This window comes from Enterocloster sp., from assembly GCF_057861365.1.
The window spans coordinates 173014-230684 of the sequence record NZ_DBMACH010000006.1 but is presented as its reverse complement, the minus strand read 5'-3'; the positions used below and the strand labels follow the sequence as shown (position 1 = coordinate 230684).

The window sequence follows — 57671 nt, the reverse complement described above, 5'->3', positions numbered from 1 at the left end:
ATGAACGGGGGTTGAAGCAAGTAGACATTTTGGAAGCCTGCAAGCCTTACTGTATAAAATACAATGTTAAGCTGAATAAAAACGATCTTTCCCAATATGTTTCCGGTAAAGTGATACCAAAGCAAGACAAATTATCTATTTTGGCTATGGCGTTAAAAGTAAATGAAGTTTGGCTTATGGGGTATGATGTTCCTTCCGAACAGGATTATCAAAAGTGGAATGTGGAATTCAATGCTGATAAGCTTTCAAAGGAAACGGAACTTTTGAGAGAAATTCAAAATATATATGGCTTATCCACTCAGCAAGCCGTAGAATTATTTATTCAGCTTGATTCTACCGACCAAGGAAGGGCTTTGGAGCGCATGGAAGCAATGTTAGAGGATAAAAAATATTCTGCAAAAGACGGATCATCAAGCGGGAAGGCAATTTGATATATGTAGATTTTACTCCAAGATAAAATTCAATTATATTCAAGTTTCCATTCAAGTTGAATTTCCTTGTAGCAACCGAATCATTCAAGTCATTCAACTTAATTTTAGTTTCTTACGATATGAAGTAAAAATATTATTGTTCTTCATATTTTTTCACAAAAAATAATATAAAGAGAAACAACAAGTTGAAGTTGAATGGCTGGATGTTTTGAAGTTTATTTTTCAAGAAAGGAATGGTTTTATGAAGAAAAAGATCGGTATAGCTTTAGCGGTGATTTTAGTTGGGGCGTTGTGCTTTGGTATTTCACGCATCGCACAAAATCCTGAAAAGTATCAAAGTCAAGATGAACCTGTGTCTGTGATTTTAGACTGTTCAAAATTTAGTAGAATTTCATCGGAAGAATTGAAAAATGAGTTTGGAGAACCCGAAAATATAGAAGATTGGACTAATGAAACTTCTAAGGGGGATTTCCAAATGCAAATTTATTCCTATAACTTAGAAGATTGCTATGCTGAATTCATTTTATATGAAGATTCCGTTGTGAAGCTGCGCCTGTTTTCAAATTCACAATGGAAAGTTGAAGGGAACGATTCAGACAACATATTTGCCATGTTTGGAATAGAACCGGGGGAAAATGCAAAGAAAACTGTTGACACGGGAACAACTCATAAATTTTCACCCGTATCAGATAAGGTTGCACAAGTTGAGTTTTACAATTACGATGAAGAAACAAAAACTTTTGATACCGTTTATGTAACCTATAATTTGAACTACTTTGACCAATAAACAAAAAATATCCCCGTCAGTGCTGCAACACCAACGGGGACGAATGACCGAAAATCAGGATGAAGTGATTTTAGGCGGTCAGGTTTATTATATCACTTTGACCGCCATTTCTCAAGACGGGCGGTGATGTTATTGAAAAATCCGAATGGGTACGGAACAGTAACAAAGCTGTCAGGGAACAGGCGTAAACCGTGGATTGTGAAGGAAGGTAAGTCCGGGAAGCAGAAGCCTATTGGTTATACTGCTACTAAGGAAGAAGGGCTTATCCTGCTTGCACAATACAACAATGATCCGTGGGACATTAAGACGGATAAAATCACGCTGGAAGAACTCTATACGCTATGGCTTGAAAAACGGGCTGTGAAATTGGGTGCTTCAAACCGAAGTTCCTTGAAATCGGCATATAAGCATTGTTCCAAATTAGCAAAGACAAACTATAAGCAAATCAAATCATACCAAATGCAAGATTGCATTGACGGCTGCGGGAAAGGATATTCCACACAAGGGGCAATCAAAAACCTGTGGGGGCATCTTGACCGCTTTGCAATGGAGTTAGATATAATTATGAAATGTAATTCTAATCTTTTAACCTCTGAACCAATCCCCGAAACAACCAAGGAAGTTTTCACGGATAAAGAAATTTCCCGCCTTTGGGAAAATCAAAATCTTCCGTGGGTGGATTCAATCCTGTTCTTCATTTATACGGGGTTTCGGATTTCAGAAATGCTTTCTTTACGGACTGCCAATGTTGACCTGAAAGAATGGACTATGCGGGGCGGTGTCAAAACAGAAGCCGGGAAGAACAGGCTTGTTCCCGTACATTCAAAAATTCAAAGTATTGTTCAGAAACGCTTTGAACAGTCAAAAGCCGGGTATCTCTTTGAGTATGAAGGAAAGGAAGTAAGCGAAAGCAAATACCGTGAAATTTGGGCTGACCTCATGGATAAGCTGAAAATGAAACATACCCCGCATGAGTGCCGCCACACCTTCCGTTCAAGGCTTGATTCTGCCGGGGCAAATAAGGTGTGTATTGATAGACTTATGGGGCATAAATCGAAGGGAACAGGTGAACGGGTTTACACCCATAAAAACATAGAAGAATTGCGAATGAATATTGAACTAATAACGAATTAGTAACAAAAAAGGCGGGAACCCCTGTAAAATTAAGGGTTCCCGCTTGTTTCGTGGATATTATACCATAATGATACTATTATAAAAAAGGAAAAAGAGCTCCTTCGAGCTCTTTTGATTCAGTTCTGTAAACTTGAATTTATCGTCTTGTTCCATTCTTATCAAAATTCTTTTTTAATGCTATTTCTGTTAGGAGAATAGACCCAATTAAAGGAATAAGTTGAACACCACAGATAATTCCTCCTATACTCCCAACACAATCTTCATTTTTTCCAATCACTAAAAGCATGAAGATTACTGTTATCGGCAACATAACCATTCCACAGACATACCAGACTTTACCACAATATTTATGAGCAAATTCCCATGTATCTTTGTTCTTCATAGACATCGAAGTCCGATATCCAAATACTGAATTTATTTCCTTGGGAGCCTTTTTCATAAAATATCTTCCAAAACCAATCATCGTAAATGGAAGAAGCAAATCCATAATCAACATAAAAATCCAAAACCCCATTGTAAACCTCCTTTACTACAATTTCCGATTTCTCAGTTTCAAAAACTGGAATTTATCGTTCCTGTATTTCCTTGCCACTGAGGTACTCCACGTCTATTTCAAACATTTGCACAGCCTTTCCTGCATGGGCAATTTCCTCATCAACTAACTGTTCGCTGAGATAGTATTTCATTGCAAATCGTTTTAACAGAGTTGTTGCTCTTGCACCAGATTCTATGAGGTGACATCTGCCGAATACCACAACGCTCTGCACAAACGGTGCCCAATCTTCTTCTTTGATGGTTTCATTTCCATATACCGTGAAACATACTTTGTCACAGGCACGTAGTGCATCTACTTTATGGCCTGCACGTGCTCCATGAAAATAAATTTTCTGCGCATCGTCATCGTAGACATAGTTGATAGGAATTGCATAGGGATATCCGTTATCTCCATTTACGGCAAGAACGCCACGTCGGCTGGACTGCAAAAGAGTCTTTGCCGTGTCGATGCTGATTTCATTTTTCTTTTTACGAATTGTTCTGAACATGATATTGTTCTCCTTCTTACATTGATACAAATTCCGATTTTAATGTCTCTATTATACCATACTGGAATTTTCTCTAAATTTTTGTATCTGTTTTTGTACATTTTAGCATTTTGACATTGAACCCGAAACACATTATCATAGGAGACAAGAACGTAACTATTAGAAATGGAGCAAATCATACGATGCATTTGTTATCTGAAGAAAAAAGCCTTCCTCAAAAAATATCAGATTCCTCTCTTTGTAGAAACCACCGGAGGTGCACTGCAGGAAGAAACCATCGAGACTCACCGTGAGATTGCAGATGCCATTGCAGCTCATGAGCCCCTCCGGGCACAGGATGCCATGTATCTGCATCTGGTTTACAACCGTAAGAGAATCCAGATGATTAAAAAAGGAGACCTTATATGACACTGCAGCAAATAAGATATTTTATCAGCGTAGCTGAGTCCGGCTCTATCAGTGAAGCAGCCAAGCGTTTGTTTACAGCTCAATCAAGCATTTCCAGCGCTATTAAGGAAGTAGAAAACACATATGACATTACTGCATTTATAAGAGAAAGCACAGGCGTACGTCTTACCAGAAGCGGCGAAGAGCTTTTAATTGAGTTTAAGGGAATTCTAAGCCGTCTTGACTACCTGGATGAGAAATATAACGGTTCCAAAAAACGGCCTTTAGGTCTGTCCGTTTCTGCCCAGCATCACATTTGCGGCATGGCCTCTTTTATTTCTGTCATCAATAAGTTAAATGAAAGCTATGGTTCCTATCACTGTGGTTTTTATGAATGCCGTACCTCAGAAGTACTGGATCGCGTAGAACGGGGACTGGACGATTTGGGAATTATTTTTTTCACAGAGCATAGCAAAGGACAGATGATTCAGGAATTAAGAAATCGTGGTATTATTTTTAATCACATTGTTTATCAGACAGCTCATGCTTACATATGCCAAAACCATCCACTTGCCAATAGCCAGGAAATTAATATTGAAGAAATGATACAATATCCTTTTATTTCTTATGATCGTTCACCTGACACGAACCCTGCTTATACTGATCTTATCATTCCAAATTATCAGGTAAAAAAAATAATCCATGTTTCTGACCGGGCAGCTTCCTATTCTGCTATGCGTTATTGCCATGGATTTGCTATTGGGAGTGGTTACAGATCTTTTGATAGTAATTACAGCGACATTATTTCTCTGCCTGTCAAAAACGGAGTTCGCCTTGAGATAGGATGGATTTTGCGTCAAAAGCATACACTTTCTGATACCGCCAGCCGTTTTGTGGAGCTTTTAATGCAGGATGAAGCTGTTTTATGTAGATAAAGATCCGACGATTTTCTTATAAAAAAATAATGCAGTGAGAAAACACCTTTCTTGATATAGTGATAAAAGCGATGGCTTCCCATCGCTTTTTTGTATGTTCGCAGAAACCAGCTCTCATGTTATACTTACAACGTAAATTACTACGCACCTGCGCAGAAAAAAAGGAAGGAGTTTCTTATATGGAAAAACTAAAGATTGTCATCAAAAAGTACTGGAAAATTTACCTTGCCGCTCTGGTCATTTCCGCAGTCTGTGATCTGATCGGAACCGTTAAGCTTAACATTGGCGTTGGTACACTTACTCTGTTTCCGATGGTGTTTGCCGTCATATTCGGAGGGCTTTTAGGGCCGGATATTTTTAAAGTATTCAAAACTGAGGAATGTAAAATAGGCGGAAGCCTGGTCCTTGTGGTTTTGGCACCTTTTATGGCTAAAATGGGCATTTCTTCCGGTGCAAATGTTGCAAAACTGGTTTCAGTGGGTCCTGCATTACTTCTTCAGGAATTCGGAAACCTTGGAACGATTCTTTTATCTATGCCTCTCGCATTATTGCTTGGTTTAAAGAAGGAATCTATTGGTGCATGTTACTCAATTAACCGTGATTCAAACCTTGGATTAACTACAGATATTTTTGGACCGGACGCTCCGGAAACAAAAGGAACCTTTGCAGTTTATATCGTAGGTTCTGTAATCGGAACAGTATTTATCAGCATTCTTGCAAGCGTTGTAGCTTCCTGGAATATTTTCGATCCTATTGCTCTTGGTATGGCCAGTGGAGTAGGAAGTGGGTCCTTGATGACTGCTGCTGCCGGAACATTAGGTGAAATATACCCACAGCAGGCAGAAAATATTATGATTATGGGTGGTGCCAGTGATATGCTGACCGGTATTACCGGAATTTACATGGGTACTTTCGTAGGCCTTCCTCTTGCAAAAAAATTATACGCAATTTTAGAGCCTAAGATTGGACGCAAAAATAATCAGGAGGTTAAATAAATGGTCAGAAAATACTTCGTACAGCAGCTTGGACTGCTTCTCATGGTGTCTGTGATTATAATACTTACAAATGTAATTGGTTACAAAATGCCTGTAAAAGATTCCATTATTGGAGTTCTTTTACTGAGTGCTATTTCTCTTATCGGTCTTACTATAAGTAAATTTATGAGCCGATTTGTTAAGCTTCCTTCTATGATGTATGTATCCCTTCTCGGGCTGCTTCTTGCATGTCCTGTTTCGCCGGTAAAAGATATCGTAGTTGAAACTACAACTCCTGTTGCATTTTTAGCTCCAGCTACAGCACTTGGTGCATTTGCCGGTATTTCTCTGGGAAAAGATTTAAAGGATTTTACAAAAATGGGATGGAAGCTGGTATTGATCACTTTATTTGTAATTACCGGAACCTTTATATTCTCCGCTCTTGTTGCAGACATTGTTTTGAAAATGACAGGAGCCATTTAACAATCATATGAGATGAAATGAGGTAGATTATGGAAAACTATGATATTTTAATCAAAAATTGTCAGGTTCTGAATCCTGATATGAACGTTTCATCCACCTGTTCCGTAGGAATTAAAGACACTTGGATTAAAAAAATCGGTTCAGCAGATGAATTCGTTGATAGTGTTGCCACGGAAACACTTGATGGAAAAGGTAAGCTTGTTATGCCAGGTTTAATAGACGGTCATACACATACCTGTCAGCAGCTGTTAAGAGGTCGTGTTGCTGATGAATATCCTATGGTTTGGACTCGTTTCCTGGTTCCCTTTGAAAGCAATCTTCTCCCGGAAGATTCTTACGTCAGCGGACAGTTAGCCTGTCTGGAAATGATCAAAAACGGAACTACTGCTTTTGCTGATTCCGGCGGTGTACATATGGAGCGTGTAGCTGATGCAGTTATAGAATCCGGCATGAGAGCCGCAATAGCGAAATCCACAATGGATATGGGCAATGCTATTACAGGCGCAATGAAGGAAACTGCATCTGAAGCTATAGACCATACAAAAGAACTGTATAAGAACTATCAGGGAGCCGGCGATGGCCGTGTGGATATCTGGTTTGCTATTCGTCAGGTAATGACCTGCTCCAGAGATCTCATCACCATGGTAGGTGAATGTGCTAAAGAACTTCATACAGGCATCCATGCACATTTATGTGAGCATAAAGATGAAGTTAGCTTTTGCCTGCAAAATTATCAAAAACGTCCTGCTGAATTTTTAGATGAAATGGGAATTTTGGGTCCAAATCTTCTGACCGCACATAATGTTATGCTGTCAGACCATGATATTGCATTGATGGCAGAACGAGGAGTAAAAATGATCCATTGTCCAAGAGCCAACCTGGCAAATCATGGATTCCCGAAGGCTCCTCAGATTCTGGAAGCTGGTGCAAGTGTAGGTTTGGGTTGTGATGGAGCTGCTCCTTCCAACCTGGATATTTTCGATGAGATGAAGGTTCTGCGTTATTCTATGCTGGCTTATTGGGGACTTCCTTCTTTTAATCCGGTAGTTATGACCTGCCCGACTCTTTTGAAAATGGCTTCTCAGGGAGGAGCAAATGCTATCGGACATGGCGATATTCTGGGATCTGTAAAAGAAGGAAAGAAAGCTGATCTGATTCTTTTAAATATTGATCAGCCGCATATTACACCAACTCAGAATCTTGTAAATACTATTGTAGATGCTGCAAATGGACATGATGTAATCGATTCCATCATCAATGGAAAGCTTGTTATGAAAAATCGTGAGGTACTTACATTAGATGAAGAGCGAATTCGCTTTGAAGCTACACAGCATATGAATGAAATCATAAAGAGAGCTTATTAAAAAAAGCAAAAGACTGCTATACCAGAATTTATCAGAGCCTGGTGGAAGTAAAAGAGGCTGTAAAAAATCTTGTGTCTTTGGAAAGTGGAGACTATGAGAAAATCTCTGTAAATTAGATTCTTCTATGATAATGAAGGGTGAAAAGCTTACAAATCAGGCTTTTCACCCTTGTTTTATATATAACAGTTACTGCCAGGCATGTCTCTTTGCACAATAAATACACTTGTCACAGCTATTTGCAATTGTCTTAGGCATATCACCGCCTTCGACATAATCTGGATTATTAATGCGTAATGGACAGGTTTTGACCCCACCAATCTCGGCGGGAATAGGACAACGTCCGTCCATTTTCATAAAATTCTTCATCCAGCTTCTTTGCATTAAGCCGTCTGTCTTCATCCACGATTTCAGAGTAAACATCTGTTACCATTTCTGCTTCGGCGTGACCTGTATCTCCCTGAACAGACTTAATATCGCCATGTGTCATTTTGAGCTTATATTTTGTGCTTAAATGGCGTAGGCTGTGAAAAACAACAACTTCAAAATTGTGTTCCTCACACAGCGTTGTAAATCTGACCCGAACAATGCGGATTTCTACGGGATTTCCATTTTCAAGAGCAATAACGAGGTTATAATCGTTATAGGCACTTCCTAAAAACTCTTTCAATTCCTGCTGGTCTTTCTTGTATTGAACCAATAATTGAGCAAGCGTTGTCGGCAGCCATACGGTACGATTACTTGTTTCCGTTTTTGGGGTCTTTAACACCAGCCTTGTAGTACAGTGGGGCTTCTGGGTTGGGAAAATTTTAATAATATCTTTTTCTTTCAGCTTTTCATTTTAATCTCAAACCCATCCCGGAGGTGGAACAGGTCACTGCCTGACTTGTCCTGCCGGGACGGTTCTCTTAATAACACCATATAGATTTTTTGTACGCCGCCGCCCGCCATCGAGCAGAACGTTTACTCCTAATTGGGGATAAAACAGCTCATGGTCGGTGGTGGCGTGGCTCTCATAGGTATCACGCTGGTACATCTGCTTTCTGGACTCTTCGGTTAAGTCCAAAACTGCTGTCGGAGTAGAAAATCCGACCGGGTGGCGAAAGTCACCTGTTACATAGCCAGAATTGACTGGTCATCAGTTCTGGCCATTTTTCTGTTCTTCTCTGATTTCAGATACAATGTGATGAATAAAGCGCCGGAAATGAGAGTATACTATCCCTTATCAAAGCATGTTCCCCTTATTTTTGAAAAGAAATAAAGGGAATTTTTATTTAAGGTAATTGACTATCCATTAAAATTGAATATAATATAAGGGAAAGAACGGAGGTTAAGGGAATGAGAGATTTTAACTACTCAACAATCCGGGAGCAGAAATGGGATTCTGAGATTCTGGGGCTTATCGCCGCAATCTATAAGGAAGCTGGAAAACAGGAGCTTTACCTGAAGCAGCGCCCGGATGAATTAGAGAAGCTGGTTGAGATTGCAAAGATTCAGAGTACAGAGGCATCCAATGCCATTGAGGGTATTGTTACCACCAATACACGAATCCGGCAGTTGGTTGAGGAGAAAACGACTCCCAGGAACAAAGATGAGCAGGAAATTGCGGGATACCGCGATGTACTTTCTATTATTCACGAAAGCTTTGATGCCATTCCTCTGACAAGAAACTACATCCTGCAGCTTCACAAGATTATGTACAGCCATATGAATAATCCAATGGCCGGACAGATAAAGAATGTCCAGAATTATATCAGCGCCACTTATCCGGATGGTCATACTGAAATTCTTTTCACTCCCCTCGCGCCTTTCGAAACGCCGAAGGCATTGGATCGGATTTGTGAAGAGTACAACAGGGTAATCGGAAATATGGAACTGGAGCCCTTGATTGCAGTTCCGGTTTTCATCCACGATTTCCTATGTATCCATCCCTTTAATGATGGAAACGGGAGAATGAGCCGTCTGCTGACTACACTGCTTTTGTATCGCTCTGGGTTCTACGTTGGCAAATACATTTCTCTGGAAGCCAAGATCGCGAAAAACAAGGATTTGTACTATGAGGCACTAAGCCGTTCGCAGCATGGCTGGCACGAAGGAACCGAGGATGCAGTTCCATTCATCAAATATTTGCTGGGTACCATTCTGGCTGCATATAAGGACTTTGGAGATCGGTTTGCTATCGTGGAGGAGAAACTTCCTGCCATTGATATGGTCCGAAAAGCCACCCTGAATAAAATCGGTCGTTTTACGAAGCAGGATATCAGGGAGCAGTGTCCATCACTGAGTCTTAGTTCTGTTGAAGGTGCACTGAGAAAATTGGTTGCAGCCGGTGAATTAAAACGCGAAGGTACGGGAAAATCTACTTGTTATATTCGTTTGAAATAGCATAGAAGAGAGGTTGACAAACTGAATACATTTACATAGCTGGAACTGACTGATCATCAGCTCTGGCTATTTTTTTATGCCCTTCTCCAGCTGTAGGTGCACATGCGGTCTCGAGAAGGGCTTCTCCGTTACTGCAGCAACAACCTGAATCAGTACGCAAAACGAGCCAATGAGACCGGCTCCATCTATACGGAGGATATCAAAGATTTGCAGAACAGGCAGAACGAGATCCGGGAAATTACGAAGGAGATCCTTGCCAGACTGGCAACGATCCAGTAAAAACGGTGTGGCAGGTATGCTGTCACACCGGATACATAAGCGACATCTTTGACATGAAATCAATCGCTTCATAAATTATCATTAGAACCGACAATGGAGGACGTATATATGTGGTTGATCAAACTCCCGTTTAGAATAATCGCACTGCCGATTATGGCAATCGTCGCTGTATTCTCAATTTTTTACTCCCTTGCATTGAACCTTTCCGCAATGGTCGTCGGCCTTTTATATCTGGTGCTGGTCGTCTGCATTGTGATGCTTTTGTTTCAACACGTCTGGATCTATGCTGCACTGGTTTTTGGATTTGCAGTTCTGGTGTTCCGGGCAGTGATGTTTGCTGAAATGATCTCTTTGGGACTGGAAGCGCTGACGGGCAAGCTTTTGCAATTCATTTTTTCATAATAGTTTATAACATACCGGACCTGGGAAATAAAAAAACTCCTCAGGTCTTTTCTTATGCCAAAATTCGAGAAAGGAGCAGATGACCACGGTAGCAACAAGACTCATTCCCCTGCATGTAAACAAGAGGAAAACCATTGCTCAGAGTCTGGGTGACAGAATGGATTATGCAAAGAATCCGGAAAAGACCGAAAAGGGCGAACTGGTCACCGGCTATCAGAGTGACCCGATGACCGTGGACGAAGAGTTTATGCTGTCCAAGCGTCAGTATGAGCAGATCACCGGTCGGCAGCAAAAGCATGAAGTGATCGCCTATCAGATCCGCTAGTCCTTCAAACCGGGAGAGATCACGCCGGAGGAAGCAAACCGATTGGGGCATGAGCTGGCCCTTCGGTTTACCAAAGGAAAGTATGCCTTTATCGTGGCAACGCACACGGATCGAGCCCATGTGCATAATCATATCAGCAATCGAACTCCTCAAATTGCATTATTTGATTTTAAGGCATTTTTGAATATTTCGATGCTCTTGGTTGAAAGTGAAAATGCAAAAGTTCTCCGGCAGATCATGTTGGATATTGTTATTGATTTCGTTAATCAAAGGACGGGCGGTTCGACAAAATATATCAATCAACGTGACAGGGATTTTATCAGTGCGTTTTTGCAGGAAGAAAACTATAGACGTGAATTTACTGATGCTCTTAGAGACTATGTTTCCATGGGAAATAGCAAATATGCAATTTATACGGATAAAATTTACCAAAGCATTTTTCGAGAAAAAGCCCAGGAATATAAGCAGGTTTTACATTTGTCTAAAAGAGATAGCGTCAGAGATACGATGTATTCTGAGGTCTTAGATCTAATTGCGTCTTACGAATGTGGATTAGCGGCAATGATTAAGGATCAGTCTACGCAGTTGGGAAGAAAACTAAATAACTGGGAATTGTCAGATTTGTTTTCAGCCTTTGAGTCATTACCTTTATGGAAGCCCCTGATTCTTAGAGCACGTACCAAAATGGCTAGTAGGGATATGGCTTTACGCGATGCATTTCATATGCAATTGGAAGAGTATATTAAGCCTCTGGAAGCAGAAGAATACGAGAAATTCTTAGGAGTCGCTGGCAATGAACTTGAATTGCTTATGCATGAGAATCAAGATGTACTGAAGAGATTGAAGGAGCGCAATTGATGGCCGATATACACTATATTTCAATAGATGAAGCACGGGATATTCATCTTGCAACCATTCGGAATAGTGGTGGTGGCGATTGCGGTGAACTCGACATAGGGAAACTTGAAAGTGTATTGTGTCATATTCAAAACGATAATTACTATCCCACTTTTTGGATAAGCTTTTGCATTTGTTTTATTGTTCTTGTAAATTTCACTGCTTTTGCGATGGTAATAAACGGATAGCTATTACTTTAACAGCAATGTTTTTGCTTAAAAATGGTTATATGGCAGTTGCTAATATATACTTTCGAGAAATGGAGAATATCAGTTATCATGTAGCAGCTGGACATATTGATGAAGATTTGCTTCGCAGAATTCTTGCTGCAATACTAACCTGTACATATGATTCTGATGAAGAACTAAAATTAGATATTTTTAATGCAATATCTGTGGAAGATGTTTTTTATTGATTGGAATCGAAAACTTCTTTAGAATGTAATCATGAGTAGTCAAAACCATATCGCCATCCGGCTGTACTCACTGTATAATATTGAGTAATTTAATAAGGAAATCACGTTATCATTGCTGCCTGCAGAAGACAATGGTAGCCATATGTATGAACTAGAGGTTTCGCAAAGGCTAAAGCCCCAAGGTGGCAATGCCACCATTTTGCCACCCAAAATGCGTTTGACCCAGGCAGATTTCAATTTTCTTATTCAGACACAGAAGAACATAAAAGCAAGTAAAATCAAGGCATTCACGAACATAGGGAAACATTTGGATGCCAGCAAAATAACTCCCAACTTGTACTCCTAAGCGGTAGATCGGGTGTTCAAGTCACCTCGGGAACGCTGGAAGATGACGCCGTAGTCCTTTACTTTTTGTAAGGGGGTGCGGCGTTTTTTGATTTATATGGTGAAGCTGAGCTTTCATCGAAATTTGAAGACGGAGTCAGCATGATGACAGGATGAAACAGAAATTTCACTTGTATTTCCCATAAAAACTATTTATTATATGTCCATAACCCAGTTATCGTAACAAAAATTTACCATATTTAAGGAGGATCTCACCATGCTGAACACAGGAATCAAAGCTCCCAATTTTGAACTTCCGGATCAGAACGGAACAATACACACATTAGAAGAATACAGAGGAAAGAAGGTAATCCTGTATTTTTACCCAAAGGATAACACACCAGGCTGTACCAAACAGGCCTGCGGATTTTCTGAGCGGTATCCCCAGTTTATGGAAAAGGGAACCGTTGTTTTAGGCGTGAGCAGAGATACAGTGGCTTCTCACAAGAAATTTGAAGAAAAGTACGGTCTTGTATTTACTCTGTTGTCCGATCCGGAGCGCAAGGTCATTGAGGCCTATGATGTGTGGAAGGAAAAAAAGAACTATGGAAAGGTTTCCATGGGCGTCGTCCGTACAACCTATCTGATTGATGAAAATGGAATTATCATCCGTGCAAATGATAAGGTAAAGGCTGCGGAAGATGCAGAAAAGATGTTGGGTGAGCTGGAATGAGGATCATACTGTCACCGGCTAAAAAGATGAAGGAAGATCCGGATACGCTTGCATATATGGGTCTTCCCGAATTTCTGGATCAGACGGAGGAGATTTTAGCCTGGCTTAGATCAAGAACGCAGGAGGAGCTGAAACGGCTGTGGGTCTGTAATGACCGGATCGTGGGGCAGAACGTTGAACGTCTGGCTCACATGGATCTGAGAAAAAACCTTACCCCGGCAGTGCTCTCCTATGAAGGGATCGCCTATCAGTATATGGCTCCGGCTGTATTTGAAACAGGGCAGTTTGAATATATTCAGGAGCATCTGCGCATCCTGTCGGCTTTTTACGGCGTTTTAAGGCCTATGGACGGCGTGACGCCTTACCGCCTGGAGATGCAGGCCAGGGCCGCTGTCGGCGGATATAAGGATTTGTACGCTCTGTGGGGAAACAGGCTGTATGAGGCAGTAAGAGATGAAAGTGGAATCATCCTGAATCTGGCTTCCAAAGAGTATTCCAAATGTATTGAGGTCTGTCTTTCTGAAGAAGACAGATATATCACTCCGGTCTTTTGTGAAGAAGCCGGAGGAAAGCTTGTGACAAAGGGAACCTATGCAAAAATGGCCCGCGGGGAAATGGTTCGTTTTATGGCGGAAAACCGCATAGAGGATCCGTCAGAAATCCGCAGCTTTGACCGATTGGGATATCGGTTCAGAGAGGAGCTTTCTTCCGATACAAGGTACATATTTGAGAGAGTGAAGGCGGAATAGAACTAGGCTTCAAAGCATACATTTCCCTGTATCCATACCTGGCCCTTAAAACGGCGTCCGGGAACAGGCTCTCCTAAGAGATCAGCAGCGTTGATTGCAGCTGTAAAGAGCAGGTCGTTGCATTCCAGGCCCAGAAGAAAGATTTCTTCTCCGGTAATGCGGTTGATCCTGCGGTCCACAGATAAAATATTTCCAATGACAGAATACTGGTCACACTCAATGCCGGAGGGCATAAAGCAGGTGTCTACAATGGAATAAATATCCTCTCTTGCCACACGGCGTGATACAGAGGAGAAAAGATCAATATCTTCTACGGTCAGTGTTTCGATGGCCTCTTCATCGCCCCGTTTGGCGGCTTCGATGAGACGGCTGCGTTTGCTGGCCGCTTTTTTTCGGTCTTCCGTCTGCTGGGGTGTCTTCTGGACCGGAAGAAGGATTTTTCCATGAATGGACAGAGCCGAGAGCGAAGCGCTCTTTGGAAGAACCGGCTGGCTGTTTTTAAGGCGCAGGCGGTATTCCATCGAATTTTCCATATAAAAGATCAGAGAAATCCCCACTCGGTATTCATCTAAAAGGCCTGCAAAGGTTTCACGCTCCGTATGGCGCTGGATCGAGCAGTCCGCGGTGGATGTGACCTGGCTGCTTTCTACATATGGGAAATAGTATTCCTGCTTAAAGATTCCTCTCTGGCTTAAACGTCCGGCGATGGCAACGCCCATGCCGGGAGCGGTCTGTGCCCGCAGTTCGCAGAATATTTCTCCGTCAGATTCTTTTAAAATATCAGATTTGGAAGCGTCCTTTACAAGCTTTTTTAAAAGCTTATCCAGATCCTGGCGGGAGGTATACTGGCTGAATCCGATGGTTCGCATATATTTGTGCATAATGTCACCCTCTTTCTGAAAAACCATTCAGCCCATTATAGCCTACTTTCATAGAGATTGCCAGTGTTTTTTTCAGGAAACGCAGGGAATTCAAAAAGAGGATATATTGACAGTACATGTTAAGATAATAAATATGATATTAAAAAATGAAAGGAACATCCATGGATCAGCTTACGAAAAAGCCGCTTTTTAATCCCCAGGGCGATACCAGTCTTAATGCAAGACGCATGATCGGGGGAAATACCACAAATCTGAATGATTTTAACAATATGCGTTATGCCTGGGTCAAGGACTGGTACCGTCAGGCCATGAATAATTTCTGGATTCCTGAGGAAATCAGTCTGGGACAGGATAAGAAGGATTATCCGAAGCTGGCCCCTGCGGAACGGGCCGCCTATGATAAGATTTTAAGCTTTCTGGTGTTTTTGGATTCCATCCAGACAGCCAATCTTCCCAATATTGGAGAATACATTACTGCAAATGAGATTAACCTTTGTCTGAATATACAGACCTTTCAGGAATGTATCCACAGCCAGAGCTACAGCTATATGCTGGATACGATCTGCAGTCCCATTGAGCGTGACGCTATTTTGTACCAGTGGAAGACAGATGAGCATCTTTTAAGACGCAATACCTTTATCGGGGAATGTTACAACGGATTTCAGGAGAATAAAAGCCCTGAGGCCTTTCTGCGCGTCCTGATGGCAAATTATATTCTGGAAGGAATCTATTTTTACTCCGGATTCATGTTCTTTTACAATTTGAGCCGCAATGGAAAGATGCCCGGTTCTGCGCAGGAGATCCGTTATATCAATCGGGATGAAAATACCCATCTGTGGCTGTTCAGAAACATGATCCGGGAATTAAAGCAGGAACGTCCGGAGCTGTTTACAGACGAAAATGTGAAAATGATGAAGGAACTTCTGATGGAGGGCGTCCGCCAGGAAATCCTGTGGGGGGAATATGTGATCGGGGATCGTATTTCCGGCCTCACAGCCGAAATGATCCGGGATTATATTTATTATCTGGGAAATCTCCGCTGGGTGAGCCTGGGCTTTGACCCTGTCTATGAAGGATTTGAAAAGGAGCCGGAAAATATGGCCTGGGTCAGCCAGTATTCCAATGCAAATCTGGTAAAGACGGATTTTTTTGAGGCCCGGAGCACCGCTTATGCCAAGAGCACGGCCCTGATTGATGATTTATAAAAGAAAAGGATATGATATATGGAAATGATAATGCAGATTTTTAAGGAGGATGCAGAGCTTCAGGCGCTCTTAAGAACCGTTTTAGAGGGAATATGTTCTGATTTTACGGATGAAGCGTACAGTCTTGAGCTTCTGGAGGAAAAATTCCGCAGCTTTGCCAGACCGGGAATGGAAGAGCCGGAGCTTTGGGCGGCTCTCGTAAAAGCGGCAGTGGAGCTTACCAGCGCGCAGTCTCCAAAGTGGGAGCTGATCGCAGCCAGGCTTTTGGGAGCATCCTTCAGGCGGGAGCTGTCAGGACGGCTTAAAGTGCTGGGAATCACGGATTTTTACAGCAAGCTTTGTTATCTGACAGAGGAAAAACTCTATGGGAAATACATTTTGGAACACTATACAAAGGAGGAGATACAGGAGGCGGAGACGTTTTTATGTCCGGAAAGGAATCATCTGTTTACCTATTCCGGACTGGATCTGCTGCTTAAACGCTATGTGATCCGAAGCCGCCGTCAGGAGCCGTTAGAAACGCCTCAGGAGATGTTTTTGGGAATTTCCCTCCATCTTGCCATGGAAGAGAAAAAAGACCGCCTGTACTGGGTGAGAAAGTTTTATGATATGCTCAGCCGGATGTATGTGACTATGGCTACCCCTACGCTTTCCAATGCAAGAAAGCCTTACCATCAGCTTTCTAGCTGCTTTATTGATACGGTTTCCGACAGTCTGGAGGGAATTTACAGAAGCATTGACAATTTTGCCCGCGTCAGCAAATTCGGCGGCGGCATGGGACTGTATTTCGGAAAGGTACGCGCGGCCGGAAGCAGCATCCGGGGCTTTGAAGGTGCGGCCGGAGGTGTGATCCGCTGGATCCGTCTTGTAAATGATACAGCAGTAGCCGTAGATCAGCTGGGGATGCGCCAGGGAGCCGCCGCCGTATATCTGGATGCATGGCATAGGGATCTGCCGGAATTTCTTCAGCTCCGCACCAATAACGGCGACGATCGGATGAAGGCGCATGATATTTTTCCGGCTGTATGTTATCCGGATCGGTTTTGGAGACTGGCAAAGGAAAATTTGGATGCTCCCTGGCATCTGTTCTGCCCCCATGAGATCCATGAGGTAAAGGGCTATTTTCTGGAAGATTATTTTGGGGAAGAATGGGAAACGCGCTATGAGGAATGTGTGGCAGATTCCCGGTTAAGCCGCAGAACGGTGACGGTAAAGGAGCTGGTGCGTCTGATTATCAAATCTGCGGTGGAAACGGGAACGCCCTTTGCCTTTAACCGGGACATTGTAAACCGGGCCAATCCCAACAGCCATAAAGGAATGATTTACTGCTCCAATCTCTGTACGGAAATTGCGCAGAATATGTCTCCCATGGAAACCGTCAGCCAGACGGTAGAGACTGAGGACGGCGATCCTGTGGTTGTTACCAGGGTGCGTCCGGGGGATTTTGTGGTGTGTAATCTGGCGAGCCTTTCTCTGGGAAATATTCCTTTGGAGGAGGATGGCGTGTTAGAGGATACCGTGTGGACCGCAGTCCGGGCATTGGACAATGTAATTGGCCTTAATTTTTATCCTCTTCCCTATGCAGAGCTTACAAACCATGCATACAGAAGCATCGGGCTGGGAGTTTCCGGCTATCACCATATGCTGGTAAAGCGGAGGATTAAATGGGAGAGCCGGGAGCACCTTCTGTTTGTGGACAGGCTTTTTGAACGGATCAGCCAGGCTGCCATCGAGGCCAGTGCGGATCTGGGAAAGGAAAAGGGAAGCTATCCTCTGTTTGAGGGCAGCGGCTGGCAGACCGGAACCTATTTTTCCAGACGGGGCTATACGGGAAGCCGATGGAAACAGATTGCCGCAAAGGCAGCTCAGGGAATGCGGAATGCATATCTTTTAGCCATTGCTCCTACCAGCTCAACCAGTATCCTTTCGGGAACCACAGCCGGTATTGACCCCATTATGCACCGCTTCTATCTGGAAGAAAAAAAGGGAGCCATGCTCCCAAGGGTGGCCCCGGAGCTGACTCCCGAATCATACTGGTATTATAAAAATGCCCATCTGTTAGATCAGAGCTGGAGCATAAAAGCCTGCGGCATCCGCCAGCGCCATATCGACCAGGCTCAGAGCATGAACCTGTATATCACCAACAGCTATACCTTCCGCAAGGTTTTAAACCTGTATATCCAGGCCTGGGAAGAAGGCGTAAAGACGATTTACTATGTCCGCTCCAAGTCCTTAGAGGTGGAGGAATGTGAGAGCTGCTCTTCTTAGAGCAGCCCCATCAGAGAGGGTACGCCCAGAGAAAGTACAGGGATATAGGTAACTGCCAGCAGAAGGATAAAAAGTACAATAAAGTAAGGTAGTAAAGTTTTTGCTACCTGTTCAATGCTGATTTTGCTGATACCGCAGCCTACGAAAAGGACAGATCCTACAGGCGGCGTTATATTTCCCATACACATATTAAAAATCAGCATAACACCGAACTGGATATTGCTCATTCCAAGGCTTTCTGCAATAGGAAGGAAAATCGGTGTGAAGATCAGGATTGCAGGAGTAATATCCATAAACATACCAATTACCAGCAGAATTACATTCATCAGCAGCAGGATCACATATTTGTTAGAAGAAACAGACATAATAGCCGTACTGATGGCTGCCGGGATTCCTGAATATGCCATTACAAAGGACATAGCTGAGGAGGCGGAGATCAGGAACAGGATAATGCCGCTGGTGCAGGCACTGCTTACCAGGATTTTAGAAAAACTCTTAAAGTTAATGCTTTTGTAGCAGAGAGAAAGAATCAGGCAGTACAGTACGGAAATACCTGCCCCCTCAGTTGCTGTAAAGATACCACTTACAATACCGCCAATTACGATGATAATCAGCAGAAGGCTGGGAAGAGCCTCCAGAGTAACCTTTACTGCAGTCTGCATGGATGGAAAGCCTGAGGTTGGATACTTATGTTTTTTTGCATACAAAAAAGCTACAACCATAGAACCAAGCCCCATGAGAAGTCCTGGAACATAACCGGCCATAAACAGTGTGGAAATAGATACTCCGCCTGCAACCGTGGAATATACGATAAATGCGCTGGTTGGCGGAATCAGAAGACCGGTAGGTGCGGAAGCAATATTAGCTGCCGTTGCAAAGGCTGGATCATAGCCCTCTTCCTTCTGGATCGGGTAGATGCAGCCTCCCATGGCAGAAGCTGCGGCAACAGAGGAACCGGAAAGCGCTCCAAAGAGCATATTGCCTACAATATTAGCTAAAGCCAGAGAGCCGGGACACCAGCCTACAAAAAGCTGAGCGAAGTTTACAAGGCGTTTGGCAATACCACCGTTGTTCATTATGTTTCCTGCCAGGATAAACAGCGGGATTGCAAGAAGGGAAAAGCTTTCCACACCGCTGTTCATTTTTTGCATGGTGATAAAGGTAATCTGATCCCAGGAGAGGGAGGATACCGCAGCAACAATAGAAGAAATTACAATGCCTACGGAAATGGGACAGCCAAGGAAAAGAAGGGCTGCAAATACCGCAAACAGGACGGCCGTTGTAATACCAATACTCATGACTCATTTCCTCCTTCAATTTTAATACCTGTCACATCCTCATAAAGATTGATGAGCTGTGCAATAATGATAAAAATACCTGAAACAGGAGCCATTGCATAAACCAGACTTCTTGGAATGCCAAGAAGGGCAGAATAAACCTTCTGGGCGCTCATGGCCAGCTTAAAACCGCCGATGGTGATAATAAAAATGGCAAATATAAGAATCAGGGTGTCAATGCAGATCATAAGGATCCGGCGGCCTTCTGGCTTTAAGCTTTCCTGAAGGAGTACAAGCGACATATGCTCCCTTGTACTGAATGCATAGGCAGCGCCGATAAATCCGGTCCAGATCAGGGAATAACGTACCAGCTCCTCCGTAAATGCGGCAGGGCTGTTTAAGACATAACGTGTAAATACCTGATACAGTACTAAAAACGTCATTACGGAAAGAAGAATTGTTGCAATTCTGGACAAAAGAAAAGTCATCCATTTTTTTACAGATGTTAAAAATTCTCTCATATAGCCTCTCCTATTCTGCTGAATTGATAATGTCAAGCAGGGTCTGTACACCGGGATACTGACTGCAGTAATCGGAAATCATACCTGCAGTAGCCTGACGAAACGCCTCTTTATCCACATCCTCAACAAAGGTGACATCCATGGTTTCGGACGCCTCTTTTTTTGCTTCTTCAATCGCTGTGTTCCATGCAATTTTATGGCTGTCTGTGGATTTTCTGGCTGCCTCCAGAATAATCTGCTGATCCTCGGGAGTAATGGACTTCCATACTTTGGAGCTCATAACCATAACATCCGGAATCATGGCATGCTGGTCGGAGGAAAATACTTTACAGATTTCTCCGTGCTTTCCGGTGGTGAGGGCTGTTTCGTTATTTTCTGTTCCGTCAATAATACCGGTTTGAAGAGAGGTGTACACATCTCCATAGGACATCGCCACAGGAATACCACCTAAGGCTTTTAGCATATCGGTTTGGGATTTCATATCCTGTACACGGATTTTCAGGCCTTTTAAATCTTCAGGAGTGCGGATTGCCTTATCCTTTGTATAGAAAGAACGTGCGCCGGAGGTGTAGTAGGTTAAGGTTACAAAGCCGTCATTCTCTGTGGAAAGGAAAAAGTCCTGCATGGGACGGGAATCCATTTTGTGGTAAAAATCATCGGTACTGTCAAAGATATACGGCAGCCCAAAGGTATGATACGCTTCATTGTAGGTTGCCAGTCCGGGGGCTGAGACTTTTGTCATAGAAATAACGCCGGCCATCAGCTGCTCCATATTTTCGTTCTCAGAACCAAGCTGGCCGTTTGGAAAAATCTGAACCTGAATTCTTCCATCTGTGAGTTCTTCTACATTTTGTGCAAATTCCGTCATGGCAATATGTACGGTATGAGTTTCGCTGAGCCCATGAGCCAGAGAAAGGATCATAGGATTTTCTCTGGTAGCCTCTGCGCTGGAAGCAGCGCTCTGGGAAGCACAGCCAGAAAGCCCGGCTGCTGCAATAACCAGAGCGGCGCTGATTGCTGCAAGTTTCTTCACACTAGTTACTCCTTTCATACTTAAAAATAGTGATCTGCAGTTTTTGGCTGCAATTGTAAGCTTACATACCGATCAGATCGAATTGCTCAAAGGAAACAAGAACCTGATGATCCTTTTTGGGGTTATTATATTTAATCTGAACGGATTTCAGAGTCTGGCTGTAATACCAGCCGCAGCCAGCCTCCTCAAATTTACGACGGTGAAGGAAATGTGGGAGTATTTCTCCATTAACGCTTACCCAGTAAGGGGCTTTCTCACGGTGGATCATATCCAGAGCGATGGTCTCAACGGAGGTTTCAAAGCTTCCTTCCTGTTTAAAGCCAATGACAGTACGTTCGCCTGCAGTCATGGTGATAACGGTTTTTAAGTATAGCCCTTTCTCATAATCCATGGATACGCCGTCATCTTCATAAAGTATAAAGGAACCGTCTTTGTCAGGCGCACACAGGATGGTAAGTCCTGTGACTGTTTCATTCATCAGATTCATCATCTGGTTTGATGCCATGGGGATCAAGGCGCCGCTTCGCACAAACAGAGGAATGCTTCCCAGATTTACAGGGAATTCGATGGTCTGTCCGCCCTCATATACTTCTCTTGTATAGAAGTCATAGAAGGCGCTTCCTTCGGGGAGATAGACGCTGCGGATTTTTGCGCCCTTTTCCACTACATTTGCTACCAGAAGAGAATCACCGAACATAAAGTTAATTCCGTCCTCATAGCAGGCAGGATCATTCTGGAAGGCGTAGCACATGGGTTCCATAATCGGAAGTCCTGTGGTATGGGCCCGCTCCATCAGAGAATACAGATAGGGGAACAGGCGGTAACGCAGCAGAATTGCGCTGCGGATGTAGCCGGTACAGCCGCTGTACATCCAGGGTTCGGTAACGGTGTTATCCGTATTGGTAGAATGGATGGAGAAACGGGGCTGGAAAATACCATTCTGGATCCAGCGGACTAGAAGCTCGGCTTCCGGAGCAGGGCCAAAGAAGCCTCCGATATCGCATCCCTGATTGGCTACACCGGAGAGTCCCATTCCAAGTATGGTTGCAATATTGTATTTCAGGGAATCCCAGCAGGTCAGGTTATCGCCTGCCCAGGTCTGGGCGTATTTCTGAATTCCGCAATGGCCGGAACGGCATACGATATAGGGCCGTGTGTTTTCAAAGGTTTCATGGATTGCTTCATCTGTGATATGGCACATAATATTGGACATAACAGATTTTAACTGACCGATGGTAGCGCCTTTTCCCTCAAAGGATACCCGGCAGTCCTTATCTACCATGGAATCATATTCGCAGTTATCATTCCAGATGGAGCTTGTACCATAGTCTAGCACATTTTCTTTTAACATCATTTTCCAGTTTTCACGGGTAGAGGAGCTGGTAAAGTCTGTAAACATACCTTTTCCGCCCCACCAGGTTCCGATACCCGGCTGATCACTGTCGCTGGCTTTTACAAACATGCCTTTGGCTTTCATTTCTTCCAGTCTGGGATGTACCAGCAAAATACCCGGCTTTACATTGGGAGATACGCAGACGCCTCGTTTTTTCATCTGTGCAAAGAAATCTTTAGGATTTTTAAAGCGTTTTTTGTTCCAGGTAAACACACAGCGCTTGATTCCTTCCTCTGTTTCGATGGCGCAGTAACCGGAAGAAAGCTGAAAGCCGTCTACAGGGATCCCTTCTTCTTTTGTGGTGTCAATAAATTCCGTGATGGCATCGTCACAGTTTTCTTCCAGTTCGGGATAGTACATGGAAGAACCCAGATATCCTAGGGCATACTTGGGAAGCAGGGCAGACTTTCCGGTCAGATCTGTGTAGCGCTCGACAATCTGGCTGATAGATGGTCCGGCTATGAGGAACAGGTCAATATCGCCTCCATCTGTACGGAAACGGCTGTGGGGCTTCCAGTAGTTTCGTTTTTCACGTCCCATATCAAAGTCGCATTCCCAGGTACAGTGATAGAAGTAACCGACTGCCTTTTTTGTGCCAGGGTTTAATTTGATATAAAATGGAATGTGCTTATAGAGGGAATCGGTTTCTTTGGGGTCATATCCCATGGAGTCTCCGGGGCTCATTACCATAAATTTCTGAGCCTTATTAAATTCGCCGCTTTTTTCGCCGAAACCAAAAAAGCAGTCCTGAGCATTGATCTCACTTGTATGGATCCGGCGGTGGTTTGAATCCTCCAGATAGGCAAGATCCGGGATATCCGCATGAATCTGTGAGCCTTCACGGTCATATACACAGATTCGGAAAGGATCCTTTTCAATCACAACCTTGAGTTCTTTACCCTGAATTACAGCCTGCACTGCGCTGTCTTCAATCAGTTCAGCTTCTGCCGGTGCTACACGCTTTCTGTAATGCTTCATAAAGCCGTCCATTCTGTCTTCCCAGGCAGTCATTACCAGACTGTAGGATTCTTCGCAAAAATCGCCATCAAATCCTGCTCTGATTCTCAGAATATGATCTGTAAGAAAGAGAAGGCGGATTTCTATGCAGTTGGTGGAAATGCAGAAAACAGAGCCCTTCTTTGTTACATTGCCGGCATTCATACATACCTTCATCAATGAGTTCCTCCTGTTTGTAAAATGTATACTTTCGATCGGTTCTGTGGTAATATGATAATAAAACAGAATCGGCAAAACCAGACGAATATTGCAGTATATTGTAATAAATTTTACATTTCTTGCGTTTTTTTGTGTGGATGAAATAAAAAAAGAGAAAAGGATATAGAAAGTCAATAAAAATTATGGTGAAAATGTAAGCACTTACAACAAAAGACATAACTTAAATAAATGCAAAGGAGGAGGGAGTAGTAAAAATGATCGATCAGGCAGGCATCATGATGGCTCAGGGGGCTTTAATTGCCAGTGAACGTATCATAGGAGTCAATGATAATATGGCACAGTCCCATTATCATGAATATTTTGAGCTGTATTATCTTGAAACAGGAGAACGGTTTCATATGGTACAGGACCGGTGCTATAAAATGACAGCCGGTGAATTTATTATTTTCCCACCCTATGTAATGCACTATTCATATGGCGAAAAAGATATGCCATTCAAAAGGCTGGTGTTGTATTTCAGACAGGAGGAACTGGGATCAGATGAGATATTCAGAGAGCTTTGCAGAGAACGGGGAATTTGCCGTCTGGATACAAAGAAGCGTACACAAATTCACCGGATTATGGAGCAGCTGTTGGAGGAGCAGAAGGATCCGGGACGTTTTACGGTAAGTTATCGCAAAGCTCTTTTAAATTTGCTTGCAGCTGTAATTGTCAGGGCAGATCTGCCTCCGGTCAGACAGGAGAAACGAAGCCAGATTAATGAAATAATAAGTTATATTCACAGTCATTATTATGAAGATTTAAAGCTGGAGTGCCTTGCGCAGCAGTTTTATATCAGCCCCTGGTATCTTTGCAGGGAGTTCAAGCGCTATACAAACAGCACACTGGTTAATTATATTAATGTAACCCGTATTATGAATGCTCAGAGGAGTTTTATGGAAACGGATAAAAATGTGACTCAGATTAGCCAGGAAGTAGGATTTTCAAGTCTGACTCACTTTAACCGGGTATTTAAAGCTGTAACAGGAACCACTCCTTCTGAGTACAAAAGACAGTTTCGTACCTATAAAGCTAAAACAGCCGATTCCCGGTAGCATATGAGCCCGGAATCGGCTGTTTCGCCTAGCGGATATTATTATCAGCCGGTATGATAATTGCGGCAATCACATAGGCAGCAACTCCTGCGCCTATGGTAACGCAGGTGAATATAGCCCAGGCCAGGCGCACGAGGGTGGGATCAATGTCAAAATATTCTCCGATCCCGCCGCATACGCCGCTGAGCATACGGTTGGAAACAGAACGGTATAATCGTTTATTCATAATCAGAAAGACCTCCTTTGTATTGAAATGTTAAATAAAGTTTTGGGCTCAGATGCAGTCATCCAGATGCTCCATAATCCGGTGAATCCGGTGGGGACGGAATCTGGGGTAGGCGGCGCCTCCCATGGCTGCTCCGCAGGCGGATAAGAGCAGTCCGCTGAGAAGAAAAATCAGGCCTGCAATGATGCAGAAACGTATCAGTTTATTCATCTCTGTGACCTCCCTTTATGAAGCATTCCGCTGATCCAGTCAATGATCCGGCATATAAGGCGGGGAATCAGTCGGCCGTAAAACAGAAGGCAGAGGGCTAAGAGGAGAAAGCCTGCTCCCAGGGCTGCCAGCCCTGTTCCGGCGGTAAAAATTCCCTGAACCGGGTGGATAAAAAGCGATACAATTCCCAGAGGAAGGGCAAGAATTGCTGTAATAAAAGCGCCTCCGGTTAAAACACCAAGACTGATAAGGAGAGCAAAAGCAATGCCAACTATGGCTGCGGTTAATCCTGCGATACTGCCTCCGATTCCCAGAAGAAGAGGCGCTCCTACGATAAGAAGGACGATCCACAAAAGAAGCTTTAACAGGCGGCTGGTCCTGGGGCCGGAACGCTCTGCTCCCGGATGAAAGGAACTGCGGCTTTGCTGTGCCTGTCCATACGTTTGGCCTGATTCGGATCCGCAGGAAGTATACGGATGTTTGCTGCGGTCAGCTCCGGTGAAGGTATCGGTTTCACGGTGCTGTTTTGCAAGCTCATAGCCCGGATCCTTAAAGCGGGAATTTTCATAGCCGCTGTCTGTAAATTCTCCTGTCTCATCCGGATTACTTAAAAGACTGGTCCGGATAATCGCTGCGATCCGTTCCGGGCTTCCAAGCTCATTTGTGATATCGGTTTCATATCCAAATCCGGCCTCATCAAGATAATTTTCATAGTAATCCAGAGCGTCTGTTCGATCTTCATCGCTTATATCCTGAAGCAGATAGGAAAGCTGTTTCATAAACTGTTCTCGATTCAAGAGTCCCCCTCCTTTATGATGTGGGAAATCTTCTGGGAGTAGACTGCCCATTCTCTTTGGTAGAGCTGCAGCTGCAGCCGTCCCTGTTCTGTGAGCCGGTAATACCGGCGGTTTCTGCCGTCAATCGCCCGGTCGTAGACCTCCAGGCAGTCATCCTTCTGCAGACGCCGAAGCACCGGATACAAGGTAGATTCTGATATGTCAATGGCCTCGCGGACCTGTTGGGTGATCCGGTAGCCATAGGTTCCTTCCTTTTCCCGTGAAACGGCAGCCAGTACAATGGCATCCAGAAGGGCAGATCCGGTGTTGAATACCATAAGCATCCCCTCCGTGTGTTGGCGGCATGAAAATGTATGATCTGCCGCTGTGAATGATTACATCAATATTATATGATGTATAATATTATATGTCAATAAAAGAAAATCCAAAGAAAAAGGAAATGTTTGTTATTTTTTCTTAAACTATTTTAGAAACTGTTTACCATGTGGTCAAACTTCGTACACAATTAAAGGTTATACTAAAGGACATAAACAAGCAGTCAGAGCTTTTTACATAGAAGACAGCAGCATTTATCGCTGCAGCATAGATCACTAAGCCGGCGGGGTTGGCATATGGACAGCCTTGCCGGCTCAAACCAATTTATGGGGAGATTTCTCTCCCCACAGTTTCATACCGTACCGTTTTTTTCTTTTATCTTCAGTATTTCATCAAATCGGTTTTTATATTCCAGGATTATTTTTTCATTTCCGACTACAGATACCGGACCGGATTTTAAAAGACGGCAAATTAAATCTGACGCTTCTTTTTGGTCATTTACGGTACTGTTGCGTATATTGCGTATCATTTCATTAATGTATACAGTAGAGATCCCCATAATATATCTTCGCATAGCCCGCATACGGCTGTTCAGGATTCCGATGGGAGGGAGAGCCTGAGCATAGGCGCTTAAAATGTAACCCTGAAGATCCTCTGGCGTCAGCTTTAGTTCTGCCAGAGCCTGGCCGGTACGGTTAAATACGGAAAGTGTTGATTCGATATCAGGGTCTTCTGTGCTCCATAGGGTAAAATATCCGGCCGGAAGAAGAAAATCAATTCCGCTGTCATAGGCTCGTCCCTGATAGCGCACGGCAGGCTTTACATATTTATCGCCTGCTGCCAGAAGCCATGGAAGGAAACGGCCCTTAAATTCAGGAACCTTTTTAAAATCTCCCAGCATCCTAAGTTCTTCAAGAGAACTGTCAATGCAGGCGGCTGTCCGAAGAGACGGGGCCTGATCCCATGATGGAAGTGAAAGATGATTGGAAAACATGAAATCGTTTTCATTACGCTCGGGAAGCTGGCTCAACAACGTGGAGGCACGATCCAGGATGTGTTCCAGTGAAGCGTTTTCGGCAGCTGCCAGAAAGATCAGCTTTCTGCGGCTTACCAGCTTCTGGGCCAGGGTATATAATGAGCTGCTTATCTGGTTTGCGTCTGTCCTGGCCGCTTCATCATCGGGATGGGCCTGCTCCCTGATCAGGATGGTTAAAATATTCTTTAAAAAGTGGTATATCTCAGGTGAATTGAGCTGGAAACGGAAACGGCTGTCCTGCCGTATATACCGTTCTGCCAGACTGTAGGCTAGAGAAGGACCGTTTTCACTTTTGGACAGATCGTAGTCCGGGAGATATTTTTCAATCACCTGTGAAATCGTTTCCCTATCTTCGTAATTTCCATTTCTCATCAGCTCCAGAAGAAAATCCAGACTGATTTCAAAGTCCTCCGTAAGTCCCGACCACACCACGCTCATCATGGGCCGGCTGTTTTCGTCGGCATCTGCATCCGGATACAGTTCATCAAAGGTACAGTCATAAAGATATTCCTGTTCCATGTTTTTCTGCTGTTCCACACAGAAACGGCGTGTATCCAGTTCTGTGAGCAGCATCTGATACAATGTAAGATAGTTCCAGTCTTCCCCGCTTAGTTCGCTCAGATCAAAAAAGAGCTGGTAGCTGCCGATTCCTGCAAGAGGAGAAGGGGAACCGCAGCAGAAGATCCCATGGCGCAGGCCGGAGAAAAAGGGCGGATCCTCTTCGGGTTCGGGAAGCTGCTCCGGCTGAATCAGAAAATCAAGACAGCTTTTATCCTGGGCGCTCCATTTTTTAAAATCCGCTGTTTCACGGATGAGAGCCTGAAGCTCTTTTGGGGACATGGAAGCCTTTTTTTCTCTCAGCCACCGATCGCGTTCCTGTTCCAGAGCTTCTGCCAGACCGGGTACGGGAATGGCTGCAGACAGTACGGCTGACGGCGGGTTTAATACTTGCTTTGCCAGCCTGCGCAGAATGGACTGTTCCTGATCTGCACTGAAATGTGTGAAGGTACGTTCGTAAAGGGAGTAGTAGTCGGTTCGTCCGGTAAGGCTCCAGAAGCGTCCGATATCCTCGGACAGATGAAAGCCCAGATGGGGCGTTTCCCTCATAAGGAGATCGGCCAGCCTGTTTTCCTTTATGACTGCATGGTACAGCTCGTCTGCAATTCCATTTTCCGCCATGTCTGCAAGCCCCTGATTTACGGCCTGAAAAAACAGCTCCTGCTGTTCTTTATCCCCATTTTGAAGGCGGAATTTTAAAACCGGCCGGGCCAGCGCCGTATCCAGATAGACGTCGATAATATTGTTAAGGCCAAGGGATCTGGCGGCCCGTTGAACCGGAGAGGTATCCTGATCCATCATTCCGGCGCAGAACCCCATACAGATCACATCCTCCTGGGATAGCCCGCTTAGATCAATAGTATAGTCGATCACAGAGGAGTGTTCAGCCGGGCTTCCTTCATAGGCCGGACTTTTGACCTCTGTTTTTCGGAAACCGGAAGACACAGGCCCTCCAAAAAGGGGGCGAAGATTCAGGTTTCTGCTTTTGAAGCGTGATAAGTGTTTTTCATCCAGAAAACGCAGAACCGTCTCCAGGTCGGCGTCTCCGTAGAGGATCATCAGGCAGTTGGAATAGTCATAAAGCTGTTCGTAGGTTTGACGGATTTTTTCAAAGGTGATTTCTTTATAATGGAAATGGGCTCTTCCAAGAAGATTGGCTGCAATCTGCCCTTCATACAATGCCTGGGCAGCCGCGCTGTCCGCATTTTCCTCCAGATCTGTTAAATGCCCCCAGTCTTCGCTGAGAACCGTTCCCAGCATGGAAAGCTCTCCATCCGTATCCTCCAGTTCAAACCGAAGCCCCTCCCTCATAAAGAACCGATGATCCTTTAAAGCCTCCGGTTCTTCCATACAGCATAAAAAGACATCCATAAGCTTTATAAGCTGCTCCATGCTCAGGGAGCAGACCGGATAGCAGGTGCAGGTATTGTCCGTGATCCCGTTCATAAAGGTGGAATAGCTTTTGCTGTCCATGTCAAAGAACACATCCCGGCTGGGATAGGAAGGGCAGGAACAGAGCATCAAATGCTCTAATATATGGTTGGAATCCAGATTATCCAGCTGCGGAGTCCGGTAGATCAGATTAAACCCAAGCTCCCGGTCGTCGTTATGTATATATAAAAGTCTGGCTCCGCTGAAAGGGTGGAACAGTTCCGCAGTTTCAGCTCCCAGCATGGAAATTGAGTTGCGCTCTGTGACAGTAAAGCCCCACAGAGTCTGGCCTTTTTCGGGCAGCTTTGCCATGGCAAATCTCCTTTTTTATAAAATGCAGTGCGTAAAAAATGCTGTACCGGCGGCAGACGATCCGCAGTACAGCATATGGATACAGTTTTTATAAGAATCCGAAGCAGTGCTGTTTTATGCCAGCTGTGCCTTATATTCCTTTAATGCCTGTGCCAGCTGGTCAGGACATGAGGTAGGACGGGGGCCGCACTGAATGCCTTCCAGACGGCGGATCGCCTCATCTACATCCATACCCTCTACCAGTCTTGCAACGCCCTGGGTATTGCCGGAGCAGCCGCCTGCAAACTGGACATTGGTGAGCTTATTGCCGTCTACATCAAAGGTAATGGCTCTGGAACATACGCCGTGTGTTTTATATGTCATCATGTAATTAACCTCCAATTAAAATCGTTGTTTCATAGTCAATGCAGATTCGATTATGCCCCAAGGCGGGTGGATTGTCAAGAAGATTTGAGTTTCCGCACTTTACACCGTGTTCTGGCGTCTGGTGTTTAGGACTCCGGTTTTCTTATGGCCTTCAAAGTCGTCCTGAACACCAGATGCCAGAGCACACTGCAAAATGCGGAAACTCAAGCAAGAAGATGCTTGAAAAAATGGTGCAGGCCACAGTATAATTGAGAAAAAGCGGCTTTCAGACAGCGCCGCCGATCAGAATAAGGAGGAATTGCAATGATAGCAATTATCGGAGCCATGGATGAAGAAGTGGCTATGTTAAAGGAAAAAATGACAGAGGTACAGGTGGAGTCCCGGGCCTGCATGGAATTTTATAAGGGAAAGCTGGAAGGAAAGGACACGGTGGTAGTCCGTTCCGGCATCGGCAAGGTAAATGCGGCCATGTGCGCTCAGATTCTGGCGGACCGCTATGCGCCTTCCTGCATCATCAATACGGGAATTGCAGGTTCTCTGGACGCCCGGATCAATATCGGTGATATTGTGATTTCTACAGACGCTCTGCAGCACGATATGGATGCCAGAGCCTTTGGCTATGAAGCGGGGCAGATCCCAAGAGTAGATACGCTTTCATTTCCGGCAGATGAAACACTGGTTACTCTTGCAAAGGAATGCTGCAGCCGGGTGAATCCGGAGATCGGCACTTTTACAGGCCGTGTTGTTTCGGGGGATCAGTTTATTTCTGATAAGGATAAAAAGCAGTGGATCAGTGAAACATTTTCCGGTATGTGTACAGAGATGGAGGGAGCGGCCATTGCTCAGGTGTGCTATTTTAACCGTATCCCATTCCTGATCCTGCGCGCTATTTCTGACAAGGCAGATGACAGCGCCGGTGTAGATTACGCTGTTTTCGAGGCTCAGGCCATCCGCCACAGCGTAAACCTGATGACGGAAATGGTTCGCTGCATGTAGCAGCATTTTACCTTAAGAATCGTTTCGTGGGGGAATTTGACGAACGATTCTAGGGGTTCTCAACTTCCCAAATCCAATTCCCGGACTATAATAGACCTTACCGAAGCCGCTCGGATCATTTTCGGAAAATGTTCCAGACCTGCAGGGACGGGTTCGGCGGCCTGCAGCGGCCTATAGGCTGCAGAGAAATGATGGTAGTGTATAGAAAGGGGAATTGGTTATGATGAGTTTTTTGGAGACTGGAAGAGCTCTGTATCTGCTGGCAGCAATTTGTCTGGGAGGAATTATGGTAAGGCTCGCAGCGGGAAGCTTCTATAAACGTCTCATTCGGGAGAGCTCCAATCTGGCGCTTGCAAAAAACCGGTATCTGCGCGCCCTGCGCCAGAATGCGGAGGATACATACAGGATCAATATGGGAATGAACAACACCAGAGTATATCTGGAACGCCAGATTTACAGCCTGCGTTTTATGGGGATCAGCCTTCAGGGATTTGAAAATCTGGGAGGACAGCTGACGCTTTTATGCTTTCTCGCAGGAGGGGCGGCGGCGTTCCTCTCCTATTGGAACAGAAGCGATAATTACTACATTGTCCTGTATGGCGTTATGGGTATCTTTGGAGGGATGGCCACCGTGTTTGTGGATTACGGTGTAAATCTGGAGGCAAAGCGCCAGCATCTCCTTACCTGTCTTCAGGATCATGTGGAAAATGTAATGTGGTCCCGGATGGAGCGTGAGACGGCATCAGACCAGCAGCCTGCTCCGGCGGCAGAGGAAGAACGCCGGGAAGCGGCTCCTGTGCGCTCCATCGGAAGAGACCGCAGAGTTCATGCCAGACGCAGTGCAGAACAGACCGCAGCCAGCAGGGAAACTCTCAGGGAAGTATCCAGAGACGCCAGAGAGGACCGTTCCGGTGAAAACTGGCTTCAGGACCTGAACCCGGATCAGAAGCGGATGCTGGGTGAGATGCTTAAAGGATTTATATCCTGATCATAGTTATGAGATTTGGAGAAATGTGCTGCTCCCGGTTCCCTTGGGGACTGGGGGCAGCTTTTTGTATGGTGCGCCTAGCGGCGCACGTTTCTAACGGGTTAAAGTCCCGAATCCGCCCGGTAGTGGGAAGGATATAGCCGAAGGCAAGGGTGTCCATCGTGAGGTGGGATCTGAAGGGAGCTGGATGTGAGGAACATACTAACTCACGGGCAAATCTCTGACATTAACGGATGGCTCTATCACAGAATACGTATGTGTATATGGAAACAGTGGAAGAAACCTAGAACAAAATATAAGAATCTAGTCAAGCTGGGAATTCCAGAACACTATGCGGCAACAATAGCAAACAGTCGCAGAAAGTATTGGTATATCAGTAATAACAAAGCTGTGATTTGGGCGCTGAATAAAGAAAGACTGATAAACAGTGGCTATTATGATTTAGCCACAGCCTACCAGTCTGTGCACGTCAACTATTGAAAGCGCCGTATACCGAACGGTACGTACGGTGCTGTGAGAGGACGGCGGTTAATCACCGCCTCCTACTCGATCGAAAAGGTGAATACGCTGATATCGTAAAAAGAATCATATGAAGGGATGACGACTAAAAGATAAGACCGAAATCCATAAAAAAGAATCATATAACAAAGGAAAAAGTATGTAAAAATCAGGATAATAAGTAAATATATAAAAAATTAAATTAAAATACAAAGATAAAACGAATGGAATGGTAAAAATGATGGATAAAATATATAAAAGATAAGTTAAATTACGTGTAATATAATGCAAAATAATAAATGAATCATATAAAATATGAAACAATCATATAATACCATTGCCATACTGCACAAAAAGTGCTAATATTCAAGTAAAGACAGAGATGAACGCATAAGAACAATCATAAAAATGATCAAAAACAAGGAGGATGCGAAATGAGCAAGATTGATGAGATCACAAGAGAGAGCTGGATCATGGGGACATTTCCCGAGTGGGGAACCTGGCTGAATGAGGAGATTGAGAACGAGGAGGTGAAGCCGGGAACTGTTGCCATGTGGTGGCTGGGATGTACCGGTATCTGGTTTAAGACTCCTGGAGGATGCAATCTTACCGTAGATCTTTGGGCCGGAAACGGAAAGAGAACCCATGGAGACGGAAAGATGAAGCCGGGACATCAGATGGCAAATATGTGCGGCGGCAGAATGATGCAGCCTAACTTAAGAGCAGTCCCCTTTGTGATCGATCCCTTTGCCATTAAGCAGGTAGACGCAGTGCTGGCGACCCATTACCATCAGGATCATATGAGCGCTGAGTATGCAGCCCATGTAATTAAGAGCGGCATGACAACAACAAACGAAAAGGGAGAAGAGGTTCCCGTACCATTTATCGGACCGAAGAAATCTGTAGAACTGTGGCAGAAATGGGGTGTTCCTGCAGATCGCTGCATTACAGTAAAACCGGGTGATACGATTAAGATCAAAGACGTTGAGATCGTTGCTCTGGATTCCTTTGACAGAACCTGCCTGGTAACAACAGATGATACCAGCGAGAACAGAGAAGAGCTTACAGGAATTTGTCCTACCGATATGGATGACAAGGCAGTAAACTATCTGATTAAGACTCCGGGCGGAAATATCTATCACAGCGGTGATTCCCACTACTCCATTTACTTTGCAAAGCACGGCAAAGATTATGATGTAGATGTGGCTTTTGGTTCCTATGGTGAGAATCCTGTGGGTATGGCAGACAAGATGACCTCTGTAGATATTCTCCGTATGGCAGAGGCATTGAGAGCCAAGGTTGTAATCCCGATCCACTATGACGTATGGACCAACTTTATGGCAGATATCAATGAAATCCGGGTACTTTATGATATGAAGAAAGACCGTCTGGACTACAAGTTCCATCCATTCTTCTGGGAAGTGGGAGGAAAATATGTATATCCCACAGATAAGGATAAGAAAGCTTACCACCACAGACGCGGATTTGAGGACTGCTTCGAACATCCTCAGAATATTCCATTCCGTTCCTGCCTGTAAGGTCAGATAAGTGTTAGGGGGAAAGTTATATGCTGAGAGAATTTGTAGAGCAGAAACATTATAAGTTTGCAGCTGAAGCGCCGGACTGGAAGGAAGCCATCCGCATGAGCTGCGAAAGTCTGGAGGCAGACGGTACGATAGAGGCAAATTATAAGGAAGATATTGTTGCCTGCGTGGAGAAATATGGTCCATATATTGTGCTTATGCCAAACATTGCCATGCCCCATTCTCAGGAGGGGGCTGAAGGGGTACATAAGACCAGCATTGGTTTTATGAAGCTGGACAAGCCGGTTTCTTTTGATCCGGAGGATCCGGAAAAGGACGCACAGCTGTTTTTTACGCTGGCTTCCTGCAATCCGGAGCAGCACATGAACAATATGGTTCGTCTGTCAGAACTTCTGATGAACGAAGAAGTGGTGGCAGCCTTATTAAAGGCTGAAACACCGGAAGATCTGTTGGAAATCCAGAAACAATATCTGGATTGATTTAAGAGAGGGAATAAGGGGTGACTTATGGAAATTTTGTCTAAGATCTGGTCATATTTTGCAACAAATATCCTGCAGCAGCCGGCATTTATGATTGGTTTTATTGTATTGATCGGTTATATTCTGCTTCAGAGACCATGGTATGATATTCTGGCAGGCACAATTAAAGCAATTGTAGGATACCTGATTCTGACTGTTGGTTCCGGCGGACTGGTTAACAACTTCCGTCCTGTACTGGTAGGTCTGGGTGAACGCTTCAATATTAACGCAACAGTTATTGATCCGTATTTTGGACAGAATGCCGTTACAGCCGGAGTAGAAGAAGTATTCGGAAAAGGCTTCGGCGATGCGATGATCCTTCTGTTTATCGCATTTATTGTAAATATCCTGCTGGTGCGCTTCAGCAAATATACAAAGCTTCGCGCACTGTTTACCACAGGAAACGTACAGGTACAGCAGGCTGCAACTGCTTACTGGCTGATCATGTTTGCTCTTCCGGGCCTTCTGGCTCCCGGCATGCATGTTCCGATGCTGATCGTTATGGCTCTTCTTCTGGGTGCTTACTGGGCAGTAGGTTCTAACCTGACAATTAAACCATGTCAGGAAGTAACTGACGGAGCAGGCTTTGCTCTGGCTCATCAGCAGATGTTTGGTGTAGCTTTCTTCTATTGGCTGGCAGGAAAGCTTTTTGGAAATGAAGGCAAGAAGAAAGATAAGAAGGTTAAGAAGATTGAGGATCTGGAACTTCCCGGCTTTTTATCTATTTTCAACGACAACATGGTATCTGCTTCTGTTTTGATGCTGGTATTCTTTGGCGCAATCTTATGTGTACTTGGAAAGGACTATCTGATTGCAGGCGGTTTTATGAAGGAAGGGCAGAGCATGCTGTTCTATGTAATCCAGACCTGTCTTTACTTTGCAGTATATCTGGCAATTCTGCAGATGGGCGTCCGTACCTTCGTTGCTGAGCTGACAACTTCTTTCCAAGGTATTGCAAGCAAGCTGCTTCCGGGTTCTGTTCCTGGTGTAGACTGTGCAGTTATCTTTGGTTTCGGTGCATCCAATGCAGTGACTCTGGGCTTTGTATCCGGTTTTATCGGACAGATCCTGGCAATTATTGTTCTGATTGCTTTAAAGAGTCCGGTACTTATTATCTGCGGTTTCGTACCTGTATTCTTTGACAATGCTACCATCGGTGTATTTGCCAATGAAAAGGGTGGCTTAAAGGCTGTTCTGGTTCTTCCGTTTATCTCCGGATTATGCCAGGTATTCGGTTCTGCTCTGATTGCAGGCTGGGTTGGAATGGCAGCTTACGGCGGATATTTAGGTATGTGGGACTGGGCGGTTGTATGGCCTGTATTTACAGTAGTTATGAAGTATTTAAGCTATATCGGCGTAACTCTTATTTTTATCGGTCTTCTTGCTATTCCGCAGATCCAGTATTACAAGGATAAGAAGGGTTACTTCCTTATGACAGAAGATTATGAGGCATATAAGGAATTAAAGGCAAACAAAGCAAACTAAAATAATTTTATATGGAGGATATATTCATGGCAAATGCAAATAATTTAAAATTTCTCGTGTGCTGCGCAAATGGTTCCGGTTCCAGCCTGATGGCTCAGCTGGCATTAGACAAGGTGTTAAAAAGAAACGGCATTAAGTGTAAAACCCATCACGCGCCGCTGTCTGAGGGGAAGAGCACAGCTGCACAGTATGATGTTCTGCTGTGTGCCCAGAACTTTGCCAGTATGTTCACAGATGCAGAGGCAAAGGGTGTAAAGGTGATTCCGTTAAAGAATGTTATGTCAGATAAAGAGATTGAGGAGAAGCTGAAGGCTCAGGGTATTATTGAATAGTACAGTGAGCGTATAAACAGCAGATCTTGTTAAAAAGGCTGCCGCAGCTGACTGCTGCAGCCTTTATTATCACAACGGCGGAAGGACTGTTAAATATTTGCCTTATTTTAAAAGAATGGGAGGGGAAACAGTGAAGCGTGAGAAGGTATATGTGGATGAGCGGAGAGAACGGATCCGGGATATATTAAGGGAAAAATCTCAGGTTCGGGTAGAGGCGCTGGCAGAAGAGCTGAAGGTTTCTGTGATTACGATACGCAGGGATTTACAGTATCTGGAAGAGCAGAAGCAGCTGATCCGGGTATACGGAGGTGCAGTTGCAGTCCGGGAACAAGGGGAGCAGACGGACGAAATCCAGCTGTACCGGGATTTGATTGCGCGCTATGCGGCCAGTCTGGTAGAGGACGGCGATACACTGTTTCTTAATACCAGCCGGAATGTCCGCCAGATTCTTCGATATATTACAAAAAAAAATGTTACAGTGATCACAAATAATGGAAGAGCGATTGATGCAGAGAGAGGCCAGGGGGTAAATGTAATCCTTACAGGAGGAGAGCTGCGTTATCCAAAAGAGGCAATGGTGGGGGATTATGCAATCCGCAATCTCCAGACGGTAATTGCCAAAAAGGCCTTTGTGGGATGTTCCGGCATTGATGCTGTTATGGGAATGACAACGGAAAACGCCAATGAGGTTACGATTAACCAGCTAATGGTGCGGAATGTGGCAAAGGATGCATATATTCTGGCAGACCATACCAAGCTGGGGCAGATCAGTAGCTTTATCAGCTGTCCTATTGAGGAGATTCACTATCTGATTACGGATGAACTGGCTCCGGCAGAGGCTGTGGAGGAGCTGAGGGCAAAAGGAGTAAGAGTTCATCAGGTGAAGAAAGCAGATTTTCCGAATGAAGGACTGATAAATCAGACAGAAAAGAAAGGAAAATAAAATGGCAAAAGCATATACACTGGGCCTTTATGAGAAGGCCATGCCAAAGGATCTGAGCTGGAAGGAAAAGATGCTGGCGGCAAAAGGGGCAGGATTTGATTTTATAGAGATTAGTATTGATGAAACAGATGAAAAGCTGGCACGGCTTGATATGAGCAGGGAAGAACGGCTGGCTTTAATGGAACTGATGAGTGAGACGGGTGTTCCCATCCGTACCATGTGTCTGAGTGGACACAGAAAATACCCTTTGGGAAGCAATGATCCAGAGACCTGCGCCAGAGGAATGGAGATTATGGAAAAGGCGATCCGTCTGGCAGAGGATCTGGGGATTCGGATCATTCAGCTGGCCGGTTATGATGTTTATTATGAAGAAGGCAGTGAAGAGACAAGAGAGCGTTTTGAGGAAAATTTAAAAAAAGCAGTGGAGATGGCGGCAAAAGCCGGAGTGATGATGGGCTTTGAGACCATGGAAACGGAATTTATGAATACGGTAGAGAAAGCGATGGTTTATGTAAATCGGGTAAATTCTCCGTATTTGAATGTATATCCTGATCTGGGAAATGTTACCAATGCGGCTGTAACGTATGGTACAGATGTGGAAGAGGATCTGGAAACCGGACGGGGCCATCTGGCTGCCATGCATTTAAAAGAGACACTTCCGGGTAAATTCCGCGAAATTCCTTTTGGGACAGGCCATGTAGACTTTGAGGCCGGTATCCGCAAGGCGTGGGAGCTGGGCGTTCGGAAGTTTGTGACCGAGTTCTGGTATGTAGGAAATCCAGACTGGACAGAAGATCTGAAGTTTGCCTGTGATAAGATGACGAAGATTTTACAGGGTAATGAGTAGAAAGGCGGTTAAACGATGAAGGCAGTAAAAAAAGTAATTTCCAATCTGACAAAATGTTATTCCATAGCACCTCTTCATTATCAGGGAAAGGATCATATCCTGGTGGCAGCTGAGAAGGTAGACCGCTGTCTGCTCTTTGATCTGGATGGAAACCAGGAGGATACTGTCTGGGAGCAGCCGGGCGGTGTTATGACCATGCAGCAGGTTCCGGGAACGGACGGCCAGTTTCTTGCTACCCATAAATTTTATTCTCCCAATGACTCAAAGGACGCAAAGATCGTAATTGTGACTCCAAAATCAAAGGGAAACTGGGAGGTACGCACTCTGACCGATCTGCCCTTTGTACACCGGTTTGACATTTTAGAGAGAAATGGGGTACACTATCTGATCGCCTGCTGTTTAAAATCTGGCCATGAGTTTAAGGATGACTGGTCCTCTCCCGGCCGTGTGTTTGCGGCTGTGCTTCCGGAGGATTTAAGCAGCTTTGACGAGGAGCATCAGCTGGAGATGAAGGTGATCAAGGATCAGATGCTCAAAAACCACGGCTACTACCGTGTAAAGGAAAACGGACAGGATACAAGCGTGGTTTCCTGTGAAAACGGAATCTATCAGTTTATTCCGCCTGCATCACCTGAGGGCGAGTGGGAGATTACACAGCTTCTTGATACCCCGGCCAGCGATGCGCTGCTGCTTGATATGGACGGAGACGGAGAGAAGGAGCTGGCAGTTCTGGCGCCCTTCCATGGCGAGAAGATCGACTTTTACAAAAAGAAAGACGGCCGCTTTGAGCATGTATACAGCTATGGGAAGGACGCGGAATTTGTTCATGCCATCTGGGGCGGCGATATCGGCGGTGTTCCCACTGTAATTATCGGCCACAGAAAGGGAGACCGGGATCTGCTGGCATTTACCTACGACCAGGAAAAGCAGGAATACAGGGCAGAGCGGCTTGACCATGACTGCGGCCCTGCCAATGCATATGCGTATAAATATGATGGAAAAGACATTCTGATCGCAACGAATCGTGAGATTGACGAAGTGGCAAGATACGAGCTGGAAATGGAATAAGGGAGGACATTATGCTAGAAGAACTGAAAAAAAGAGTTTATGAGGCAAATATGCTGCTGCCAAAGCATGGCCTTGTAACGTTTACCTGGGGAAATGTAAGCGAGATTGACCGGGAAACAGGATATTTTGCTATTAAGCCCAGCGGCGTGGATTATGATAAGCTGACTCCGGATGATATGGTAATCGTGGATCTGGAAGGAAATAAAATCGAGGGAAAATATAATCCTTCTTCTGATACAGCTACCCATGTGGAGCTGTATAAGGCATTTTCAAAGATCGGCGGAATTGTACATACACATTCACCCTGGGCGACCAGCTGGGCTCAGGCGGGCAGAGGGATTCCGTGCTACGGAACTACCCATGCGGATTATATGTACGGAGAGATTCCCTGTGTCAGATGCCTGACAAAGGAGGAGATCGAGGGTGCTTATGAGAAGAATACAGGGGTTCTGATCGCAGATTATTTTAAAGATAAAGATTATGAAGCGGTTCCGGCTGTTTTATGTAAGAATCACGGTCCCTTTACCTGGGGAAAGGACGGACATGAGGCGGTTCACAATGCAGTTGTGCTGGAGGAGGTTGCCAAAATGGCGGCCCGCTGTGAGATGATCAATCCCCGGGTGCAGCCTGCGCCTCAGGAGCTTCAGGATAAGCACTATTACAGAAAACATGGCGTTAATGCTTACTATGGACAGGGGAAATAATACGGGAGAATCAGATGATAAAAGCGGTATTTTTTGATATTGACAACACTCTTTACAGCTATGACAGAGGAAATGAGGCTGGAATGAAAGCCCTGACTGTTTACGGAGAAACGGTTCTTCAGATGGATCGGGAGACATTTGTGAAGGTGTTTCGCCAGGCACAGCAGCTGGTAAAGGAACGGACAGGCGCAGACTGTGCAGCAGTGCATAACCGTCTGATCCGGATGCAGTGTATTTTGGAATTATTGGGAAAGCCGCTTTTTCCCCATGCAACAGTCATGTATCATTTATATTGGGACAGTCTTTTATCTTCTGCCCGTCCTGAAGAGGGGGTTCTGCAGTTGATGCAGCTGCTTAAAACGAAAGGGATCGGAATTGGGATAGGCACGGATATGACGGCGTATATCCAGTATAAAAAACTGGAAGTGCTGGGAGTTTCTTCTTATATTGACTGGATCGTAACCAGCGAGGAGGCTGGAGCGGAAAAACCGGCCGGACGTTTCTTTGATCTGTGCGCGCAAAAGGCAGGAGCAGCCCCGTCTCAGTGCGCTTTTATCGGAGACAGTCTTGAAAAGGACGTAGAGGGTGCTTTAAAGAACGGATTTAAGGGCGTATGGTATCATAAAAATCCTACGGAAGATGAGAAACGATCATATCCGGTGATTGATTCATTCTGCGGATGCATACAGGATGACAGGATATGCCTGGGTAAAGAAATTTTGATTTAAAGGCACAGATGCCGGCGGTAAACGCCATAAATTCAAAACTCACCCTAGACGGAATCAAAATGAAATGATAAGATTAAGTGTAATACTGGTTTATAGCAGAAACAAAAAGACATGACACAAGAGAAAGGAGAACGATCATGGAAATGATCAAGACTAAAACCGCCAATGCCATCCGCGTACTTTCTGCGGACGCCATTGAAAAGGCAAAGTCCGGCCATCCGGGCCTTCCTTTAGGCTGCGCCTCTATTGCCTACGAGCTGTGGGCAGAGCATATGAAACACAATCCGGCTGACCCTGAATGGGTTGACAGAGACCGTTTTGTATTATCAGGAGGCCATGGCTCTATGCTGTTGTACTCTCTGTTCCATCTGTTCGGATACGGAGATCTCTCCATTGATGATATTAAGAACTTCCGTCAGACTGGTTCTCTGACACCGGGACATCCGGAGTACAGACATACCGTAGGCGTAGAAGCAACTACCGGTCCTCTGGGACAGGGTATGGGCATGGCAGTGGGCATGGCTATGGCTGAAGCTCATCTGGCTGCTGTATTTAACAAAGAAGACTGCAAAATCGTAGACCATTATACCTATGTATTGGGCGGAGACGGCTGTATGATGGAGGGACTTTCCTCTGAAGCATTCTCTCTGGCAGGTACTCTGGGACTTGGAAAGCTGATCGTAATCTATGATTCCAACAATATTTCCATTGAGGGAAATACAGACATTGCGTTCAGGGAAGATGTGGCAAAGCGTATGGAAGCATATGGCTTCGGCGTATTTAAGGTAGAGGATGGAAATGACTTTGACGCCATCGGTGCAGCCATTGAGGCAGCCAAGGCAGATACAGACAGACCGTCAATAATCATTGTTCATACCGAGATCGGCTATGGCTGTCCTGCAAAGCAGGGCAAGGCTTCTGCCCACGGCGAGCCTCTGGGCGGAGACAATGTGCTTGCATTAAAGGAGAACATTGGCTGGGAGAGCATGGAGCCCTTCTTTGTTCCTCAGGACGTATACGATCACATGGAAACAGTAAAAGAGCGTCTGAAAACTCCGGAAGAAGAGTGGAAGGCACGTTTTGCCCTGTACTGCGAGAAATATCCTGAAATGAAGGAACTTTGGGATCAGTACCATGACGGAAATCTGGCAGAAAAGCTTTACGATCAGGAAGAGTTCTGGGCCTTTGAGGATAAACCTCAGGCAACCAGAAACGTTTCCGGAGAGCTGTTAAACCGCATCAATCAGGCAGTTCCAAACCTGTTCGGCGGTTCTGCTGACCTGGCTCCCTCCAATAAAACTGCTTTAAAAGGTGCGGGAGATTTCTCCAAAGAGGATTACAGCGGCAAGAACCTGCATTTCGGCGTAAGAGAGCAGGCTATGGCAGCTATCGGAAACGGTCTGGCCCTTCATGGCGGAGTGATTCCATATGTGGCTACCTTCTTCGTATTCAGCGATTACATGAAGCCTGTGGCAAGACTGTCTTCTCTGATGAAGGTGCCTATGACATACGTTCTGACTCATGACAGTATCGGCGTAGGCGAAGACGGCCCGACACATGAGCCTATTGAGCAGCTGGCTATGCTGCGTTCCATGCCGAACTTCCATGTATTCCGTCCGGCAGATGGCAGAGAGACAGCAGCAGCCTGGTATGCGGCAGTTACCTCTAAGGAAACTCCTACCGCTCTGGTACTGACGAGACAGAATCTTCCTCAGCTGGAAGGAACTGGAAAGGACGCCTTAAAGGGGGCGTACGTTCTGGCAGATTCCGTGAAGGAGACACCAGATGCCATTATCATTGCAACCGGTTCTGAGGTAAGCCTTGCAGTCGAAGCAAAGAAGCTTCTGGCGGCTGACGGCATGGACGTAAGGGTTGTTTCCATGCCATGTATGGATGTATTTGAAGAGCAGACTGCAGAGTACAAAGAGTCCGTACTTCCAAAGGCTGTGAGAAAGAGAGTGGCCGTAGAGGCGCTGTCCGACTTTGGCTGGGGAAAATATGTAGGACTGGACGGAGCAACCGTCTGCATGGAAGGCTTCGGTGCTTCCGGCCCTGCAAATGAACTGTTTGAGAAATTCGGCTTTACCGCTGCTCATGTGGCAGAGGTGGTTAAGAGCCTGTAATTGAAGCAATATGAAAATCAGTCCTGCGCTTCCGTTTTCCGGGAGCTGTGGGGCTGATTTTTGTTGTGGAAGCGGGGAAAATAGCTGCCGGTACCCTTGTATTTTGCGTCCCTCATTTATAAGAACTACATATATATCAGAAATTACCTTGAGGGATTGGTTGCCAACGGATATAGCGCCAATGATATCCTGCTTGCTTTGGATAAAAGAAACGTAAGTCCAATGGGGAGCAAATCGACAGTAAAAATATTAAGAAACACAAGAATGATGTGTTCCGCCTCGCTCAGTTAATTACTGCCGATACACGGCAAATCATCACTGCTGAAATTGCCGATGACATGAGAAAATTTTTATTCGAAATAGAAAACGAAGATATAGATTTAAAGTCAATCGGTATAAGAAACGCCAATAAAGCCGGAATAATAGAAGTCTTATATCATTGTTACGGCTTGAAAAAATAATTCAAAAATTCAGGCACAGATATAGGGATAATTTCCTCGTAGGTTTATGAAGTTGCGTTTGACGGGTGGTTATGATTATGGAAGCGGGGACGGAACGGCAGAGTCATACTGCTTTGATGACTGGGGTTATCTCTATGTCAATACGGTTACGCCGGACGGCTATCAGGTAAATGAGTCGGGCGCATGGGTACAGGATGGGGAGGTATATGATTACGGAAACCACCTGGGAAGCTATGGCATGCCCAGACTTCACAGGCTGGAGATCAGCCGGCAGTCGAACGGATGTCTTCAGGTTTTGGGGTATATAGTAGGAAAAGATGATAAATGGGTTAGGTATAAAATATGGGATTATACGCTTTATCCGACAGAGGATGGAATCTATAAATCTCTGCCGGGAGAAGATTATTTTAAAAATCCATATGAGACGTATTTTATTGCAGAAGGGGATCAGCTGATGACTCTTTCCAGATATGTAGAGGATGTGGTAGTATATACGCTGTATAAAAAGGTACAGTAGAAATGATCCTGCAAACGAAAACCGGGCGCCTTTGGGCGCCCGATCCTGTATCATCCGGTCAATGATCGGATTAAGCGTTTAATACGCTCTTTAAGTACTCTGCGATCTCAGGTACCTGGCAGTTTGCAAAGAAATACTCCTGGAATTTCTCTCCACTGATGGCGGTCTTTAAGAAATCCTGATCGATATTCTTTAAGATGGTCATCATATCGGTATGGGTGATCTTCTTCACCTCATCCAGGATCTTCTTGTTGCGCTGCTCAGGAATTACGCGCTCCTTTGGATAGCCGCCGCCGCTCTCGCAGCCGAAAAGCTTCTCAAATACATACTGTAAGTGCAGCTCGGCGCCCCAGCCAAAGCCCTTGGCAAATGGCATTGCAATGGCGTTTCCGTCATTGATCTGAGCAAACATATAAGCATCCTCTACATCTACGATATGACCGCAGAGTACGCCGGGAAAAGAGTTGCAGGCTAACATAGCGCCTTCTCCTGTGCCACAGCCGGTAACGACATAATCTGCAGCCTTAGAGTTTAACAGGATAGCAGACAGCAGTCCGCACATAACGTAGGTCAGCTGTGTTTCATCCTCAGCGGTATACATACCGTAGTTGAAAACTTCATGGCCCATAGGCTCTACAATCTTTTTTAAGTTCTCGCAGATCATGGAATTCTTTGCAGCCTGGCTGTTCTCGTTGATCAGTGCAATTTTCATAGTGCTTTCTCCTTTATACATATAGTGATAAGCCGGAAGGAGCAAAATCGTCCCCTGCGGCATATACATTATCATACTACAGACCGGAAACACAGGCAAGTTTTATTCTTCGATCACCTGTATCTCCAGATAGTCAAAATCTACCGATTCAATAAAATGATCCCGGCCAAAGCGGGTTTTTGCATGTAGCTTAAAATCTTTTATATTGGAATCCAGCCAGATCGGCTTTTCCAGGTCAAATTCATAGCAGATCTCATCCAGACAGTCAAATACCATCTGGGTCCGTGACTGGGAGTAGTCGCTCCGGCAGGCAGTTATATCCTTTAGCAGATGGTTGTCCTTTATGAGCTTGCCCCACATTCTGAACATAAAAATCCCCCTTTCTCATACATGGTATGCTTCAGTATAACACGGCAAAATGCAGAACCTCAAGACTTATATTTCTGAAAAATCCTGCTGTGCCTCCGCCAGGATATCTTTGGAATATCCGTCTTTTGTATATGTATCAAAATCACAGGCTGTCCGTCTGGTAATGAGAGACGCCGTCTCTTCCCCCAGAATATCAGAGATACAGGTATGGAAGCTGTTTACCAGGTGGCCGCAGTGATACAGAAAATCCTTCGTATATTGTCCGGCCAGTTCTTTTTTCACAGCTGCGATCCTCTGACGGCTTTTGGGAGTCTGACAGTAGCCTACATAGGAAAAAGTGCAGCAGCTGTCGCCAAGTCCCAGGGCCGACCGGGTGATCATTGCCAGATCGGGATGAAAGCCCTGGATCAGATGGAGATCTACATATCTGCAGTACAGTGCGCCGTAGCGTTCCAGACCATATCTGGCCCAGCTTTCCTGCCACATGCAGCGGTGGCAGCAGAGCGTATAAACAGGGGACTCGCTGCCAATACTGTAGTCCTCAGGACTTGAGGGGATTTGGAGTTCGCCATAGGATAAAAATGTCTCATGATCAAGCCTGCGTCCGTCTCGGACGGCCCGTTTTCGCATCCGCTGTCCCCTCTCATGGGCATAGCGCATGATCGCATTTGCAAAAATATCCAGTCCGTATTCTCTCAAATGTTCCTCCAGTGTTTTGCCATATAATCCGATCAGAAGTCCGTGATGAGTTACGGTATATGTACTGCGCTCCATAGAATTTAGCAGTTCCTTTCTGTGACAGTTATTTTTGTAAGGCTATTATACCACAAAACAGATATGGAAAAGCAGACCATCTCTTGCCCAGCGGCCTGTTTTGTAGTAAGCTATGGATATACAAAAGACGCGCGGTTTTGGTATGATTTCAGGATGCGCGGGACTCATAAGGAGGACAAAATTGTGGCACAGGCCATTACAGATTATGTAAAATTCCTGGCAGATGCCAGAGATGCGATATACCGCGTGAACTGCGACAGCCGTACAGCCAGACAGCTGGAAGCAGAGGAGAGCCAGAAGGAAAAGGAGCTGGCTTCTTTGAAAAAAGAGGTGGCGGATACCATTTCCCGCACCGTAAAGGCACGCAGAGATGAGATTGAATCCGGTTATGACAGAGAAATTGCAAAGGGGCAGGACAGGCTGAAAAAAGCCAGAGCTAAACGGGAAAAGGCAAAAGATAAAGGCGTGAAAGAACGGATTGCCGAGGAAACCAGCCAGTTAAGAGACCACAACAGAGATTTGAAGATACAGTTAAAGACCATGTTTAAAAAGGATCGTGTTCCGGCCTTTGTAAATACGACCTTCTTTTATGCCCTTTATTATCCCAGGGGAATGAAGGAATTTGGAATAGGTTTTTTAACCTTCCTTATCTGCTTTCTGGCATTCCCCTGCGGCATCTATTTTTTGATTCCTGAACGAAAATGGTGGTATCTGGCTGCAGTTTATGTAGCAGATGTATTTTTATTTGGAGGGCTTTATCTGATGGTGGGAAACCGTATTCGGACTCATTATCAGGATGTTTTAAAGAAGGGGAGGGAGATCCGCAATCTTCTCAGGGACAATCATAAAAAGATCCATGTGATTACCCGTACCATTCAGAAGGACGGAAATGAAGCTCTCTATGACCTGGAAAAATATGATGACGAGATTGCCTGCGCCAGCCAGGAGCTTTCTGAAATTGCAGAGCGGAAAAAGGATGCTGTGAGCAATTTTGAAAATGTGACAAGAACCATTATTTCAGATGAGATCGAGGGAAGCCGCAGAGAAGAAATGCTGGCTCTGGAAGAGGAGATTAAGGAGCTTTCCGCCCAGCTTCACAGCCTGGAGGACAGTATCCGGGATCAGAACATCCATATCACAGATACATTTGGCCCTTATCTTGGAAATGAATTTTTAGAACCCGACCGCTTAAGCGAGCTTTCAAAGCTGATCCAGTCAGGCTCCGCGGCCAATATTACAGAGGCTATTACCCTGTATAAGGCTGGAAGCCAGAAAAAGGCGGATGGACAGTAGAAGAACGATAGATATTTTTAAACGGAAAAGGCCCCATACCGGTGCATCCTTTCTGGTGTATTTCAGAGAAGAGATGCAGGTATGGGGCTTTGGATTTGTTTACAAAGTCAGATAGTGAAAATCCACCTGATTCGCTGTGAGCAGCTGGGCCTCTCTCTGGTGGCAGGTAAAGAGAATGATCTGTCCCTTAAAGGTCTTTGAGAGCCATTTTAAGGCAGTTTTCAGCCGTTCATCGTCATATAGAGCAAAGCTGTCGTCAAAGATTAAGGGCATCTGTTCTCCTTCCGTCTGAACCAGCTTTGCGGCGGCAAGGCGGACTGCCAGATAAATCTGATCCATGGTTCCGCTGCTGACCTGCTCCACAGGAACAAGATGAGAGGGGGTGTTCATAAAGATATTTAAGTCCTGATCGATACTCATACTGGTGTAGATACCGCCTGTGATACCCGCTATAAGCTCAGAAGCAGTTTTATTTAAGTAGAGACCGAAGGAATCCCGGATGGTAGAGGAAAGCCGGTTTAAAGTATCCTGGGCCAGATCCAGGGCATCCAGCTCCTCCTGAATCCTCTCATTTTCCGTGAGAGCGTGCTTCAGGCCTTCCGCTTCACTGCGGCAGGTACTGAGCCGTTCCAGTTTTTGTTCTAATTCCCACTGAAGGCGCTGACCGGTTTCGATTTCCTTTGAAAGCTCTGCTTCACGGGACTGGAGCTGTTCGGCTTCATCTGTGAGCCGCTTCAGGGCGTTCTCCGACTGATATACAGCCCGCTCCAGGCGAAGGAGCTCCGATATGCGCTGTTCTAACCGGCGGATGGATTCATCGGAGATAGAGGAATCGCCCAGATGATCCCTGAGAATCCCGGATAAAAAATCCGTTACAGAGGACAGCTCTCGTTTTAGGCGCCGTCTGCTCCATAGCTGCATCAGGGCAGCTGCCAGGAAGACAGCGCCTCCAAGGCCGCAGAGACCGGTGAGAAATGTAAAAAAGGCAGGAGAGGTTCCAGCGTGTTCAGGCCCGAACCGGGTAAGAAGCCCCCGGATCATATCTGGTTTTTTGATGCAGGATCCCATTCCCAGAGCCAGGATGCCTGCCGCCAGAAAACAGAGGGCTGTGGCTGCCGTCTGAACGCGTCCGCCGGATGCCGCCGTTTTTTCTCTGTATTCCTTATAGGCTTCCTGTGTCTGGCGAAGCTGGTTTTGAATGGAGGCCTCATCTGTAAAATGGCTTCCAATAAGGATCTGCCGTCCTCTGGCAGTTTTTTCAAGAAGAGACTCTTTTTCTGTCCGGTGGGTTTCAAGCTCTTCCTTTATCTGCGTCAGATCAGCCTGACAGGATGCAAGACGGTTTTGATAGCGGGGATCGGAAATTTCGTGTTCAATGGTGCGTACTTCGCTCAGAAGCGCTGTGTATCTCTTTGCGGCCTCAGGTACCAGCTTTGCAGCCATTTCCCGCCTCTGGGATTTTAGAAGAGCGCTGGCTTTGGTGATATTTAAAGCAATACTGCCGGAGGTATTGAGATTGGCAATGTAATTTCGCAGCTCCGATACCATCCCCCCGTCTGTGGCGCTTTTTAACTGTCCGATGCTGATGGTGTTGCTGTAGGCGGTTTCTGAAAGGCCGCACCGCAGGCGTTCCCACAGAGCCGCTGTGGGCGTTTCCTCACAGCCCTTTGTTTCATTGATGATCGTAAGGCTTTTATTCCCTTTTTGAAATCTGCGTTCAATCCGGAAGATTTCTCCCTGGCTTTCCAGACGGAGCCATCCCTGATAAGCCCCTGTACCGGACCATGGTTCAAAGCGGGAATAGGTATCATTTTTGGAAGCACGTCCCCGCTGACGTTCAATTCCAAAGAGCATTCCGCGGATAAAGGTATGAAGGGTGGATTTTCCGGCTTCATTTTTTCCATAGAGCACATTTAAGCCGTCTTCAAAGGAAAGATCCAGGTCATTCAGTTTTCCAAAGCCGTCAATATGAAGACTGAGTATTTTCATGGGTCTAGCTCCTTTCGTCCGTGGTGTGAAGCAGGGCATTTACGCCATAATAAAGGGCCTTTTTTTCTACAGGTGACATATCCTCTTTTTGGAGTGCCTGGATAAAAAAGCCGATCATATCGCTGGAATGTTCTGCAAAAAGTGCTGGAAAGTCATAGAGCGGTTCGGATTCGTCGATGATTTCACCGATTCGGAATCGTGCAGAGAGGGAGGATAGATCAAAGGTAATATCCGGATCCCTCATTCCTTTTAAACGGAAGCGGTAAATATGCTCCCGGCCCCGTTTGTCGATTTCGTTGATGATCCGGTCGGTCAGACCTCCGTTTGTCGTTTCCGTCGTGACGGTCACAGCCAGAGGGATGCAGCGCAGGCTGGCGGCAGGGATAAAGTCCAGACGGGTCAGCCGCCGGGTAACGGGGTGGATTTCTCCTTCAAAATATCCGTGGGTTCCTGTCTCTGTCAGATCCAGGGGTTCAGGGGAACCGCAGTAGGCCATTTTATCCTCGGCAATGACCTGCGCTTTGTGGATATGTCCCAGTGCAATGTAAGAAAATGGGGATAAGCTCAGGGTGTTGAAATTCATAGGAACATGGGCCGGGTCTCCGCCGTGGGCTAAAAGGATCTGGATCCGGTTGTTTAAGGGAACCTGGATATCCTCTAAGAGAGGCTCGCGTATTTCAGTGGTATGGTAGCTGAAGCCATAGACCTCTGTGTTAATGTCATCAAAGTAAACAGAACTTAAAGCGGGATCAGCAAGAAAGGTTACATTAGGGCTCCAGGAAAAACTCAGGATACTGGAATTTTCCCGGATCTTGTCGTGGTTTCCTGCAATCATCACGACCCTGACATGGGGGATTGTGGAAAAGAGATAATTGACTTCTTTGATATCCCGCATCAGAGGCTGGCGGTGAAAAAGATCGCCGCTGATAAACAGGCAGTCGGCTTTCACTGCGCCTGCATGATCGATAATGGCTTTAAACGTATCCCGGATGGCTTGTGCCCGTTCTTTTCCCCAGGGTTTATCTGCATCCGGGGTCATGCCCCAATGTACATCGCCTGTATGGATGAATTTCATAATACCTCCCCCTCGTCCGGAAGCAGAGGATGCTTCCAACGCTTCCATAAACATCAGGGCCTGTTATCGCAACAGGCCCTGGTTTGATATAGATGCTGCCTGCAGCCGAAACGCAGTCCGGACTGCAGATCATGGATAAAATTACAGCTCGCAGTTATTTACAGTTCTTGGGAACGGAATGACGTCGCGGATGTTGGACATACCGGTCAAGTACATCACGCAGCGCTCAAAGCCCAGACCAAAACCGGCATGACGGGCAGAACCGTATTTGCGCAGATCCAGATAGAAGCCATAATCCTCTTTCTTAAGGCCAAGCTCCTCCATTCTGGCAACCAGTTTATCGTAGTCGTCCTCTCTCTGGCTGCCGCCGATGATCTCGCCGATACCGGGAACCAGACAGTCTACAGCCGCTACAGTTTTGTTGTCGGGATTCATCTTCATATAGAAGGCTTTGATTTCCTTTGGATAGTCTGTAACAAATACAGGCTTCTTGAAAATCTGCTCTGTCAGGAAGCGCTCATGCTCGGTCTGAAGATCGCAGCCCCAGGATACCTTGTAATCGAACTGGTCATTATGCTCCTCTAACAGTTTGACTGCCTCTGTATAAGTGATGCGGCCAAACTCGGAGTTCAGTACATTGTTTAAGCGGTCTAACAGGCCCTTGTCCACGAACTGGTTGAAGAAGTTCATCTCCTCCGGTGCGTGCTCCATTACAAAGCGGATAATGTATTTTAACATACCCTCAGCCAGATTCATATTGTCTTCCAGATCAGCGAAAGCAATCTCAGGCTCAACCATCCAGAACTCAGCCGCATGGCGGGTAGTGTTGGAATTTTCCGCACGGAAAGTAGGTCCGAAGGTATAGATATTGCGGAAGGCCATGGCGTAGGTTTCGCCGTTTAACTGTCCGCTTACGGTCAGGTTGGTTGGCTTTCCGAAGAAATCCTGCTTGAAGTCTACCTTGCCGTCTTCTGTCTTTGGAATATTGTTTAAGTCCATGGTAGTTACCTGGAACATCTCTCCTGCGCCCTCGCAGTCGCTTCCTGTGATCAGAGGGGTGTGTACATAGACAAAATCACGCTCCTGGAAATACTGATGGATGGCATAGGCAATCAGGGAACGTACGCGGAATACAGCCTGGAAGGTGTTTGTTCTGGGACGCAGATGGGAAATGGTGCGCAGGTACTCAAAGGAGTGGCGTTTCTTCTGCAGCGGGTAATCCGGTGCGGAGGCTCCCTCTACCGTAACTTCTGTGGCCTGGATCTCAAAGGGCTGCTTTGCCTGAGGCGTAGCCACCAGAGTACCCTTTACAATGACAGCTGTTCCTACACTCAGCCTGGATACCTGCTGAAAGTTCTCCAGCGTGTCGTGATAAACGGCCTGCAGAGGCTCAAAATAGGTTCCATCGCTGATGACGATGAAGCCGAAGGACTTGGAATCTCTCAGGCTGCGAACCCAGCCGCCGATGGTTATTTCCTGATCCATATACTGATCCGGATGCTTGTATAATTCTCTTACTGTAATCAGATCCATAATAATGGTAACTTCCTTTCTTTTTCCATTGATTTCGATAAAAAAATATGTCTTAAAAACTGCATATCGTGATTATATGATATTTCTCTCAATGTTTCAAGGCCTTCCCAGCCGGAGTTTCCGCATTTTTCTGCAAGTTTAAGGCGCTGAAGGAAGAGACTGCCCTGGTTTGCATGTTAGATCCGGATAAAGGATATATAGTATTTAAAACTGTACCATAATACAAGATATGGATAAATTAGAAGAACTATGGAATTTTTAAACGAAAAATGTCGGAAAACTGCGCAAAAAACACAAAATAAAATTAAATATTTATATACGGAAACTAAAATTTGTGTTATAATTATACTTACAAAAATTATAACAGCAAGAGGTGATAACGTGATTAAGAAAGAAATGATTGCCATGCTTTTAGCTGGCGGACAGGGAAGCCGCCTTGGCGTTCTGACAAAGAAAGTAGCCAAGCCGGCGGTATCTTTTGGGGGGAAGTACCGTATCATTGATTTTCCGCTGAGCAACTGTATCAACTCCGGTATTGACACAGTGGGAGTTCTGACACAGTATCAGCCATTACGTTTAAATACCCATATCGGAATCGGTATTCCGTGGGATCTGGACAGGAACGTAGGCGGCGTGACGATCTTACCTCCATATGAAAGGAGCAAAGGCAGCGACTGGTATACCGGTACAGCCAATGCGATTTACCAGAATCTGGAATATATGGAAGCGTATAATCCTGAGTACGTGCTCATCCTTTCCGGTGATCACATTTATAAGATGGATTATGAGGTTATGCTGGATTATCACAAAGCGAATAATGCGGATGTCACCATTGCTGCCATGCCTGTGCCTATTGAGGAGGCCAGCCGATTTGGTATTCTGATTACGGACGAGGCCAACCGGATCACAGAGTTTGAGGAAAAGCCCGCTGTTCCCAGAAGCAACCTTGCTTCTATGGGTATTTATATTTTCAGCTGGCCCGTATTAAGGGACGCTTTAATCCACTTAAAGGACGAACCCGGATGTGACTTCGGAAAGCACATTATTCCGTACTGTCACGGAAAGGGAGACCGCATTTTTGCATATGAATACAACGGCTACTGGAAGGACGTAGGTACTCTGGGATCTTACTGGGAGGCCAATATGGAGCTGATCGACATTATTCCTGAGTTTAATCTTTATGAGGAATACTGGAAGATCTATACCAAGAGTGATGTAATCCCTCCTCAGTACATAGCAGATGATGCAGAAATCGAACGCAGTATCATAGGCGAGGGAACAGAGGTTTACGGCAAGGTGATCAATTCTGTTATAGGTTCGGGAGTTACCATTGAGAAAGGAGCCGTAGTTCGAGATTCCATCGTGATGCAGGGCACTCATATCGGAGCCTGCACAGTGGTGGACAAGGCCATTATCGCTGAAAATGTAACGATCGGGGCAAATGCCGAGGTAGGCTTTGGAGATTATGCACCCAGCACCTATGATCCCAAGGTATATCAGTTTGAACTGGCTACCATCGGAGAGAATTCAGTGATTCCTGACGGCGTGAAGATTGGAAGAAATACAGCCATTGCGGGCGAGACGGCAATCGACGACTATCCTGACGGTATACTGGCAGGCGGAAATTACATTATAAAGGCAGGTGGCGTGAAATGAGAGCAATCGGTATTGTTTTAGCAGGTGGAAACAGCAAGAGAATGCGGGAATTGTCCAACAAGAGAGCCGTAGCCGCTATGCCGGTTGCAGGAAGCTACCGCAGCATTGACTTTGCATTGAGCAATATGACCAATTCCCATATCCAGAATGTGGCTGTATTTACACAGTACAATTCCAGATCCTTAAATCTTCATTTAAGCTCGTCCAAGTGGTGGGATTTCGGACGTAAGCAGGGCGGACTGTTTCTGTTTACTCCATCCATTACTCCGGAGAACGGCGACTGGTACCGCGGAACCGCAGACGCCCTGTATCAGAACCTTACATTCTTAAAGAACAGCCATGAGCCCTATGTAGTGATCGCCTCCGGCGACGGCGTGTACAAGCTGGACTATAACAAGGTTCTGGAATACCATATCGAGAAAAAGGCAGATATCACCGTTGTATGCAAGGATATGGAAGAAGGTATGGACGTCACCCGTTTCGGCTGCGTGAAGCTGGCTGCAGACGGACGGATCGTGGACTTTGAGGAAAAGCCCATGGCTTCAGACGCCACTACGATTTCCTGCGGTATCTATGTAATCCGCAGAAGACAGCTGATCGAGCTTCTGGAGCGCTGTGCAGCAGAGGACCGCTATGATCTGGTAAATGATATTCTGGTGCGCTATAAGAACTTAAAGCGCATCTATGCATACAAGATGGACAGCTATTGGAGCAACATTGCTACCGTAGATTCCTACTATAAGACAAACATGGATTTCCTGAAGCCGGAAGTGAGAAATTACTTCTTCAGAGAATATCCGGATGTCTATACCAAGATTGACGATCTTCCTCCGGCAAAGTACAACCCGGGCGCTGTGGTGAGAAACAGCCTTGTTTCCAGCGGCTGTATCTTAAACGGCACGGTAGAAAATTCGATCCTGTTTAAAAAGGCTTATATCGGAAATAACTGTGTGATCAAAAACTCCATCATTTTAAATGATGTATATATCGGAGATAACACGGTGATTGAAAACTGCATCGTTGAAAGCCGTGATACCATCCGGGCCAACACCACACATATCGGAACGCCGGATAATATCAAGATCGTGGTAGAGAAGAACGAGAGATATACATTATAATTTACGCGCAGTCATCTTCCTGCTGTGCGTGGAAGATGCAGCAAGGGGGCTGACGGAGAGGACGGAAGGGGATTAGCATGCAGGTTACGGATGTAAGAGTCAGACGGGTAGAAAAAGAAGGTAAAATGAAAGCGATCGTATCTATTACCATGGATAATGAATTTGTGATCCATGATATTAAGGTGATCGAGGGAGAAAAAGGGCTGTTTATCGCGATGCCCAGCCGCCGTTCTGCAGACGGCGAGTACCGCGATATCGCTCATCCCATCAATTCCGGCACCAGAGAAATGATTCAGAATACTATTCTGGAGAAATATGAGATGACGCTGCTGGAGAATGGGGGAGCAGAGGCTGAATAACCGGATAATATTAAGAACCGGACAGAAGGATTGAATTCTTTCTGCTCGGTTTTTTTGTGTGGTGCGCCTGGCGGCGCACGTCGCCAGCCATGATTAAAAGAGGGATTTTGGTGTACTTTTTGCCGAGTACTGCTGGAAGAAAGCCGGATGGAACTGGAAATGATTTTGGGGTATACTACGCATAACAAACAGACAGTGAGTATAAAAATCAGGAATGTACGAAGGCAGAAGGGAGGAATACCGGATGCAGATGGATGGACGCCTGAACCGGCTTTTGTCAGTGCTTTCAGAAGATTTATATATAAATATGGAAACCGTGTCCGACCAGATGGAAGTCAGCGAGAGAACGGCCCGGACACTGGTCAGTCAGCTGGATGAACTTCTTTGCCGGAACGGAGCTGCCATAGAGCGCCGCAGAGGTCTTGGACTCAGGCTTTGCGTAAAGGAACCGGAGCGCTATCAGGAGTTTATAAAGGGAAGAACCTCAGCCCTGCTTCCGGAGACCGGAAAAGAGAGGATAGAATTTATTCTGGCCCGATTATTTGCCGCTGCTTCCGGAGTGAAGGCGGAGGAGCTCTGCGAACGGCTCTATATATCCAGAAAAACGTTGTCCCTTGATTTAAAAGGAGTCGAGCAGTATTTAAATAAGCATCATCTGGCTCTTGAAAGAAAACCCTATTACGGTCTTAAAATCCAGGGGGATGAATTTTCCATACGGCTTTGTATGAGCGCGGCATTTTATGAGTTCAACGATCAGTGGTTTAAGGAAATTTATCATACATTTTGGGATGGGGAACAGATCCGCAATGAGATTCTAAGCAGTGTAAAACAATGTGGGGAAACCATCTATGAAATGGATATCCCTAATATTGTCCTGCAGGTGCAGATCGCTCTGTACCGCTGGGGACGGGGCTGTGTGATTCCGTTGGAGGAGATGAAGCACAGCGACCTGCTTCATGAAGGCGATATCCGTGCCGCAAGGCTTTGTGCGGAAGGACTGAAAGAGGCTTTTGGAATCTGTCTTCCGGTTCCTGAGATTAAATACATGGCGATTCAGCTTCTGGGAAAGAAAAAGATTTTGGCCGGAGACAGAAGCAGCGTTTTTATTGATATGGAGATCAATCAGCTGGTGAACCGGATGCTTGAAAGCGTCAAGCAGACATATAATCTGGATCTGGCATCGGATTTTGATTTAAATACATCCCTGAGACTTCACATGGTATCGCTGCGGATCCGCCTGCAGTACCGGCTGAAAATGGACAACCCCATTTTAAAGGAGATTAAAGAGGTATACAGCTTTCCCTATGCAGTGGCGGCCCATGCGTCTACGGTTTTGTCGGAGTATTTCCACACCATAGTCCCTGAGGCAGAGATTGGATACCTGGCCCTGTGTTTTGCCCTTTCGTTAAAACGACAGGACAGACAGAGGTACAAGAGGAATATCCTTCTTGTGTGCGCCTCCGGTTCCGGTAGTGCTAAGCTTTTTGAATATCGGTTTCGGGAAATGTTCGGAGATTATCTGGACCGGGTAGAAGCCTGTGATATCGGATCTCTGGCATCCTGGGATTTTTCTAATATAGATTATGTATTTTCTACGGTTCCCGTAAAAACAGCCATTCCGGTTCCAGTGTGTCAGGTACAGTATTTTTTTGACAGGCACAATGCGGGAGAGGTGGAACGGCTGCTGAAAAGCAGCAGGAAAGGCGGAATCCGATCGTATTTTGACCGGTCGCTTTTTTTTACCAATATAAAGGGAAACAGCAGAGAGGAGATACTCCATGAGCTGTGCGGGTGCATCCGCAGAGTGCGGGAACTTCCGCCGGATTTTGAGGATTCCGTACGAAAGAGAGAAAATCTGATGCAGACAGACTTCTGTCCTCAGATTGCAATTCCTCATCCCTATCAGCCGGTGACGAAGGATACTTTTGTCTGCGTGGCGCTTTTGGAAAAGCCGGTGCTCTGGCATATTTATGAGGTACAGGTGGTATTTCTTTTATCCGTTTCGGTTAATAAGGAAAACCTGGAGGAATTTTACCGGATTGCCCCCAGTTTTATGATGGACGAGGGCTGTATGAACCATCTTCTGGAAACCCGGAGTTATGATACCCTGATGGATATTATTGACTGGGCGGAGAGAGATGAGCTTCAGAACCGGTAGTATATAAAACACATTAACCAAACTAAGGAGGTAACAATTATGGGTACGATCAGAGTGTTATTATGCTGCGGAGCTGGATTCTCCAGCGGATTCCTGGCACAGAAGGCAAGACAGGCAGCAAAGAAGAAAAAGCTGGACATGACTGTGGAAGCCAGAAGTGAGAGTGTGGTAAGCGAGTACATGGACAAGATGGATGTACTGTTAGTTGGTCCCCACTATGCAAGCGCTGTTCCGAAGCTGACAGAGGAGTGCGCACCCCATGGAATCCAGGTAGAGCTGATACCGGCAGAGATTTATTCTTCTCTGGACGGAGCCGCACTGGTTGAGCTGGCAGAGAAGGTAGCTGCAAGAAAGGATGGATAAGTACAGATGAATGGTTTAATGACATGGCTTTCGGACGTATTTGCTCCTAAGGCCCGGCAGGTTTTTGCAAATCCATGGATCGATACCGTGGCAAGTACCATGAAGAAGGTTCTTCCGATCATTTTGACCGGTTCCTTGATCTTCTTCTACAACGTATTCCGTTCCTATATCCCGGCGCTTCCTGATTTAAGTCCCATTGCGAATTTCTCCTTTGGACTGCTGGCAATCTTCGTAGCTTTCTTTGTTACCCATGAGGCCATGATCAAGCTGGGACATGGACAGTATCAGATTAATGCATCGCTGATCTCCATTGCAGCGTACCTGCTGCTTTGCCGTCCTCAGGTAGTAGACGGAATCTTCCAGATTGATAACGGCCG

At 45.4% G+C, this 57671-nt stretch carries 58 protein-coding genes and 4 pseudogenes (2 of these 62 only partly in view); 42 read left to right on the top strand and 20 right to left on the bottom strand.

What is annotated here, in order from left to right; genetic code table 11:
* The 3 genes from ACZM6M_RS08880 to ACZM6M_RS08870 form a co-directional block, all read left to right on the top strand.
* Positions 1-431: the 3' portion of a transcriptional regulator gene (locus ACZM6M_RS08880; protein ID WP_489490149.1), read on the top strand. The gene continues 43 nt to the left of window position 1, outside the view; only the last 431 of its 474 coding nucleotides appear in the window; its start codon lies off the left edge, out of view; the stop codon is at positions 429-431.
* 241 nt (positions 432-672) lie between these two features.
* The gene (locus tag ACZM6M_RS08875) at positions 673-1218 is read left to right on the top strand and encodes a hypothetical protein (RefSeq protein WP_489490148.1); all 546 of its coding nucleotides are present in this window, start codon (positions 673-675) and stop codon (positions 1216-1218) included.
* A 126-nt stretch (positions 1219-1344) separates the two neighbouring features.
* Complete coding sequence (locus ACZM6M_RS08870; RefSeq protein ID WP_489490146.1) at positions 1345-2352, top strand: tyrosine-type recombinase/integrase; 1008 nt, start codon at positions 1345-1347, stop codon at positions 2350-2352.
* Positions 2353-2488: 136 nt separating this feature from the next.
* Here ACZM6M_RS08870 and ACZM6M_RS08865 read toward each other — a convergent pair whose 3' ends face one another.
* Entirely contained in the window at positions 2489-2866 is a 378-nt protein-coding gene (locus tag ACZM6M_RS08865; protein ID WP_118771649.1) for an SdpI family protein, read from the bottom strand.
* Between the two features lie 52 nt (positions 2867-2918).
* Positions 2919-3395, bottom strand: a complete 477-nt coding sequence (locus tag ACZM6M_RS08860) for a pyridoxamine 5'-phosphate oxidase family protein (RefSeq protein ID WP_156341802.1) — start codon at positions 3393-3395, stop codon at positions 2919-2921.
* A gap of 165 nt (positions 3396-3560) precedes the next feature.
* Between ACZM6M_RS08860 and ACZM6M_RS08855 the strand changes: the two genes are divergently transcribed.
* From ACZM6M_RS08855 to ACZM6M_RS08835, 5 genes are all read left to right on the top strand, one after another.
* The gene (locus ACZM6M_RS08855; protein ID WP_278697793.1) at positions 3561-3803 is read left to right on the top strand and encodes an FCD domain-containing protein; all 243 of its coding nucleotides are present in this window, start codon (positions 3561-3563) and stop codon (positions 3801-3803) included.
* Complete coding sequence (locus tag ACZM6M_RS08850) at positions 3800-4717, top strand: LysR family transcriptional regulator (protein WP_278697792.1); 918 nt, start codon at positions 3800-3802, stop codon at positions 4715-4717. The genes ACZM6M_RS08855 and ACZM6M_RS08850 overlap by 4 nt, the downstream gene beginning before the upstream one ends.
* A 179-nt stretch (positions 4718-4896) precedes the next feature.
* Entirely contained in the window at positions 4897-5712 is an 816-nt protein-coding gene (locus tag ACZM6M_RS08845) for a DUF3100 domain-containing protein (RefSeq protein ID WP_278697791.1), read from the top strand.
* Positions 5713-6174: a hypothetical protein gene (locus tag ACZM6M_RS08840; protein WP_156341805.1), complete on the top strand. Its 462-nt coding sequence runs from the start codon at positions 5713-5715 to the stop codon at positions 6172-6174.
* A 29-nt stretch (positions 6175-6203) separates the two neighbouring features.
* On the top strand, positions 6204-7538 hold the full coding sequence (locus ACZM6M_RS08835) for an amidohydrolase (RefSeq protein WP_156341806.1): 1335 nt from the start codon (positions 6204-6206) through the stop codon (positions 7536-7538).
* Between the two features lie 349 nt (positions 7539-7887).
* Here the strand turns inward: ACZM6M_RS08835 and ACZM6M_RS08830 are convergent.
* Positions 7888-8373 (bottom strand): annotated as a pseudogene (locus tag ACZM6M_RS08830) (site-specific integrase); the annotation flags it as partial.
* 138 nt (positions 8374-8511) lie between these two features.
* Here ACZM6M_RS08830 and ACZM6M_RS08825 point away from each other — a divergent pair.
* The 10 genes and pseudogenes from ACZM6M_RS08825 to yaaA all read left to right on the top strand — a co-directional run.
* Positions 8512-8595, top strand: a pseudogene (locus ACZM6M_RS08825) (Maff2 family mobile element protein); the annotation flags it as partial.
* 278 nt (positions 8596-8873) lie between these two features.
* Positions 8874-9920: a Fic family protein gene (locus ACZM6M_RS08820; protein WP_489490144.1), complete on the top strand. Its 1047-nt coding sequence runs from the start codon at positions 8874-8876 to the stop codon at positions 9918-9920.
* Positions 9921-10022: 102 nt separating this feature from the next.
* On the top strand, positions 10023-10199 hold the full coding sequence (gene mobC / locus ACZM6M_RS08815; RefSeq protein ID WP_445292998.1) for a plasmid mobilization relaxosome protein MobC: 177 nt from the start codon (positions 10023-10025) through the stop codon (positions 10197-10199).
* Between the two features lie 108 nt (positions 10200-10307).
* Positions 10308-10601, top strand: coding sequence for a hypothetical protein (locus tag ACZM6M_RS08810; RefSeq protein ID WP_066543375.1), 294 nt, complete (start codon positions 10308-10310; stop codon positions 10599-10601).
* A 79-nt stretch (positions 10602-10680) separates the two neighbouring features.
* Positions 10681-10926 (top strand): hypothetical protein, encoded by a 246-nt coding sequence (locus ACZM6M_RS08805; protein ID WP_489490141.1) that lies wholly within the window; start codon positions 10681-10683, stop codon positions 10924-10926.
* A 12-nt stretch (positions 10927-10938) separates the two neighbouring features.
* Positions 10939-11784, top strand: a pseudogene (locus ACZM6M_RS08800) (relaxase/mobilization nuclease domain-containing protein); the annotation flags it as partial.
* The gene (locus tag ACZM6M_RS08795) at positions 11784-12011 is read left to right on the top strand and encodes a hypothetical protein (RefSeq protein ID WP_489490186.1); all 228 of its coding nucleotides are present in this window, start codon (positions 11784-11786) and stop codon (positions 12009-12011) included. The pseudogene ACZM6M_RS08800 and the gene ACZM6M_RS08795, both read left to right, overlap by 1 nt.
* Positions 11939-12238 carry a Fic family protein gene (locus tag ACZM6M_RS08790; RefSeq protein WP_489490140.1) on the top strand — a complete coding sequence of 100 codons (300 nt, stop codon included), beginning with the start codon at positions 11939-11941 and terminating at the stop codon, positions 12236-12238. Before ACZM6M_RS08795 ends, ACZM6M_RS08790 begins: the two co-directional genes overlap by 73 nt.
* Before the next feature lie 601 nt (positions 12239-12839).
* Positions 12840-13295, top strand: a complete 456-nt coding sequence (gene bcp, locus ACZM6M_RS08785; protein ID WP_066543362.1) for a thioredoxin-dependent thiol peroxidase — start codon at positions 12840-12842, stop codon at positions 13293-13295.
* The gene (gene yaaA / locus ACZM6M_RS08780; protein WP_296034799.1) at positions 13292-14044 is read left to right on the top strand and encodes a peroxide stress protein YaaA; all 753 of its coding nucleotides are present in this window, start codon (positions 13292-13294) and stop codon (positions 14042-14044) included. The genes bcp and yaaA overlap by 4 nt, the downstream gene beginning before the upstream one ends.
* Before the next feature lie 2 nt (positions 14045-14046).
* On the opposite strand, the gene ACZM6M_RS08775 is transcribed toward yaaA, so the two are convergent.
* A complete protein-coding gene (locus ACZM6M_RS08775) occupies positions 14047-14925 on the bottom strand; it encodes a DUF3881 family protein (RefSeq protein WP_337434408.1) in 879 nt (292 codons plus the stop codon).
* Positions 14926-15086: 161 nt separating this feature from the next.
* Between ACZM6M_RS08775 and ACZM6M_RS08770 the strand changes: the two genes are divergently transcribed.
* Both ACZM6M_RS08770 and ACZM6M_RS08765 read left to right on the top strand, forming a co-directional pair.
* The gene (locus ACZM6M_RS08770; RefSeq protein WP_337434510.1) at positions 15087-16130 is read left to right on the top strand and encodes a ribonucleotide-diphosphate reductase subunit beta; all 1044 of its coding nucleotides are present in this window, start codon (positions 15087-15089) and stop codon (positions 16128-16130) included.
* Between the two features lie 18 nt (positions 16131-16148).
* Positions 16149-18398, top strand: coding sequence for a ribonucleoside-diphosphate reductase subunit alpha (locus ACZM6M_RS08765; RefSeq protein WP_489490138.1), 2250 nt, complete (start codon positions 16149-16151; stop codon positions 18396-18398).
* On the opposite strand, the gene ACZM6M_RS08760 is transcribed toward ACZM6M_RS08765, so the two are convergent.
* The 4 genes from ACZM6M_RS08760 to ACZM6M_RS08745 all read right to left on the bottom strand — a co-directional run bounded on the left by ACZM6M_RS08760 (position 18395) and on the right by ACZM6M_RS08745 (position 23795).
* Entirely contained in the window at positions 18395-19696 is a 1302-nt protein-coding gene (locus tag ACZM6M_RS08760; protein WP_337434409.1) for a TRAP transporter large permease, read from the bottom strand. The two genes, ACZM6M_RS08765 and ACZM6M_RS08760, sit on opposite strands and share 4 nt — an antisense overlap.
* A complete protein-coding gene (locus ACZM6M_RS08755; protein WP_337434410.1) occupies positions 19693-20196 on the bottom strand; it encodes a TRAP transporter small permease in 504 nt (167 codons plus the stop codon). The genes ACZM6M_RS08760 and ACZM6M_RS08755 overlap by 4 nt, the downstream gene beginning before the upstream one ends.
* A 10-nt stretch (positions 20197-20206) precedes the next feature.
* A complete protein-coding gene (locus ACZM6M_RS08750; protein WP_066543349.1) occupies positions 20207-21229 on the bottom strand; it encodes a TRAP transporter substrate-binding protein in 1023 nt (340 codons plus the stop codon).
* Between the two features lie 61 nt (positions 21230-21290).
* Positions 21291-23795, bottom strand: coding sequence for a glycoside hydrolase family 31 protein (locus ACZM6M_RS08745; protein WP_066543344.1), 2505 nt, complete (start codon positions 23793-23795; stop codon positions 21291-21293).
* 257 nt (positions 23796-24052) lie between these two features.
* On the opposite strand from ACZM6M_RS08745, the gene ACZM6M_RS08740 reads away from it, so the two are divergent.
* Positions 24053-24892: a helix-turn-helix transcriptional regulator gene (locus tag ACZM6M_RS08740; RefSeq protein ID WP_489490136.1), complete on the top strand. Its 840-nt coding sequence runs from the start codon at positions 24053-24055 to the stop codon at positions 24890-24892.
* 28 nt (positions 24893-24920) lie between these two features.
* Here ACZM6M_RS08740 and ACZM6M_RS08735 read toward each other — a convergent pair whose 3' ends face one another.
* The 6 genes from ACZM6M_RS08735 to ACZM6M_RS08710 all read right to left on the bottom strand — a co-directional run bounded on the left by ACZM6M_RS08735 (position 24921) and on the right by ACZM6M_RS08710 (position 30140).
* Positions 24921-25118, bottom strand: coding sequence for a PspC domain-containing protein (locus tag ACZM6M_RS08735; RefSeq protein WP_066543333.1), 198 nt, complete (start codon positions 25116-25118; stop codon positions 24921-24923).
* Between the two features lie 48 nt (positions 25119-25166).
* On the bottom strand, positions 25167-25328 hold the full coding sequence (locus tag ACZM6M_RS08730; protein WP_337434411.1) for a hypothetical protein: 162 nt from the start codon (positions 25326-25328) through the stop codon (positions 25167-25169).
* Entirely contained in the window at positions 25325-26125 is an 801-nt protein-coding gene (locus tag ACZM6M_RS08725) for a DUF1700 domain-containing protein (RefSeq protein WP_337434412.1), read from the bottom strand. The genes ACZM6M_RS08730 and ACZM6M_RS08725 overlap by 4 nt, the downstream gene beginning before the upstream one ends.
* Positions 26122-26442 carry a PadR family transcriptional regulator gene (locus ACZM6M_RS08720; protein WP_066543329.1) on the bottom strand — a complete coding sequence of 107 codons (321 nt, stop codon included), beginning with the start codon at positions 26440-26442 and terminating at the stop codon, positions 26122-26124. Before ACZM6M_RS08720 ends, ACZM6M_RS08725 begins: the two co-directional genes overlap by 4 nt.
* 350 nt (positions 26443-26792) lie before the next feature.
* Positions 26793-29777, bottom strand: a complete 2985-nt coding sequence (locus tag ACZM6M_RS08715; protein WP_489490132.1) for an insulinase family protein — start codon at positions 29775-29777, stop codon at positions 26793-26795.
* A gap of 114 nt (positions 29778-29891) precedes the next feature.
* Positions 29892-30140, bottom strand: a complete 249-nt coding sequence (locus ACZM6M_RS08710) for a TIGR03905 family TSCPD domain-containing protein (RefSeq protein WP_066543538.1) — start codon at positions 30138-30140, stop codon at positions 29892-29894.
* 306 nt (positions 30141-30446) lie between these two features.
* On the opposite strand from ACZM6M_RS08710, the gene ACZM6M_RS08705 reads away from it, so the two are divergent.
* The 14 genes and pseudogenes from ACZM6M_RS08705 (at position 30447) to ACZM6M_RS08640 (ending at position 43895) form a co-directional block, all read left to right on the top strand.
* A complete protein-coding gene (locus tag ACZM6M_RS08705; RefSeq protein ID WP_066543325.1) occupies positions 30447-31139 on the top strand; it encodes a 5'-methylthioadenosine/adenosylhomocysteine nucleosidase in 693 nt (230 codons plus the stop codon).
* A gap of 220 nt (positions 31140-31359) precedes the next feature.
* Positions 31360-32127: a hypothetical protein gene (locus tag ACZM6M_RS08700; RefSeq protein WP_066543321.1), complete on the top strand. Its 768-nt coding sequence runs from the start codon at positions 31360-31362 to the stop codon at positions 32125-32127.
* A gap of 216 nt (positions 32128-32343) precedes the next feature.
* A pseudogene (locus ACZM6M_RS08695) lies at positions 32344-32607 on the top strand (group II intron maturase-specific domain-containing protein); the annotation flags it as partial.
* A gap of 452 nt (positions 32608-33059) precedes the next feature.
* Positions 33060-34163: an L-ascorbate 6-phosphate lactonase gene (gene ulaG / locus ACZM6M_RS08690; RefSeq protein WP_066543320.1), complete on the top strand. Its 1104-nt coding sequence runs from the start codon at positions 33060-33062 to the stop codon at positions 34161-34163.
* A gap of 29 nt (positions 34164-34192) precedes the next feature.
* Complete coding sequence (locus ACZM6M_RS08685; protein WP_296034777.1) at positions 34193-34648, top strand: PTS sugar transporter subunit IIA; 456 nt, start codon at positions 34193-34195, stop codon at positions 34646-34648.
* A gap of 27 nt (positions 34649-34675) precedes the next feature.
* Entirely contained in the window at positions 34676-36172 is a 1497-nt protein-coding gene (gene ulaA, locus ACZM6M_RS08680; RefSeq protein ID WP_066543318.1) for a PTS ascorbate transporter subunit IIC, read from the top strand.
* A 26-nt stretch (positions 36173-36198) separates the two neighbouring features.
* On the top strand, positions 36199-36504 hold the full coding sequence (locus tag ACZM6M_RS08675; protein ID WP_317439387.1) for a PTS sugar transporter subunit IIB: 306 nt from the start codon (positions 36199-36201) through the stop codon (positions 36502-36504).
* Between the two features lie 130 nt (positions 36505-36634).
* On the top strand, positions 36635-37447 hold the full coding sequence (locus ACZM6M_RS08670) for a DeoR/GlpR family DNA-binding transcription regulator (RefSeq protein ID WP_066543316.1): 813 nt from the start codon (positions 36635-36637) through the stop codon (positions 37445-37447).
* A 1-nt stretch (position 37448) separates the two neighbouring features.
* Positions 37449-38294 carry an L-ribulose-5-phosphate 3-epimerase gene (locus ACZM6M_RS08665; RefSeq protein WP_066543309.1) on the top strand — a complete coding sequence of 282 codons (846 nt, stop codon included), beginning with the start codon at positions 37449-37451 and terminating at the stop codon, positions 38292-38294.
* A gap of 15 nt (positions 38295-38309) precedes the next feature.
* Complete coding sequence (locus tag ACZM6M_RS08660) at positions 38310-39362, top strand: hypothetical protein (RefSeq protein WP_066543307.1); 1053 nt, start codon at positions 38310-38312, stop codon at positions 39360-39362.
* An 11-nt stretch (positions 39363-39373) separates the two neighbouring features.
* Positions 39374-40066 (top strand): L-ribulose-5-phosphate 4-epimerase, encoded by a 693-nt coding sequence (locus ACZM6M_RS08655; protein WP_066543306.1) that lies wholly within the window; start codon positions 39374-39376, stop codon positions 40064-40066.
* Between the two features lie 14 nt (positions 40067-40080).
* Complete coding sequence (locus ACZM6M_RS08650) at positions 40081-40794, top strand: HAD family hydrolase (protein ID WP_066543304.1); 714 nt, start codon at positions 40081-40083, stop codon at positions 40792-40794.
* Between the two features lie 137 nt (positions 40795-40931).
* The gene (gene tkt, locus ACZM6M_RS08645) at positions 40932-42917 is read left to right on the top strand and encodes a transketolase (protein WP_337434414.1); all 1986 of its coding nucleotides are present in this window, start codon (positions 40932-40934) and stop codon (positions 42915-42917) included.
* 519 nt (positions 42918-43436) lie between these two features.
* Entirely contained in the window at positions 43437-43895 is a 459-nt protein-coding gene (locus ACZM6M_RS08640) for a hypothetical protein (RefSeq protein WP_337434415.1), read from the top strand.
* Positions 43896-43965: 70 nt separating this feature from the next.
* Here ACZM6M_RS08640 and ACZM6M_RS08635 read toward each other — a convergent pair whose 3' ends face one another.
* From ACZM6M_RS08635 to ACZM6M_RS08625, 3 genes are all read right to left on the bottom strand, one after another.
* Positions 43966-44607 (bottom strand): RpiB/LacA/LacB family sugar-phosphate isomerase, encoded by a 642-nt coding sequence (locus tag ACZM6M_RS08635; RefSeq protein ID WP_066543295.1) that lies wholly within the window; start codon positions 44605-44607, stop codon positions 43966-43968.
* Positions 44608-44709: 102 nt separating this feature from the next.
* Positions 44710-44976 carry a hypothetical protein gene (locus ACZM6M_RS08630; RefSeq protein ID WP_066543294.1) on the bottom strand — a complete coding sequence of 89 codons (267 nt, stop codon included), beginning with the start codon at positions 44974-44976 and terminating at the stop codon, positions 44710-44712.
* Positions 44977-45042: 66 nt separating this feature from the next.
* Entirely contained in the window at positions 45043-45750 is a 708-nt protein-coding gene (locus tag ACZM6M_RS08625) for an L-2-amino-thiazoline-4-carboxylic acid hydrolase (RefSeq protein ID WP_337434417.1), read from the bottom strand.
* Positions 45751-45933: 183 nt separating this feature from the next.
* On the opposite strand from ACZM6M_RS08625, the gene ACZM6M_RS08620 reads away from it, so the two are divergent.
* Complete coding sequence (locus ACZM6M_RS08620) at positions 45934-47043, top strand: hypothetical protein (protein ID WP_337434418.1); 1110 nt, start codon at positions 45934-45936, stop codon at positions 47041-47043.
* Between the two features lie 99 nt (positions 47044-47142).
* Here ACZM6M_RS08620 and ACZM6M_RS08615 read toward each other — a convergent pair whose 3' ends face one another.
* The 3 genes from ACZM6M_RS08615 to asnS all read right to left on the bottom strand — a co-directional run bounded on the left by ACZM6M_RS08615 (position 47143) and on the right by asnS (position 51640).
* Entirely contained in the window at positions 47143-49032 is a 1890-nt protein-coding gene (locus ACZM6M_RS08615) for an ATP-binding protein (protein ID WP_337434419.1), read from the bottom strand.
* A 4-nt stretch (positions 49033-49036) separates the two neighbouring features.
* The gene (locus tag ACZM6M_RS08610) at positions 49037-50107 is read right to left on the bottom strand and encodes a metallophosphoesterase family protein (protein WP_296034746.1); all 1071 of its coding nucleotides are present in this window, start codon (positions 50105-50107) and stop codon (positions 49037-49039) included.
* A gap of 141 nt (positions 50108-50248) precedes the next feature.
* Positions 50249-51640 carry an asparagine--tRNA ligase gene (asnS, locus tag ACZM6M_RS08605; protein ID WP_337434420.1) on the bottom strand — a complete coding sequence of 464 codons (1392 nt, stop codon included), beginning with the start codon at positions 51638-51640 and terminating at the stop codon, positions 50249-50251.
* Between the two features lie 381 nt (positions 51641-52021).
* Here asnS and ACZM6M_RS08600 point away from each other — a divergent pair, with 381 nt between their 5' ends.
* From ACZM6M_RS08600 to ACZM6M_RS08575, 6 genes are all read left to right on the top strand, one after another.
* Positions 52022-53296, top strand: coding sequence for a glucose-1-phosphate adenylyltransferase (locus ACZM6M_RS08600; protein WP_066543285.1), 1275 nt, complete (start codon positions 52022-52024; stop codon positions 53294-53296).
* Positions 53293-54414: a glucose-1-phosphate adenylyltransferase subunit GlgD gene (glgD, locus tag ACZM6M_RS08595; protein WP_066543283.1), complete on the top strand. Its 1122-nt coding sequence runs from the start codon at positions 53293-53295 to the stop codon at positions 54412-54414. The genes ACZM6M_RS08600 and glgD overlap by 4 nt, the downstream gene beginning before the upstream one ends.
* Positions 54415-54491: 77 nt before the next feature.
* Positions 54492-54773, top strand: coding sequence for a septation regulator SpoVG (gene spoVG / locus ACZM6M_RS08590; protein ID WP_066543281.1), 282 nt, complete (start codon positions 54492-54494; stop codon positions 54771-54773).
* Between the two features lie 244 nt (positions 54774-55017).
* Positions 55018-56931: a BglG family transcription antiterminator gene (locus tag ACZM6M_RS08585; RefSeq protein ID WP_337434422.1), complete on the top strand. Its 1914-nt coding sequence runs from the start codon at positions 55018-55020 to the stop codon at positions 56929-56931.
* Positions 56932-56970: 39 nt separating this feature from the next.
* Positions 56971-57294: a PTS sugar transporter subunit IIB gene (locus ACZM6M_RS08580; RefSeq protein WP_066543277.1), complete on the top strand. Its 324-nt coding sequence runs from the start codon at positions 56971-56973 to the stop codon at positions 57292-57294.
* Between the two features lie 6 nt (positions 57295-57300).
* On the top strand, positions 57301-57671 hold the start of the coding sequence (locus ACZM6M_RS08575) for a PTS transporter subunit EIIC (RefSeq protein WP_066543276.1). It continues 868 nt past the right edge of the window; the window shows 371 of its 1239 coding nt (coding positions 1-371); its start codon is at positions 57301-57303; its stop codon lies off the right edge, out of view.

Coding starts and splice junctions, on each gene's coding strand:
- ACZM6M_RS08875 (WP_489490148.1), top strand. CDS start 673: ATGAAGAAAAAGATCGGTATAGCTTTAGCGGTGATTTTAGTTGGGGCG.
- ACZM6M_RS08870 (WP_489490146.1), top strand. CDS start 1,345: ATGTTATTGAAAAATCCGAATGGGTACGGAACAGTAACAAAGCTGTCA.
- ACZM6M_RS08865 (WP_118771649.1), bottom strand. CDS start 2,866: ATGGGGTTTTGGATTTTTATGTTGATTATGGATTTGCTTCTTCCATTT.
- ACZM6M_RS08860 (WP_156341802.1), bottom strand. CDS start 3,395: ATGTTCAGAACAATTCGTAAAAAGAAAAATGAAATCAGCATCGACACG.
- ACZM6M_RS08855 (WP_278697793.1), top strand. CDS start 3,561: ATGGAGCAAATCATACGATGCATTTGTTATCTGAAGAAAAAAGCCTTC.
- ACZM6M_RS08850 (WP_278697792.1), top strand. CDS start 3,800: ATGACACTGCAGCAAATAAGATATTTTATCAGCGTAGCTGAGTCCGGC.
- ACZM6M_RS08845 (WP_278697791.1), top strand. CDS start 4,897: ATGGAAAAACTAAAGATTGTCATCAAAAAGTACTGGAAAATTTACCTT.
- ACZM6M_RS08840 (WP_156341805.1), top strand. CDS start 5,713: ATGGTCAGAAAATACTTCGTACAGCAGCTTGGACTGCTTCTCATGGTG.
- ACZM6M_RS08835 (WP_156341806.1), top strand. CDS start 6,204: ATGGAAAACTATGATATTTTAATCAAAAATTGTCAGGTTCTGAATCCT.
- ACZM6M_RS08820 (WP_489490144.1), top strand. CDS start 8,874: ATGAGAGATTTTAACTACTCAACAATCCGGGAGCAGAAATGGGATTCT.
- mobC (WP_445292998.1), top strand. CDS start 10,023: ATGCGGTCTCGAGAAGGGCTTCTCCGTTACTGCAGCAACAACCTGAAT.
- ACZM6M_RS08810 (WP_066543375.1), top strand. CDS start 10,308: ATGTGGTTGATCAAACTCCCGTTTAGAATAATCGCACTGCCGATTATG.
- ACZM6M_RS08805 (WP_489490141.1), top strand. CDS start 10,681: ATGACCACGGTAGCAACAAGACTCATTCCCCTGCATGTAAACAAGAGG.
- ACZM6M_RS08795 (WP_489490186.1), top strand. CDS start 11,784: ATGGCCGATATACACTATATTTCAATAGATGAAGCACGGGATATTCAT.
- bcp (WP_066543362.1), top strand. CDS start 12,840: ATGCTGAACACAGGAATCAAAGCTCCCAATTTTGAACTTCCGGATCAG.
- yaaA (WP_296034799.1), top strand. CDS start 13,292: ATGAGGATCATACTGTCACCGGCTAAAAAGATGAAGGAAGATCCGGAT.
- ACZM6M_RS08775 (WP_337434408.1), bottom strand. CDS start 14,925: ATGCACAAATATATGCGAACCATCGGATTCAGCCAGTATACCTCCCGC.
- ACZM6M_RS08770 (WP_337434510.1), top strand. CDS start 15,087: ATGGATCAGCTTACGAAAAAGCCGCTTTTTAATCCCCAGGGCGATACC.
- ACZM6M_RS08765 (WP_489490138.1), top strand. CDS start 16,149: ATGGAAATGATAATGCAGATTTTTAAGGAGGATGCAGAGCTTCAGGCG.
- ACZM6M_RS08760 (WP_337434409.1), bottom strand. CDS start 19,696: ATGAGTATTGGTATTACAACGGCCGTCCTGTTTGCGGTATTTGCAGCC.
- ACZM6M_RS08755 (WP_337434410.1), bottom strand. CDS start 20,196: ATGAGAGAATTTTTAACATCTGTAAAAAAATGGATGACTTTTCTTTTG.
- ACZM6M_RS08745 (WP_066543344.1), bottom strand. CDS start 23,795: ATGAAGGTATGTATGAATGCCGGCAATGTAACAAAGAAGGGCTCTGTT.
- ACZM6M_RS08740 (WP_489490136.1), top strand. CDS start 24,053: ATGATCGATCAGGCAGGCATCATGATGGCTCAGGGGGCTTTAATTGCC.
- ACZM6M_RS08735 (WP_066543333.1), bottom strand. CDS start 25,118: ATGAATAAACGATTATACCGTTCTGTTTCCAACCGTATGCTCAGCGGC.
- ACZM6M_RS08730 (WP_337434411.1), bottom strand. CDS start 25,328: ATGAATAAACTGATACGTTTCTGCATCATTGCAGGCCTGATTTTTCTT.
- ACZM6M_RS08720 (WP_066543329.1), bottom strand. CDS start 26,442: ATGGTATTCAACACCGGATCTGCCCTTCTGGATGCCATTGTACTGGCT.
- ACZM6M_RS08715 (WP_489490132.1), bottom strand. CDS start 29,777: ATGGCAAAGCTGCCCGAAAAAGGCCAGACTCTGTGGGGCTTTACTGTC.
- ACZM6M_RS08710 (WP_066543538.1), bottom strand. CDS start 30,140: ATGACATATAAAACACACGGCGTATGTTCCAGAGCCATTACCTTTGAT.
- ACZM6M_RS08705 (WP_066543325.1), top strand. CDS start 30,447: ATGATAGCAATTATCGGAGCCATGGATGAAGAAGTGGCTATGTTAAAG.
- ACZM6M_RS08700 (WP_066543321.1), top strand. CDS start 31,360: ATGATGAGTTTTTTGGAGACTGGAAGAGCTCTGTATCTGCTGGCAGCA.
- ulaG (WP_066543320.1), top strand. CDS start 33,060: ATGAGCAAGATTGATGAGATCACAAGAGAGAGCTGGATCATGGGGACA.
- ACZM6M_RS08685 (WP_296034777.1), top strand. CDS start 34,193: ATGCTGAGAGAATTTGTAGAGCAGAAACATTATAAGTTTGCAGCTGAA.
- ulaA (WP_066543318.1), top strand. CDS start 34,676: ATGGAAATTTTGTCTAAGATCTGGTCATATTTTGCAACAAATATCCTG.
- ACZM6M_RS08675 (WP_317439387.1), top strand. CDS start 36,199: ATGGCAAATGCAAATAATTTAAAATTTCTCGTGTGCTGCGCAAATGGT.
- ACZM6M_RS08665 (WP_066543309.1), top strand. CDS start 37,449: ATGGCAAAAGCATATACACTGGGCCTTTATGAGAAGGCCATGCCAAAG.
- ACZM6M_RS08660 (WP_066543307.1), top strand. CDS start 38,310: ATGAAGGCAGTAAAAAAAGTAATTTCCAATCTGACAAAATGTTATTCC.
- ACZM6M_RS08655 (WP_066543306.1), top strand. CDS start 39,374: ATGCTAGAAGAACTGAAAAAAAGAGTTTATGAGGCAAATATGCTGCTG.
- ACZM6M_RS08650 (WP_066543304.1), top strand. CDS start 40,081: ATGATAAAAGCGGTATTTTTTGATATTGACAACACTCTTTACAGCTAT.
- tkt (WP_337434414.1), top strand. CDS start 40,932: ATGGAAATGATCAAGACTAAAACCGCCAATGCCATCCGCGTACTTTCT.
- ACZM6M_RS08635 (WP_066543295.1), bottom strand. CDS start 44,607: ATGAAAATTGCACTGATCAACGAGAACAGCCAGGCTGCAAAGAATTCC.
- ACZM6M_RS08630 (WP_066543294.1), bottom strand. CDS start 44,976: ATGTTCAGAATGTGGGGCAAGCTCATAAAGGACAACCATCTGCTAAAG.
- ACZM6M_RS08625 (WP_337434417.1), bottom strand. CDS start 45,750: ATGGAGCGCAGTACATATACCGTAACTCATCACGGACTTCTGATCGGA.
- ACZM6M_RS08615 (WP_337434419.1), bottom strand. CDS start 49,032: ATGAAAATACTCAGTCTTCATATTGACGGCTTTGGAAAACTGAATGAC.
- ACZM6M_RS08610 (WP_296034746.1), bottom strand. CDS start 50,107: ATGAAATTCATCCATACAGGCGATGTACATTGGGGCATGACCCCGGAT.
- asnS (WP_337434420.1), bottom strand. CDS start 51,640: ATGGATCTGATTACAGTAAGAGAATTATACAAGCATCCGGATCAGTAT.
- glgD (WP_066543283.1), top strand. CDS start 53,293: ATGAGAGCAATCGGTATTGTTTTAGCAGGTGGAAACAGCAAGAGAATG.
- spoVG (WP_066543281.1), top strand. CDS start 54,492: ATGCAGGTTACGGATGTAAGAGTCAGACGGGTAGAAAAAGAAGGTAAA.
- ACZM6M_RS08585 (WP_337434422.1), top strand. CDS start 55,018: ATGCAGATGGATGGACGCCTGAACCGGCTTTTGTCAGTGCTTTCAGAA.
- ACZM6M_RS08580 (WP_066543277.1), top strand. CDS start 56,971: ATGGGTACGATCAGAGTGTTATTATGCTGCGGAGCTGGATTCTCCAGC.